At 40.0% G+C, this 57671-nt stretch carries 50 protein-coding genes, 4 tRNA genes, 1 pseudogene and 1 riboswitch (1 of these 56 running past the window's edge); of the genes and pseudogenes, 28 read left to right on the plus strand and 27 right to left on the minus strand.

What is annotated here, in order from left to right; genetic code table 11:
- Positions 1 to 145: 145 nt before the first annotated feature.
- From yfiR to yfiB, 3 genes are read left to right on the plus strand one after another with little or no spacing between them, the layout of a single operon-like run.
- On the plus strand, positions 146 to 649 hold the full coding sequence (yfiR, locus tag A7A69_RS03020) for a regulatory sequestration protein YfiR (protein ID WP_152876264.1): 504 nt from the start codon (positions 146 to 148) through the stop codon (positions 647 to 649).
- A 6-nt stretch (positions 650 to 655) separates the two neighbouring features.
- A complete protein-coding gene (gene dgcN / locus A7A69_RS03025) occupies positions 656 to 1873 on the plus strand; it encodes a diguanylate cyclase DgcN/YfiN (protein ID WP_120369661.1) in 1218 nt (405 codons plus the stop codon).
- A gap of 14 nt (positions 1874 to 1887) precedes the next feature.
- Complete coding sequence (yfiB, locus tag A7A69_RS03030) at positions 1888 to 2367, plus strand: outer membrane lipoprotein YfiB (RefSeq protein WP_152876265.1); 480 nt, start codon at positions 1888 to 1890, stop codon at positions 2365 to 2367.
- Positions 2368 to 2491: 124 nt separating this feature from the next.
- Here yfiB and A7A69_RS03035 read toward each other — a convergent pair.
- The 8 genes from A7A69_RS03035 to secA all read right to left on the minus strand — a co-directional run bounded on the left by A7A69_RS03035 (position 2492) and on the right by secA (position 8856).
- Positions 2492 to 2568 (minus strand) — tRNA-Pro (locus tag A7A69_RS03035).
- 4 nt (positions 2569 to 2572) lie between these two features.
- Positions 2573 to 2648 (minus strand) — tRNA-His (locus A7A69_RS03040).
- A 34-nt stretch (positions 2649 to 2682) separates the two neighbouring features.
- Positions 2683 to 2759: transfer RNA gene (locus A7A69_RS03045), tRNA-Arg, on the minus strand.
- A gap of 72 nt (positions 2760 to 2831) precedes the next feature.
- A tRNA-Pro gene (locus tag A7A69_RS03050) sits at positions 2832 to 2908 on the minus strand.
- A gap of 132 nt (positions 2909 to 3040) precedes the next feature.
- On the minus strand, positions 3041 to 4105 hold the full coding sequence (gene nadA / locus A7A69_RS03055; protein ID WP_152876266.1) for a quinolinate synthase NadA: 1065 nt from the start codon (positions 4103 to 4105) through the stop codon (positions 3041 to 3043).
- Between the two features lie 155 nt (positions 4106 to 4260).
- Positions 4261 to 5493: a bifunctional glutamate N-acetyltransferase/amino-acid acetyltransferase ArgJ gene (gene argJ / locus A7A69_RS03060; protein WP_152876267.1), complete on the minus strand. Its 1233-nt coding sequence runs from the start codon at positions 5491 to 5493 to the stop codon at positions 4261 to 4263.
- Positions 5494 to 5624: 131 nt separating this feature from the next.
- The gene (locus A7A69_RS03065; protein ID WP_120369665.1) at positions 5625 to 5996 is read right to left on the minus strand and encodes a hypothetical protein; all 372 of its coding nucleotides are present in this window, start codon (positions 5994 to 5996) and stop codon (positions 5625 to 5627) included.
- Positions 5997 to 6144: 148 nt separating this feature from the next.
- Positions 6145 to 8856, minus strand: coding sequence for a preprotein translocase subunit SecA (gene secA / locus A7A69_RS03070; RefSeq protein ID WP_151980359.1), 2712 nt, complete (start codon positions 8854 to 8856; stop codon positions 6145 to 6147).
- 361 nt (positions 8857 to 9217) lie between these two features.
- On the opposite strand from secA, the gene A7A69_RS03075 reads away from it, so the two are divergent.
- The 3 genes from A7A69_RS03075 (at position 9218) to A7A69_RS03085 (ending at position 11666) form a co-directional block, all read left to right on the plus strand.
- Positions 9218 to 9853, plus strand: a complete 636-nt coding sequence (locus A7A69_RS03075) for a peroxiredoxin (protein WP_152876268.1) — start codon at positions 9218 to 9220, stop codon at positions 9851 to 9853.
- A gap of 413 nt (positions 9854 to 10266) precedes the next feature.
- Positions 10267 to 11085 carry an MBL fold metallo-hydrolase gene (locus A7A69_RS03080; RefSeq protein ID WP_152876269.1) on the plus strand — a complete coding sequence of 273 codons (819 nt, stop codon included), beginning with the start codon at positions 10267 to 10269 and terminating at the stop codon, positions 11083 to 11085.
- Positions 11082 to 11666: a dual specificity protein phosphatase family protein gene (locus A7A69_RS03085; RefSeq protein WP_152876270.1), complete on the plus strand. Its 585-nt coding sequence runs from the start codon at positions 11082 to 11084 to the stop codon at positions 11664 to 11666. Before A7A69_RS03080 ends, A7A69_RS03085 begins: the two co-directional genes overlap by 4 nt.
- A 14-nt stretch (positions 11667 to 11680) precedes the next feature.
- Here the strand turns inward: A7A69_RS03085 and A7A69_RS03090 are convergent, their stop codons facing one another.
- The 5 genes from A7A69_RS03090 to A7A69_RS03110 all read right to left on the minus strand — a co-directional run bounded on the left by A7A69_RS03090 (position 11681) and on the right by A7A69_RS03110 (position 17168).
- Positions 11681 to 12745, minus strand: a complete 1065-nt coding sequence (locus A7A69_RS03090) for an SPOR domain-containing protein (protein ID WP_171500776.1) — start codon at positions 12743 to 12745, stop codon at positions 11681 to 11683.
- Positions 12736 to 14022 (minus strand): bifunctional tetrahydrofolate synthase/dihydrofolate synthase, encoded by a 1287-nt coding sequence (gene folC, locus A7A69_RS03095; protein ID WP_152876272.1) that lies wholly within the window; start codon positions 14020 to 14022, stop codon positions 12736 to 12738. The genes A7A69_RS03090 and folC overlap by 10 nt, the downstream gene beginning before the upstream one ends.
- Positions 14019 to 14915 carry an acetyl-CoA carboxylase, carboxyltransferase subunit beta gene (gene accD, locus A7A69_RS03100; protein ID WP_120369672.1) on the minus strand — a complete coding sequence of 299 codons (897 nt, stop codon included), beginning with the start codon at positions 14913 to 14915 and terminating at the stop codon, positions 14019 to 14021. The genes folC and accD overlap by 4 nt, the downstream gene beginning before the upstream one ends.
- Entirely contained in the window at positions 14912 to 15715 is an 804-nt protein-coding gene (gene trpA, locus A7A69_RS03105; protein WP_004993950.1) for a tryptophan synthase subunit alpha, read from the minus strand. The genes accD and trpA overlap by 4 nt, the downstream gene beginning before the upstream one ends.
- A gap of 424 nt (positions 15716 to 16139) precedes the next feature.
- Complete coding sequence (locus A7A69_RS03110; RefSeq protein WP_152876273.1) at positions 16140 to 17168, minus strand: AraC family transcriptional regulator; 1029 nt, start codon at positions 17166 to 17168, stop codon at positions 16140 to 16142.
- Between the two features lie 117 nt (positions 17169 to 17285).
- Here A7A69_RS03110 and A7A69_RS03115 point away from each other — a divergent pair, with 117 nt between their 5' ends.
- Positions 17286 to 18161, plus strand: a complete 876-nt coding sequence (locus A7A69_RS03115; RefSeq protein WP_151980366.1) for a metal-dependent hydrolase — start codon at positions 17286 to 17288, stop codon at positions 18159 to 18161.
- A 22-nt stretch (positions 18162 to 18183) separates the two neighbouring features.
- Here the strand turns inward: A7A69_RS03115 and A7A69_RS03120 are convergent, their stop codons facing one another.
- From A7A69_RS03120 to A7A69_RS03135, 4 genes are all read right to left on the minus strand, one after another.
- A complete protein-coding gene (locus tag A7A69_RS03120) occupies positions 18184 to 19179 on the minus strand; it encodes a DUF2804 domain-containing protein (RefSeq protein ID WP_152876274.1) in 996 nt (331 codons plus the stop codon).
- 107 nt (positions 19180 to 19286) lie between these two features.
- Positions 19287 to 19799 carry a DUF1543 domain-containing protein gene (locus A7A69_RS03125; RefSeq protein WP_152876275.1) on the minus strand — a complete coding sequence of 171 codons (513 nt, stop codon included), beginning with the start codon at positions 19797 to 19799 and terminating at the stop codon, positions 19287 to 19289.
- Between the two features lie 73 nt (positions 19800 to 19872).
- On the minus strand, positions 19873 to 21084 hold the full coding sequence (trpB, locus tag A7A69_RS03130; RefSeq protein WP_152876341.1) for a tryptophan synthase subunit beta: 1212 nt from the start codon (positions 21082 to 21084) through the stop codon (positions 19873 to 19875).
- A gap of 13 nt (positions 21085 to 21097) precedes the next feature.
- Positions 21098 to 21742, minus strand: coding sequence for a phosphoribosylanthranilate isomerase (locus A7A69_RS03135; RefSeq protein WP_241675206.1), 645 nt, complete (start codon positions 21740 to 21742; stop codon positions 21098 to 21100).
- Positions 21743 to 21888: 146 nt separating this feature from the next.
- A riboswitch (cobalamin riboswitch) is annotated at positions 21889 to 22100 on the plus strand.
- A 36-nt stretch (positions 22101 to 22136) separates the two neighbouring features.
- Between A7A69_RS03135 and A7A69_RS03140 the strand changes: the two genes are divergently transcribed.
- The 3 genes from A7A69_RS03140 to A7A69_RS03150 all read left to right on the plus strand — a co-directional run bounded on the left by A7A69_RS03140 (position 22137) and on the right by A7A69_RS03150 (position 25429).
- Entirely contained in the window at positions 22137 to 24005 is a 1869-nt protein-coding gene (locus A7A69_RS03140) for a TonB-dependent receptor plug domain-containing protein (RefSeq protein WP_152876276.1), read from the plus strand.
- A gap of 94 nt (positions 24006 to 24099) precedes the next feature.
- Positions 24100 to 24678, plus strand: a complete 579-nt coding sequence (locus A7A69_RS03145; RefSeq protein WP_152876277.1) for a cob(I)yrinic acid a,c-diamide adenosyltransferase — start codon at positions 24100 to 24102, stop codon at positions 24676 to 24678.
- Between the two features lie 40 nt (positions 24679 to 24718).
- Positions 24719 to 25429 carry a glycerophosphodiester phosphodiesterase gene (locus tag A7A69_RS03150; RefSeq protein WP_152876278.1) on the plus strand — a complete coding sequence of 237 codons (711 nt, stop codon included), beginning with the start codon at positions 24719 to 24721 and terminating at the stop codon, positions 25427 to 25429.
- A gap of 152 nt (positions 25430 to 25581) precedes the next feature.
- On the opposite strand, the gene A7A69_RS03155 is transcribed toward A7A69_RS03150, so the two are convergent.
- Complete coding sequence (locus tag A7A69_RS03155; RefSeq protein WP_338325116.1) at positions 25582 to 26079, minus strand: META domain-containing protein; 498 nt, start codon at positions 26077 to 26079, stop codon at positions 25582 to 25584.
- 249 nt (positions 26080 to 26328) lie between these two features.
- Here A7A69_RS03155 and A7A69_RS03160 point away from each other — a divergent pair, with 249 nt between their 5' ends.
- On the plus strand, positions 26329 to 27498 hold the full coding sequence (locus A7A69_RS03160) for an acyl-CoA desaturase (RefSeq protein WP_151980374.1): 1170 nt from the start codon (positions 26329 to 26331) through the stop codon (positions 27496 to 27498).
- 84 nt (positions 27499 to 27582) lie between these two features.
- On the opposite strand, the gene A7A69_RS03165 is transcribed toward A7A69_RS03160, so the two are convergent.
- The 4 genes from A7A69_RS03165 to cysM are packed head-to-tail and all read right to left on the minus strand — an operon-like array spanning position 27583 to position 33124.
- Positions 27583 to 29889, minus strand: coding sequence for a RelA/SpoT family protein (locus tag A7A69_RS03165; RefSeq protein ID WP_120369682.1), 2307 nt, complete (start codon positions 29887 to 29889; stop codon positions 27583 to 27585).
- 27 nt (positions 29890 to 29916) lie between these two features.
- A complete protein-coding gene (gene rlmD / locus A7A69_RS03170) occupies positions 29917 to 31308 on the minus strand; it encodes a 23S rRNA (uracil(1939)-C(5))-methyltransferase RlmD (RefSeq protein ID WP_151980376.1) in 1392 nt (463 codons plus the stop codon).
- A gap of 9 nt (positions 31309 to 31317) precedes the next feature.
- Positions 31318 to 32163 (minus strand): 3'-5' exonuclease, encoded by an 846-nt coding sequence (locus tag A7A69_RS03175; RefSeq protein WP_152876279.1) that lies wholly within the window; start codon positions 32161 to 32163, stop codon positions 31318 to 31320.
- A 31-nt stretch (positions 32164 to 32194) separates the two neighbouring features.
- Positions 32195 to 33124: a cysteine synthase CysM gene (gene cysM / locus A7A69_RS03180; protein WP_120369685.1), complete on the minus strand. Its 930-nt coding sequence runs from the start codon at positions 33122 to 33124 to the stop codon at positions 32195 to 32197.
- 153 nt (positions 33125 to 33277) lie between these two features.
- Here cysM and A7A69_RS03185 point away from each other — a divergent pair, with 153 nt between their 5' ends.
- The 6 genes and pseudogenes from A7A69_RS03185 (at position 33278) to A7A69_RS03210 (ending at position 39920) form a co-directional block, all read left to right on the plus strand.
- Positions 33278 to 36076 carry a GacS-like sensor histidine kinase gene (locus A7A69_RS03185; protein WP_120369686.1) on the plus strand — a complete coding sequence of 933 codons (2799 nt, stop codon included), beginning with the start codon at positions 33278 to 33280 and terminating at the stop codon, positions 36074 to 36076.
- 91 nt (positions 36077 to 36167) lie between these two features.
- Positions 36168 to 36956 (plus strand): crotonase/enoyl-CoA hydratase family protein, encoded by a 789-nt coding sequence (locus A7A69_RS03190; protein WP_152876280.1) that lies wholly within the window; start codon positions 36168 to 36170, stop codon positions 36954 to 36956.
- Positions 36957 to 36986: 30 nt separating this feature from the next.
- Complete coding sequence (locus A7A69_RS03195) at positions 36987 to 37859, plus strand: NAD(P)-dependent oxidoreductase (protein ID WP_152876281.1); 873 nt, start codon at positions 36987 to 36989, stop codon at positions 37857 to 37859.
- Positions 37860 to 37871: 12 nt separating this feature from the next.
- A complete protein-coding gene (locus A7A69_RS03200) occupies positions 37872 to 38666 on the plus strand; it encodes a hydroxypyruvate isomerase family protein (RefSeq protein ID WP_152876282.1) in 795 nt (264 codons plus the stop codon).
- Positions 38667 to 38747: 81 nt separating this feature from the next.
- Positions 38748 to 39149: a ribosome silencing factor gene (gene rsfS / locus A7A69_RS03205; protein WP_151980500.1), complete on the plus strand. Its 402-nt coding sequence runs from the start codon at positions 38748 to 38750 to the stop codon at positions 39147 to 39149.
- Between the two features lie 204 nt (positions 39150 to 39353).
- Positions 39354 to 39920: pseudogene (locus A7A69_RS03210) on the plus strand (DUF2059 domain-containing protein).
- An 87-nt stretch (positions 39921 to 40007) separates the two neighbouring features.
- Here the strand turns inward: A7A69_RS03210 and A7A69_RS03215 are convergent.
- The 4 genes from A7A69_RS03215 to tig form a co-directional block, all read right to left on the minus strand.
- Positions 40008 to 40721 carry a DUF2846 domain-containing protein gene (locus tag A7A69_RS03215; protein WP_151980382.1) on the minus strand — a complete coding sequence of 238 codons (714 nt, stop codon included), beginning with the start codon at positions 40719 to 40721 and terminating at the stop codon, positions 40008 to 40010.
- Between the two features lie 156 nt (positions 40722 to 40877).
- The gene (clpX, locus tag A7A69_RS03220) at positions 40878 to 42188 is read right to left on the minus strand and encodes an ATP-dependent Clp protease ATP-binding subunit ClpX (RefSeq protein WP_120369693.1); all 1311 of its coding nucleotides are present in this window, start codon (positions 42186 to 42188) and stop codon (positions 40878 to 40880) included.
- A 26-nt stretch (positions 42189 to 42214) separates the two neighbouring features.
- Positions 42215 to 42820, minus strand: a complete 606-nt coding sequence (clpP, locus tag A7A69_RS03225; protein ID WP_004991313.1) for an ATP-dependent Clp endopeptidase proteolytic subunit ClpP — start codon at positions 42818 to 42820, stop codon at positions 42215 to 42217.
- A 196-nt stretch (positions 42821 to 43016) separates the two neighbouring features.
- On the minus strand, positions 43017 to 44351 hold the full coding sequence (tig, locus tag A7A69_RS03230; protein WP_044433854.1) for a trigger factor: 1335 nt from the start codon (positions 44349 to 44351) through the stop codon (positions 43017 to 43019).
- 358 nt (positions 44352 to 44709) lie between these two features.
- Between tig and A7A69_RS03235 the strand changes: the two genes are divergently transcribed.
- The 7 genes from A7A69_RS03235 to rdgB all read left to right on the plus strand — a co-directional run bounded on the left by A7A69_RS03235 (position 44710) and on the right by rdgB (position 52986).
- Positions 44710 to 46920, plus strand: coding sequence for a TonB-dependent receptor (locus A7A69_RS03235; protein ID WP_152876283.1), 2211 nt, complete (start codon positions 44710 to 44712; stop codon positions 46918 to 46920).
- Between the two features lie 109 nt (positions 46921 to 47029).
- On the plus strand, positions 47030 to 47713 hold the full coding sequence (locus A7A69_RS03240; protein WP_152876284.1) for a Fe2+-dependent dioxygenase: 684 nt from the start codon (positions 47030 to 47032) through the stop codon (positions 47711 to 47713).
- A gap of 445 nt (positions 47714 to 48158) precedes the next feature.
- A complete protein-coding gene (gene leuA, locus A7A69_RS03245) occupies positions 48159 to 49856 on the plus strand; it encodes a 2-isopropylmalate synthase (protein ID WP_120369697.1) in 1698 nt (565 codons plus the stop codon).
- 84 nt (positions 49857 to 49940) lie between these two features.
- A complete protein-coding gene (gene metX, locus A7A69_RS03250) occupies positions 49941 to 51104 on the plus strand; it encodes a homoserine O-succinyltransferase MetX (RefSeq protein ID WP_187349157.1) in 1164 nt (387 codons plus the stop codon).
- Positions 51104 to 51697 (plus strand): methionine biosynthesis protein MetW, encoded by a 594-nt coding sequence (gene metW, locus A7A69_RS03255; protein WP_120369699.1) that lies wholly within the window; start codon positions 51104 to 51106, stop codon positions 51695 to 51697. Before metX ends, metW begins: the two co-directional genes overlap by 1 nt.
- Complete coding sequence (locus A7A69_RS03260) at positions 51694 to 52281, plus strand: tetratricopeptide repeat protein (RefSeq protein ID WP_120369700.1); 588 nt, start codon at positions 51694 to 51696, stop codon at positions 52279 to 52281. Before metW ends, A7A69_RS03260 begins: the two co-directional genes overlap by 4 nt.
- Before the next feature lie 72 nt (positions 52282 to 52353).
- On the plus strand, positions 52354 to 52986 hold the full coding sequence (gene rdgB, locus A7A69_RS03265) for an RdgB/HAM1 family non-canonical purine NTP pyrophosphatase (RefSeq protein ID WP_152876285.1): 633 nt from the start codon (positions 52354 to 52356) through the stop codon (positions 52984 to 52986).
- Between the two features lie 272 nt (positions 52987 to 53258).
- On the opposite strand, the gene A7A69_RS03270 is transcribed toward rdgB, so the two are convergent.
- Positions 53259 to 54137 carry an AEC family transporter gene (locus A7A69_RS03270; protein WP_187349158.1) on the minus strand — a complete coding sequence of 293 codons (879 nt, stop codon included), beginning with the start codon at positions 54135 to 54137 and terminating at the stop codon, positions 53259 to 53261.
- Positions 54138 to 54288: 151 nt separating this feature from the next.
- Between A7A69_RS03270 and tatA the strand changes: the two genes are divergently transcribed.
- The 4 genes from tatA to A7A69_RS03290 all read left to right on the plus strand — a co-directional run.
- Positions 54289 to 54510: a Sec-independent protein translocase subunit TatA gene (gene tatA, locus A7A69_RS03275; RefSeq protein ID WP_120369703.1), complete on the plus strand. Its 222-nt coding sequence runs from the start codon at positions 54289 to 54291 to the stop codon at positions 54508 to 54510.
- A gap of 11 nt (positions 54511 to 54521) precedes the next feature.
- Positions 54522 to 54977: a Sec-independent protein translocase protein TatB gene (gene tatB, locus A7A69_RS03280; RefSeq protein WP_152876287.1), complete on the plus strand. Its 456-nt coding sequence runs from the start codon at positions 54522 to 54524 to the stop codon at positions 54975 to 54977.
- A complete protein-coding gene (gene tatC, locus A7A69_RS03285) occupies positions 54974 to 55732 on the plus strand; it encodes a twin-arginine translocase subunit TatC (protein WP_120369705.1) in 759 nt (252 codons plus the stop codon). Before tatB ends, tatC begins: the two co-directional genes overlap by 4 nt.
- Before the next feature lie 186 nt (positions 55733 to 55918).
- Positions 55919 to 57671, plus strand: the 5' portion of a protein-coding gene (locus tag A7A69_RS03290; protein ID WP_152876288.1) for a PhoX family protein. The gene runs 281 nt beyond the window's last position; the window shows 1753 of its 2034 coding nt (coding positions 1–1753); it begins with the start codon at positions 55919 to 55921; its stop codon lies off the right edge, out of view.

Consider the following 57671-nt stretch of genomic DNA (forward strand, 5'->3'; position numbering starts at 1 on the left):
TTTGGTTGTTTTTTGAGTAAATTTCTTATTTTTTTAAAAGTAAGCTTCAGAGCTTAATTTGATACGAATAAATTTAGAACTTTTTTTAAACAGATAATTTAAGTAGAATTATATGACGGTTTGCATATTTACAAGTTTTATTGAAATGTTTCGCAATATAAAAAGAAGTTTGCTTGTTGCTATTGTCATTTTAGTGGCTTGTGAAACTGTGTCCGCTGTATCGGTGCACAATGCTTATAGCCTTACTTTGGCTATTTTGAGTTATAGCAGATGGCCAAATAATATTACACCAACCTTATGTGTCATCGACAATCTTTCTGCAACTATAGCGTTCCAAAATCAGATTAAACAATCGAGTTACGAGTACCACATACAAAATTTAACTGCTACTAGTTTTCCAAAAGCACAATGTCAAGCAGTTTACTTTTCCAACCTTACTCCTCAACAACAACAAAATTTAATCAATGCTTATCCACAAAAAAATTTATTGTCTTTTAGCAATAATAATTCAGATTGTGAAATTGGAAGTATTTTTTGTTTATATACGCAGAATGGATTAACCACGTTTAAAGTTAATCTTGATGCCTTAAGTCATTCTCAGGTTCACATTGATCCCCGAGTTTTACTTTTAGCTCGTAATGCGGAGTAAGAAGATATGATTTCAAGTTTATATGAATCGAAATCTTTACAATCTTTATTCCGAAAATCTCAAGCAACAATTTTTGCTATTACGTTTTTCATTTGCACATTTACGTTTGTACTTATTTCGATTTTTACCATTGAAACTTACGCTAAACAAAATTTAAATATTCTGAGTTTGACGGTAAGTGAACGCATCCAGCCTGCGCTTGTTTTTAAAGATCAAGCGACTTTACAACAGATTTTGAATGAATATACCGAACAACATTCAATCCGCACGATTCATATTTATGACAAAACCAATCGTGAACTCGCATCGAGTTCAAAGCCACCTGTCTATTACAGTCAATTGCAAGGTTTTTTAGATCATATTTTTTTGAAAGACCCAATAAAATTAACAGTTTATCACCACAACAATAAGATTGGTGAACTTGTCCTTTTTGGAAGTTCTGAAAAAATAATTCAATTTATTATTACGATTTTGATTGGCTTGGCGATCGCCATGATTTTTATTGTCATAGCATTATGGTGGTCAACCAATTTGACCTATCGCTATATTATGCAGTCCATGCGACCGCTCACTCAGATTGCGCAAGTCGTGAGCGACCAAAAGGCGTATAATCTACGTTTTCCTCAAAATGATATTAAAGAATTTCAGGAATTAAATGATGTTTTCAATCAATTACTTGAAGAAATTCAAAAATGGCATACTCATTTACAAAATGAAAATCATCAATTGTCATTTAAAGCACATCATGATCATTTAACTCAACTTCCAAATCGAAGCTATTTTTATCAGGAACTCGTCAATTTATTTGATGATAGTCATAAACGTCAAAGTTCTGCCTTGATATTTATCGATAATAATAATTTCAAACAAATCAATGACCAATTTGGACATTTAGCGGGTGACGCTGTTCTTAAAGAAATGGCAAATCGTTTAAAATCGAAACTCAGACATCAAGACTTTATTGCACGTTTGGGTGGGGATGAATTTGCTGTGATACTACAATCTATTCATCAAGTTGAACATTTGATTACCATTGCAGAAAACTTAATTGCCAGTAGTAAACAACCCATTATGTTTGAAGGACATGCGATTGAATTTAGCTTTAGTCTAGGCATTGCATTTTCACGATTTGCCTCTACCCCAGAAGATTTGATCATGCAAGCCGATCAGTCCATGTATAAAGCAAAAAATTTGACTCATCACTGGTTTATTTATAAACCTTAATTTTGGAATTCCATATGCTTAGACACTCCCTGAAAATTTCACTCCTTGCTGCAATCTGTATTGCCCTTTCTGGCTGCCTAAGCTTTGGTCCATTAAAATATAAACAAGTTCGCATGCTTAAAAAAGAAGGTTTTGTATTAACTGACGAAGGTTGGACTTTAGGTTTACCTGAACGTTTATTATTTGATTTCGATAAAACCGATATTAAGCCTGCACATCAGGAAGAAATTTCCCGTTTGAGTAATCAGTTGCAAAAATATGGTCTAAGAAAAGTAAAAATTGTTGGGCATACCGATAATATTGGCGCAGCTCAATACAATTTAAAATTGTCACGTGAACGGGCTCAGAGTGTTGCCAATATTTTCTTGGCTCATGGTTTTCAATCACAGAATATACAAATTATTGGCCGTGGCGCTGAACAGCCTTTATTACCAAACACCACTGAAGACAATCGCGCTGCAAATCGTCGTGTTGCTGTAATTATTATTCCTTAAACTTAAAATTTTCAAATCTCCATTACAATCATGTGGTGGAGATATTTTTAAAGTAATAAATTTCTGACATAAAAAAACCGCATTTAAGCGGATATTTTATCTATTTTAAAACTTAAGTTTTAAATGGTCGGAGCAGTAGGATTCGAACCTACGACCCCCTGGTCCCAAACCAGGTGCACTACCAGGCTGTGCTATGCTCCGTTTGTGGGGTGAATGACGGGATTCGAACCCGCGACAACTGGAATCACAATCCAGGGCTCTACCAACTGAGCTACATCCACCATAACATTTGATTCTTAGTACCAAGCTACCGAATGGCGCGCCTGACAGGATTCGAACCTGTGACCATCCGCTTAGAAGGCGGATGCTCTATCCAACTGAGCTACAGGCGCGTAACCGATGATATAATTATCATGCGATATTTCGCCGAATTTAAAATATTAAATACTTCGTAATATTTTAAATGGTCGGAGCAGTAGGATTCGAACCTACGACCCCCTGGTCCCAAACCAGGTGCACTACCAGGCTGTGCTATGCTCCGATTTATCTCAGCTTTTGTTATATCGCACATCGTGCGGTACGGTGTGCATTCTAGGCGCGACGTGTGATTACGTCAACACCTAGAATTAAAAAAAGTTAAAAATCCTTATCAAATGTATATTTAAGCAGCATTTTAACGTTTTAGTGATGCACTAAACGCCAACATGCGATCCAAAGGAAGTTTAGCCCGTTCTGCCAAAGCTGGATCAACGTGTATTTCCTGATCAGCGTGCTGTAATACATGTAAAATTCCGTCCAGCTCATTCATCGCCATCCATGGGCAATGCGCACAGGAACGGCAAGTTGCCCCCTCGCCAGCAGTTGGTGCTTCAACTAGAATTTTATCTGGAACCGCTTGTTGCATCTTATAAAAAATTCCACGATCAGTTGCGACAATTAAACGCTGATGTGGCAGTGTCTGAGCTGCTTTGATCAGTTGCGAAGTACTTCCAACTGCATCTGCAATTTCTACTACAGATTCGGGTGATTCAGGGTGAACTAAAACAGCAGCATCTGGATAAAGTGCTTTCATATTTGCAATACCACGAGCACGGAACTCTTCATGCACAATACAAGCACCATCCCAAAGCAGCATATCGGCACTGGTTTTCTTCTGAATATAACGACCTAAATGTTGATCAGGTGCCCAGATAATTTTTTCACCCAGACTATCTAAATGCTCAATAATTTCAACAGCACAGCTAGAAGTCACCACCCAATCTGCGCGGGCTTTAACTGCCGCAGAGGTATTTGCATACACCACTACAGTATGATCGGGGTACTGATCACAAAATGCGGTAAATTCTTCTACAGGGCAACCCAAATCCAGTGAACAAGTGGCTTCCAGTGTTGGCATGAGAATCGTTTTTTCAGGCGATAAAATTTTGGCTGTTTCACCCATAAATTTCACGCCTGCCACCACTAAAGTATCGGCTGAATGATCACGTCCAAAACGCGCCATTTCGAGTGAGTCAGAGACACAACCACCTGTTAATTCTGCAAGCTCCTGCACATCAGGATCACAATAATAATGTGCCACAAGTACAGCATTACGCTTTTTTAGCTCTGCTGCGATTTCGGCAAATTTTGCCTGTTTCACATCTGGACTTAAATGTTGATCTTTTGGCTCGCCTAAGCGATCTAAATGCGCCTGCACAATGTTTTTTGCGTCGTTCGCAATTAAATTCGCACTACTCATAAACGTATTCTCATCCTTTTGCATACGGGCTGGTATGCTTGTAACGTTACATCACAAGTTACTGGCTATGATTCGATAACTTGAGAACCAAAAGAGGGCTGTTAAAAAAGCCTCACTGAGGAGGCCTGATTATAACTTAAATTATAGCGTAATATTTAAGATCGGTAATCTGCATTGATTTTCACGTAATCATAAGACAGGTCACAGGTATAAACAGTGTCTTTAGCCTGACCACGTCCCAAATCAACGCGTATGGTAATTTCTTTATCTGCCATAACCGTAGCACCCATTTCTTCGGTGTAATCAGGATTTGCACCACCATCCAGACAAATTTGTACATCTCCCAACCAAACCTGAACTTTACTACTGTCCAAGTTCTGAATGCCCGCTTTACCAATTGCCATTACAATTCTTCCCCAATTTGGATCAGACGCAAACAAAGCAGTTTTGATTAGCGGTGAATCTGAAATGCTATAGGCGACGTCACAGCATTCTTGCGTATTGGCTCCACCTTCCACTGTAACGGTGATAAATTTGGTAGCGCCTTCACCATCGCGCACAATCAATTGTGCCAAACGATTCATAATACGAGCCAGCACTTCAAGTACAGATATATAACGAGCATCATCGCTAGACTCTATTACATTTCCACCCGCCTGTGCTGTGGCAACAAAAATGCAAGAGTCATTGGTCGAAGTATCGCCATCAATGGTAATGCGGTTAAATGAATGTTCGACTGTGGTCTGCAATAGCTGTTGAACCATTGCCTGACTAATCGGTGCATCTGTTGCTACAAAACTCAGCATGGTTGCCATATTTGGGCGAATCATCCCAGCACCTTTACTGATACCAGTCATGGTATAAGTCACACCATCGAGTTCAAACTGTTCAGATGCTCCTTTAGGAACAGTATCCGTGGTCATAATCCCAAAAGCAGCATCCATCCAACTTGCTTCATCCAATGTGTCCAACGCAGGTTGAATGCCATTTAATAAACGTTCGATCGGGAGCTGTTCACCAATAACGCCCGTTGAAAAAGGTAAAACCTGCTGACTTTCTACATGGGCTAGTTCAGCCAGTTTGGCACAGGTTTTAGTCGCATTTTCTAAACCGAGTTTTCCTGTTGCAGCATTGGCATTACCAGTATTGATAATGAGATAACGCGGCTGTTGTGCTGATGAGCTTTCATTTAAATGTTTTTTGCTAAGTAAAACTGGCGCAGCAGCAAAAGCGCTTTGGGTAAAAACACCCGCAACCTGTGAACCTTCAGCAAACTCGAAAATAACTAAATCTCGTCGATTGGGGTAACGCACATACGCTTGGGTTGAACCAATTTTTACACCCTTTACCACATGCATATGCGGCATTGTTACGTCACCAACAGCCATTTTGAATATCCGATGAATTCGTTATAGAAAAAGAAAAGCTTAGTTCAAAATAACATAAAAATCGAGCGCTCAAACTCACTTTACAGCAATAAAAAAACCAGCAATATTGCTGGTTTTTAAGTTTTGACTTTTTAATTGGCAGCAAGTTGAGCAGATGTACCCAATAAAGCCTGTTTCGCTTTTTCCTGACTCGCAGCAGAAAGCGCAGGGTTAGTGGCTACAATGCGGTTTACATTTGCAGAGTTGGCAGCACTAATCGCCGCTGTTTTAAAAATAATAGGTCGAGTTCCCGTATTACCTAGTGTATAACGAATTCCTGTTCTAGGACTGACTAAAGTCGTCGTTTGATTCTGAACAGTTGCTTGAGCTGTAGTATTACCCTGTGCAGCCATTACCTTGTCAACGGTCGTGGTTTGTGTTGGCTGTGCATTTTCTGTTGCAGCAAATGTAAATGCTGGAATCGTTAAAGCCGTCATTGCTAATGTTTTTAATACTTTTTTCATTGTCTTTACCAGTTTTCACGTCAAGATGTGCAAGTAAATACCATTTAATCGAACAAACTGCAAATACTATTCACACCTTGCAACATCTCGTAAAAAAAGCAGAACATAAATGTTCTGCTTTTTTGAAATCACGATCTTTATTTCACGATTAAATACGACCATGACATTGTTTATATTTGAGTCCAGATCCACATGGGCATGGCGCATTACGGCTCGCAGGTGGCGTAATTTGCTGCTGTGGCGCTTGTTCTTCAATCTCGTGATGAGTCACTGTTCCTGTTAAGCCGTCAACTTCATCATGTTCGAAAGATAAGCGCATCGCTTCTGCTTGTTGCTGCTGTTGAGCTTCAAGTTCTGCCAGTTCTTCTGGTGTAGGAATATGAACGCGTGACAAATCAGTCACTACGTCAGATTTAATAATGCCTAACATATTAATGAACAAGTTAAAGGCTTCTTTTTTATATTCCTGTTCTGGATTCTTCTGAGCATAACCACGTAAATGAATCCCCTGACGCAGATAATCCATCGCCGCCAAATGGTCTTTCCAATGGCGATCCAGTGAATTCAACATAAAGTGACGTTCAAGGGTAACGGCTGTATCTGTTCCCATTTGGGTGCGACGCGCTCGATAGCGATTAATTACTTCATCAGTAATTCGTTCTACCAATCCTTCTTCATCTAGACGGCGATCATCATTGAGCCATTGTTGAATTGGCAACTCAATACTGAGGTCAACGCGTAAGGCATTTTCCAAACCTTCAACATCCCATTGGTCGTGGATCGATTCAGGAGGAATAAAATTCGCAATCATGCCTTTCATGACATCACGATGCATTTCTTCGATATAATCTTGCAGCGTGCTTTCAGCTAAAACTTCATCACGTTGTGAATAGATGATCTTACGTTGTTCGTTATTGACATCATCATACTTTAACAAGTTCTTACGAATATCAAAGTTACGTGCTTCGACTTTGCGCTGTGCATTTTCAATCGAACGACTCACCATTTTATGCTCAATGGCTTCATCTTCTTTTAGACCCATTGCACGCATCATACCAACCACACGATCGCCTGCAAAAATACGCATCAAGTCATCTTCGAGCGATAGATAAAAGCGCGATACACCAGGGTCACCCTGACGGCCAGCACGACCACGTAACTGGTTATCAATACGACGTGATTCGTGACGCTCAGAACCCACGATATGTAACCCGCCTGCATTAAGCACGGTTTCATGATCATGTTCCCATTCTGCTTTTAAACGCGCTTCATCTTCAGGCGTTGGATTTTCAATTTTAGCTAGCTTGGCTTTCCAGTTACCACCCAAAATAATATCGGTACCACGACCAGCCATATTCGTTGCAATGGTGACTGAATCTGGACTACCTGCCTGTGCAATAATATCGGCTTCACGTTCATGTTGTTTCGCGTTAAGGACTTCATGCTTAATGCCTGCCTGAGTCAATTTATGCGATAAAACTTCACTGGCTTCAATTGTTGCCGTACCCACCAAAATTGGTGCACGGGTTGCCTGAATACGTTTAATTTCCTGCACAATCGCATCGTATTTACCGTTACGATTCAGGTAGATTAAATCATTTTGATCTAAACGAACCATTGGACGATGCGTTGGGATAATCACCACATCTAGTCCATAAATTTCTTTCATTTCCGCTGCTTCAGTATCAGCAGTACCTGTCATACCTGAAAGCTTTTTGTATAGGCGGAAATAGTTCTGGAAAGTGGTTGTTGCAAGTGTTTGGTTTTCTGGCTGAATTTCCAGCCCTTCTTTGGCTTCAACAGCCTGATGCAAACCTTCAGACCAACGACGACCTGGCATAGTACGCCCAGTATGTTCATCGACGATGATCACTTCACCATCATGAATAATATAATGAACATCACGATGATATAAGAAATGTGCACGAATTGCGGCAGTCACATGATGCACCAGACTTAAGTTACTAGCAGAATAAAGGCTTTCACCTTCTGCCAACAAACCCATTGCGATCAGTTCTTGCTCGACTGTTTCAAAACCCACTTCAGTCATTTCAACTGAACGCTGCTTTTCATCAATCCAGAAATGTCCGCCATCGGCTACTTTTTCTTCTTTTTGAGCACGTAATCTAGGTGGAATGTTATTGATTGCAGCATAAAGTTGAGAAGAATCTTCACTTTGACCTGAAATAATCAACGGAGTCCGTGCTTCATCAATCAGGATCGAATCGACCTCATCGATAATCGCATAATTTAAACCACGCTGTTTTTTCTCTGGCAGTGAAAACACCATGTTGTCACGCAGATAATCAAAACCGAATTCGTTATTCGTACCGTAAGTGATATCAGCTTGATAAGCGTGAGCTTTTTCAACTGGAGATTGCATTGAGTAAATTGTACCAATGCTCAATCCCAAAAATTCAAATAATGGACGGTTTAATTCGGCATCACGCTGCGCCAGATAGTCATTAACGGTAATAACATGAACGCCTTGTCCACTTAATGCGTTTAAATAACAAGCCAGCGTACCCATCAGGGTTTTACCTTCACCTGTACGCATTTCGGCAATTTTACCTTCATGTAGGGTAATACCACCAATCAACTGTACATCATAATGGCGCATACCCATGACACGTTTTGCTGCTTCACGGCACACAGCAAATGCTTCTGGTAATAATTTATCCAGACTTTCAGCATTTTTATAACGTTCTTTGAATTCTGGAGTTTTTGCAGATAAGTCTGCATCGCTTAGTGCTGATATCGTCGGCTCGAGCGCATTGATTTGATCGACAATTTTACGCATGCGTTTGAGTTCGCGCTCATTTTTTGTACCGAAGATACCTCCGATCAGACTTGCCAACATGAATAAACTCTCTAATCCTGTTTGTTATAAGGTCTGCCAAAACAACAAACCCTAGGTCGGTTAATTTTTTCTTAGCTGTTATTATGGTGTCAGAAATAAGAACTACAAGGGTTTTGCAGCTAAACAGCGAAAAAATCTGCTCGACGACTCTGACATTACACAACCAAAGAGCGTTAATGTAGCAAATTTGCATTTAAGTTACACCGATTTGCATGCGATTTTCTGATCTATTTTTTAATGACTGCATTTTCGTATATCTCAAAAACTCATAACAACATGCGAAAACAATAATTTTAAATGCAATAAAAAAACTGCATATTAAATGTCATACAACACATCAAAATGTTATGAGGTTTTGGCAATGAGCTTACGTTTAGGTGATACCGCACCCAATTTCGAACAACAATCCAGTGAAGGTGAAATCAATTTTTATGACTTTTTAGGTGATCATTGGGCAATATTATTTTCACATCCTGCGGACTACACCCCTGTATGTACGACTGAACTTGGTTATACCGCGAAACTCAAAGATGAATTTGAAAAACGTGGAGTCAAAGCCATTGCCCTTTCTGTAGATGATGTCGAATCGCATCAGGGCTGGATTAAGGATATTAATGAAACTCAGAATACGAACGTAAACTTCCCAATCATTGCAGATAAAGATCGTAAGGTTTCAGAGCTTTATGGATTTATTCATCCTAATGCAAGTGAAACCACAACCGTACGCTCACTTGTCATTATTGATCCAAATAAAAAAGTCCGTTTAATTATCACTTACCCAGCCTCAACAGGTCGTAATTTTAATGAAATTTTACGGGTAGTAGATTCATTACAACTGACAGACAAACATAAAGTCGCCACTCCAGCAAATTGGCAACAAGGCGACGATGTGGTGATTGTGCCATCACTCAAAGATGAAGAAGAAATTAAGCAGCGCTTTCCGAAAGGCTATAAGGCAGTGAAACCTTATCTAAGACTGACGCCACAGCCTGAGTGAAGATAAAACGAGCAACGCTCGTTCTGAACGCAAGGCGAACAGCTATGCTGTGAGTTAAGAGGTTAAAGCAACGCTTTAATTTTGTGCAAGACAAGCGAAGCGCGTAGTATTTGAATGTGAAACTTCAATTTTGTGCAAGACAAGCGAAGCGCGTAGTATTTGAATATGAAACTTCATTTTTGTGCAAGATAAGCGAAGGCATCGTATAAAAATGCAACGTTTCAATTTTTCGCAAGACAAGCAAAACGTGAGGTTTGTCCTATAAATAAAATCCAAGTATCAAAACAATAGCGTATAAAGCAGTTTCTCCATTCGATGCCCACATCAATGGTGGGTTTTTTTATGTTCAACGGAGTTGGTAAAATATGCAGGCTGGGTTATAAAGGGGTCATTACACTGAAAACAATAACCTTATGATTCATAAAATCCATCATTTGCATTGCGGTACGATGTGCCCTGCATGTGCACCTCTAGTCAGTCAAAAAGGCATTCAAGCACATTTTATTTGTCATTGTTTATTGCTTGAAACTGATCGTGGGTTGGTGTTGATTGATACAGGTTTAGGCTTACAAGACTATTTACATACGCGACAACGTCTTGGCGCACTGATGTATCGATTAGGAAAAATTGAAATTAACCATAACTTAACTGCCTTTCAACAAATTCAACAGCTAGAACTAAACCCCAAAGACGTACAGCATATTTTTGTGAGTCATCTGGATTTTGACCATGCAGGGGGTATTTCTGATTTTCCGCAAGCTACTGTGCATGTGTTGGCATCAGAATTTAATGCCACTCAAGCGTTGTCTTTTAAAAATCGGATTCGTTATAAAACAGATCAATTTAAAAATCATCGCTTCTGGAATTTTATAGAAGATAAACAAGGCGAAAGCTGGTTCAATCTGGAAAAAGTTTCTGGTTTACCTTTATTTCAGGATGAAATCTTAATGATTCCTCTATTAGGGCATTCTACTGGACATTCAGGTATCGCGATTAAACAAGGACAAAGCTGGGTATTATTTTGTGGAGATGCTTACTTCTCACATTTAGAGCTTGATCCTAAACAAAAACTTAAAGGTCTGCATCTATTTGAAAGCATGCTCGCTTATGACAATAAAATGCGTTTAAACAACCTTAAACAACTGCAACATTTAGCTCAACACCAACCACAAATTGAATTGATTTGTGCGCATGATATTCAAGAGTTTTTACGCTATCGCCCACTTTCATGAAAACTTTATTTTTATTCTCTTTCACAGTTTGCATCACCTTAAATCTATCTGGTTGCATCACTCACCCTGCGCTTCCACTTGAGCAACGCCCCATTCATTGGGGTAGTTTAATTAAGCTTGAGCATAATTTTTATAAAATTAGTAATGATGTGTATCGAAGTGAACAACCTTCACAAGCACTAATACCCGAATTACGACAACAGCAGATTCAGACCATCATAAATTTACGTAGTCGTAATGATGATATAAATGTGCTTAATCAAAAAGAGTTTAATTTGATCCATGTTCCAATTCATACGTGGGCCATTAATCGAGCAGATTTATTACAAGTGATGCAACACATTCAAGTTGCAAAGCAAAATAAGCAAAAAGTCTTGTTGCATTGTTATCATGGTTCAGATCGAACTGGCGCCAGTATTGCCATGTATCGTATTATTTTTGAAAACTGGTCGATTGAAACTGCTGTTCAAGAAATGAAATATGGAAGTTACGGCTATCACCCGATCTGGATAAATATTGAAAAAATATTTACGCCTGAAAATATAAAATGGATGCGCGAGCAACTCGCGAATCCATCTTGAAACCATTGAATTGCTTAACGCTGATCGAGTGGAACCCAGTCGATCACCCAAGCAGATTTCATATTCAAGCTGCTATCTGAAACAATTTTCTTACGAGAAGCATCGGCAGTTTCGCGGCTTTTAGATGGCCCGACCATAATTCGTATGCCTTTAGAGGTTGGACTTGTGGTGACTTTATAACCTTTAGCACGAAGTTTGGAAACCACTGCATCAGCATTGGCCTGATTCGCTGCAAGAGCCACTTGTACCATCCAGTTTTTATCGCCATTTTCTAGCAAATCACGCGCTTTATCTGCATCTGCTTTCTTCTTGGCATCTTCTTCCGCTTTATGCTTTTTCTCATCTGCCGCTTTTTTCTCAGCTTCTGCTTTACGCTTATCTTCGGCAGCTTTCTTTTCAGCTTTTTCTGCGTCTAGCTGACGCTGTTTTTCTTCTGCCGCTTTCTTCTCAGCAGCTTGACGTTCCTGTTCGGCTTTACGTTTTGCTTCAGTTTCTTTCTGCTTTTTCAGTTGTTCCGCTTTTTGTTGTTCCGCTGCTTTTTGAGCTTCACCCTGCTTCTTCTGTTCAGCAAGTTTTCTCTCAGTATCTAGCTTTTGCTGATCAGCTTTTTTTTGATCCGCAGGCTTTTGGGGATTATTCTGTGTAGCAGCTTTTGCCTGATCACTCATTTCAGGCGGAATATTATCTGAGCTTTCCTGAGCGGCATTACGGCGCGCATTAATCGCTGCATATTCTTCTGCAGCTTTACGTGCCGCAGCTGCTTCTGCCTGTTGCTGCTGTGCTAAAAAGTCTGCTGCACGAGCTTCTTGTTCTGCCACTGCTTTTTCACGCGCACGTCGTTGTTCTTCAAGCAGGCGCTTTTCCGTTTCCACATCGACAGCAAGCGGTTGTAACTGCACCATTTCGCTCGCCTGATTTGAACGATTATTGTTCTTTGCAGGTTGTTCGACTTTTGGTTGGGTTTGAACTTGCGTTTGGTGTATTTCTTCTTTTCCTTTCAGGAGTAATGCTGCCAATAAAACACCACCACCTAATAAAACAACACCGCCCATCCAGCGCTGTTTGTTATTCATTGACATTGTTCCAAATACTCCCACACCGCTTCTAATGTATGAAACGAACCACAGACTAAAATTAGCTGATTATTGTTGGTTTGCTCAAGTGCTAATTTAAACGCCTCTTGGATACTTTCAAAGCTGTGTACTGTCTCACCTTGTAATGCACCCATTAATTGAGATAACGGTGCAGCACGAGGAACATTCAACGGCGCAATTTTCCAATTCAAAACAGTTGGTTTTAGTAGCTCTACCACTGATTTTATATCTTTATCTGCCAACATCGAAAATACAGCAACAACTTCTGTGTACTGTTTATTGTATTCCAAGAAATTTCGCAATTGCTTTAACAAAAATTCTACACCATGTGCATTATGCCCAGCATCAAAAATTATGGTTTTATTTGCGATGACTCGTTGTTCAAAGCGACCTGCGAGCTGTGCTTTTTTTATGCCCTTGTTTAAAGCTGCCTGAGAAATAACTAAATCGCTCAAAAGTACCGCAGCAACTGCAGTTGAAATATTTTCAAGTGCTAGGGAACTGAGTGGAAGTTTTAATGTTGTTCCTGACGATGCAAAATTCCAACTCTGACCATCACCCGCATCTTGATAAAAATAATCTTTTTGCGCCACGTATAATTTGGCATTGGCTTGATCGGCCTTAGTTTGAATCGCTTGCGGTAAATCTTGTAGGCCAGCAAAAATGACAGGAATATCTGGACGTATAATCCCTGCTTTCTCAAAAGCAATTTTTTCAATGCTATCACCGAGCCAATCGGTATGATCCAAACCGATATTTGTAATCACGGCAATATCTGGATCAATCACATTCACGACATCCAAACGACCGCCCAAACCGACTTCAAGTACCCAGACATCACATTGTTTTTGTTTAAAAATAACAAAAGCCGCTAAAGTCGTGGCTTCAAAAAAGGAGAGGCTTAATTCGCAGTAACGACGTGCCTGATCAACCAGAACGAAGGCCTCAATTAAAGTTTGATCATCAACTTCCTGACCCTTTAATTTAACCCGCTCATTAAAACGATAAATATGTGGCGATTGATAAAGACCAACCTGATAACCCTGTTCATTTAAAATGGAAGCTAAGGTGGTGGTCGTTGATCCTTTACCATTGGTTCCAGCCACAGTAAATACTTTGGCTTGTGGTTGCATGACACCCAAAGCCTCAGCCACTGGAATCACACGTTCCAAACCTAAATCAATGCCTGTAACGTGAACATGGCCCCAATAATCGAGCCATGTATCTAAATCATCTGTTATTTTTGGAGCATCAGGTTTCAAGGTAAGTTCATCAATTTCGCCACGATACGAGATACAGTATCACGTAATGCATGACGATGAACAATTTGATCGATTACCCCATGATCAAGCAAATATTCAGCACGCTGGAATGGTTCATCCAGTTTTTCACGAACGGTTTGTTCGATTACGCGCTTCCCTGCAAAACCAATCATGGCCTTAGGTTCAGCAATATGTACATCACCTAGCATCGCCAAAGATGCCGTTACGCCACCATAGACAGGATGAGTCAAAACTACAATGTAGGGTAAATGAGCATCTTTCATTCTTTGGATTGCAGCAGATGTCCGCGCCATTTGCATCAGAGACAACATGCCTTCCTGCATACGCGCGCCGCCAGAAGCAGCAAAGCAGACTAAAGGCTGCTTGAGTTCAATTGCACGTTCAGCCGCTTGAACAAAGCGATCACCTACAACTGTCCCCATTGAACCGCCCATAAAGTCAAATTCAAAGGCACAGGCGACCATTGGGATATGATTAAGACTCCCCTGCATCACAACCAAAGCTTCTGTTTCACCCGTTTTGCTTTGTGCTTCACGCATACGCTCAGGATAAGGTTTACTATCGACAAATTTAAGTGGATCTTTGGCTGCAAATTCCTGACCAAGCTCGGTTTGAATCTGATCAAAAAACCATGTTAGACGATCACGTGCTTTCATACGCAAATGTTCATCACATTGTGGACAAACATAGGCATTGAATGCGATTGCAGTACGCGTCACCAATGCATGACATTCAGGGCATTCAATCGTTGGCTCAGTAAATGTTGCCTTAAGAACTTGTTGCTCATCAGGCGTGTGGATACCAGGAACATGACGTTCGGTCCACGGTGTCGATGGGCTAAGAATTTTCCCTGATTTCACTTCTTGATTCATACTAACTCGTCGAGCGCAGCTCGAAGCTCCTTGATTTTATTGACCGTTTGTTCAACCGCTTGGTCGATTGCCAATGTAGCAAAAGGTTTAACTAAAGCACTTCCCACAATTACCGCATCGGCAACTTGTCCCATAGCCTTTGCAGATGCCGCATCACTAATCCCAAAACCCACACCCACAGGTACGTTAGTATGTGTTTTGATCTTGGCAATACGTGCCGCAGCTTCAGCAGTATCTAGGGTTGCTGCACCTGTTACGCCTTTAAGTGATACATAGTAAATAAAGCCGCTGGCTTGTTTTACGACATGTTGAATACGCTCATCGGTTGAGGTTGGTGCGAGCAAAAAGATTTGATCCATATCGTGCTGCTTTAATACAGCATCCAAATCTTTGGCTTCTTCAGGCGGCATATCCACCAAAAGAATGCCATCTACACCAGATTCTTTCGCAGTTGATACAAATTTTTCATAACCAATCACTTCAACAGGATTTAAATATCCCATCAAAACTACAGGCGTTTCTGTATCATTTTTACGAAATTCCTTGACCATATTCAGTGCATCAAGCGTGTTGGTTCCACCTGCTAAAGCGCGTTCAGCCGCCAGTGCAATCACTGGCCCATCTGCCATTGGGTCGGAAAAGGGTAAGCCCAGTTCAATCACATCCACACCCGCATCAACCATTTTATGTAACAGTGATACTGTGACATGTGGCTCTGGATCACCCGCCATCACATAAGAAACCAACGCTTTACGTTGTTGGGATTTAAGCTGTTCAAAACGAGTGGCGAGACGTGACATAGGGTTGTGCTTTCCTTGATTTTAAAAACTGAGGAGTTGTTTGTAGAAATACAGAACACCGCATTGTAACGCTATTTTTTGCTCATTGAACAGTTTTCGCATTCACCTATACGCTGTTGTTGTGATTCCCTACAACCCAGACTATACATTTATCAATATTTTGCTTTTTTTCTCAATGATCAAAGCTTCCTATTTTTAGCCGTCATTTAAAGCAATAAAATCTTCAATAAAATCTAAATTTATAAAAAAAATGATATAAAAACAAAATTATAAGTCACGATACAATGTCATTAAAGTGATCTGCCGATGTATGAAAAACATGGCACTTTCATATACGCAGCTCTAAAAGTGAGTCTTTAAATCCCGTTTTTTTGGCTTTGTACGCTTAAAAATTTAGCCAATTTTCAAAGTGTTTTCTATTCCACTAAGACTGTTTTAAAAATTGTTTTGGTGTTTGTCCTGTCCATCGTTTAAACGCTCGACCAAAAGCACTTTGGTCAGCATAACCTAATAACTCGGCAATCTCGATGAGTGAACGGCCCTGCTGCAAATACGATTGGCTAAGTTGCAAACGATATTCGTCTAAAATGTCCTGAAAATTAAGTTGATACGACTTGAGCTGTCTTTGTAAAGTTCGTTCAGAACAATGCATAAGTCGAGCAACTTGATCCTGAATGACTTCATTGTGTTGTTTTAATGCTTGCTCAATAAAACCCAAGACCTTTTGTTTTAATAACTGTTGGCGATGTTCAAAAGTATCTGCTTGCTGCAAGGACTGCTTGGCTTGAGTGGAAAGTACCTGATTAAGTTGTTGATCGGCAGCAAAATTTCGTGCCAATAATACTTGTTGATCAAAACAGATTTTGTACTGGCCTAAATACACCTGAATTTTACAACCAAAAAACTGTTCGTAGTGTGCAAGTGATAAATGTGGTGTCAGGCCTAGCTGAATGAAACTAGGCGGGATCAATTGTTCCTGCACAATGAGTTTGGCGATTCTAAAAATCAACGACAAATTAAGTTCATAAATTTCACGATAATCCTCATAGTTTGCACTCCATATAATTTGAATCAGTTGATCTTGCTCGACAATTTTGAGTTGTTCCAAATTGGTTTGTTTAAACAGCAATGGATAGTATTGCTCAAGCAAATACATCGCCTGCTGTAAGTTTAAACTGGTCGATGCCAGATAACCCATCATCCCGACATCTTGTAAACTGGCTTGTTCAGCGACAACCAGACTAATTGGACGTTTAAAATGTGTTTGTAACTGTTTGAGCAACTGTACATAGACAGTTAAGTCAAATCCCTGTTCTGAATCATTCTGCAATGCCTCGGCAAACTGCTTCCACTGTAGCTGTTGTTCTATACCGCCAATCAGATACTCCAGTTGATAATGCTGCAAGACACGTTGTAAAAGACGCACATATCCCACAATAATTTTTACCGACATTGAAACATCCTTTTAGGTCTATGTCGCTATTTGTATAAAATATGGCAACAACTGTCAAAACAAACCAGATGGTTGTCGCCATACTAAAATCATTGTTTCAACCGAGAATTAAAACAAATGAATGCCCTTGTCCAATATCAGGTAGACCCTGTGGTTCGCAGTAAGCTGGATTTTAAACTAGAAGATGTTCCTCGCTTTTGGTTTGCAGGTGATCCATTTCGTACTCGAGTATTTGACGCACTTAGCCTCACTTTTCCTGATGGAGAGCGTTATTTTATTGAATGCGTCCGTTTATTTCGTGACAAAATTCAGGATCCTGACTTACAAGCACGTGTGGCTGACTTTATAAAGCAGGAAGCTCAACATGGAATTGCTCATGATAAAATGAATCAATTGATGAAAGAGCAAGGCATGCCTGTCGATCAATTCACCACCATACTGAAGAAAATTTTTCGCTTTGAACTCACCAAACGTTCGCCGCAATACAATATTGCCATGACCGCAGCGGCTGAACATTTGACCGCACTTATGGCAGAAACTTTTTATAGCAAAAAAGAAACTTTAAAAGACGTTCATCCTTATGTTCGAGCTTTATTGGCATGGCATTCGATTGAAGAAATGGAACACCGTGATGTAGCTTTTGATGTGATGCAGCAAGTTGGTGAAGTGCCTGAGGCTACTCGTAAATTTACTTTGGCAATCACGACTATCTTAATGCTGAGTTTTACCTTATATCGCGCCAATGTCATGTTACGTTGCGATGGCTTTAATGGTCGGCAGCGTTTGCAATTGTTCCGTAAAGGCTTACCGTGGTTTTTAGGACGCAAGGGAATTTTAACGGCGATGAAAAAAGAATATCTAGACTGGTATAAATCTGACTTTCATCCAAGCCAACATCCTGTGATTCATCAATATGATGTTTGGGTCAAAACCTACGAAGAAACTGGCGACCCTATTTTAGCGGGTCAGGCATTTTGGGAAGCAGGCTATTAAAGCCTGCTGTTCACTCGAAACATTACCATTTGGCGTAATGCTGTTCGAGTAAGGCATATTCACCATCAAGCTGAATGACTTCATCTTGTGCTAACCGAATCTGTCCAGTCACTTTAGCTTGCCACTGACTAAACTGACTACCCACCATTCTGAGATTAATATTTTCATAACGTCGCCAACCCGTTTCAACTTCAAGTTGCAACTTTTCATCCAGAGAGCGTATACGCCAGCGATTTTCTTGTACGCGCTCAAACAAGACATCGCTCAGCGGATAGAGTCTGCCATTGACCCATAGACAGTTTTCATTCCCAAAACTCTCATTGACCCCAGATGCAAGATTAATTCCAATACGCTGTCCATGAGCATCCCAAAAATTACAGGACAGCCAAAACCACGCAGTTTCGGGGCGTAAAAATCCACAGGTATCATCTAAAGCAGCAAAGGTTTTATCATTAAACTCGATGAGTTGATTTTGTTTATTGATAAAATATCCTTCAACGGCCAAAGTCGTTTTCTTTTGGGTATAAGTCCAACCATTAATACCATTGGGCGAGCATAAACTTAAAGGTTCAGTTCCAGCGCAAAAAATACGGGCGCTGAGTTTAATCTCACCGTATTTTGTCACACGCACATAGCGCACACCATTGGCATGTTGCATTTCAATTTCAAAGGGCGATTTATAAAAATAGCTTTGATTAAACTGCGGCTGTTCATCTACATGTGTCTTACGCGCCAACGGTTGAATGGCATTCCACTCCATGACTTGTTGAGTCGCATGGTCATAGATATACACAAAGCCATGCCCAACCCAAGCAATATCCGCAATCGCTAGTCCAATAGAATAATGTTCATGTTGGATGCTACAAAATTTAAATTTCTTGTATTTCAGTTTACGTCGCCAACCCTTTTCTATTTTGCCAAAAGGTGATTGATAAACATAACGACTCAAACTAATCGCAGTAGGTATTTCTTTAAAACGACCATAACGTGGTTGACCACTTTCTTGTATTAAATCCATTTAACCAATCCATTTAAATCAGGATGCACGTGCAAATTTTACACAATTTTTACTTATAGATGAAAAACATATCGTTTTTCTGCACGATTATTTTGATATCAGAGTTTTTATGCCAATGTGAGATAGGTATTTTCCCAATGATTCGCAACAAATGAGCCTTGAGTCAAATGAATATAACGTCCATGAATACAATCAATGGCTAAACAATCATCGACATCAATCACCCGATCGGTATGTGCTTTTTGCCATTTCTTATCTATATATGCTTTACCTATTTGTTTAGCAAGTGTGGCATCGCTTGCAGCCACCAAAACATAACGATGTAATTCACCAAACTCGTGTATGTCATAACCACCCAGATTAATCAAATATAACTTTTGATCCTGCGCAGATGGTGCCGCATGAGATAAATGAACTTGATAAGATACGCCTCCTGATTCTAAGCCATTCACTTTCATCCACGCATCAATATGCAATCCTTTTAACTCACCGAACCACGCTTGTTTAAGTTGCGCAGTAATTTCATTTAGTGATGATCCGATAGCGAAGACCACATCATGAACTTCAGTATTGGCTCGAGCATGGCGACCACCTAGCATCACAATAAATAAATTTGACATTTTTATCCCTTTTTATTTAAAAAAAAGGCCACCTTATCGGCAGCCTAAATCTTGAAAACAAATAAGTTGAAGATTACATTTCAACCATTTCAACGCCATCGACACGTGCAACCGTCATCAAGTCTTTATCACCACGACCTGAAACTGTCGCAATAATAATTTGATCTTTCGACATCGTCGGTGCAAGTTTAGTGACATAAGCCATTGCATGAGAGCTTTCTAATGCAGGAATAATCCCTTCAATTTGGGTCAAATCACGGAAACCCTGTAACGCTTCATCATCGTTGATTGGCACATATTGCACACGTTGCATATCTTTTAAGAAACTATGCTCTGGTCCCACACCAGGATAATCCAGACCTGCTGAAATACTATGAGTTTCAATAATCTGACCTTGTGCATCACTCATCAAATAAGTCCGATTACCATGCAGTACGCCAATATGCCCTGCATTGAGTGGTGCAGAGTGTTTACCTGTTTCGACACCATAACCAGCGGCTTCAACACCATACATTTTTACATCATAATCATTCAAAAATGGATAGAATAAGCCCATTGCATTCGAACCACCACCCACACAAGCCACCAGAGCATCGGGTAAACGACCTGCCTGTTCCTGAATTTGCTGACGTGCTTCACGACCAATAATCGATTGGAAATCACGTACCAGTTGTGGATATGGATGCGGCCCTGCCACTGTTCCAATCACATAATAGGTGCTGTCAACATTGGTTACCCAGTCACGCATCGCTTCGTTCATGGCATCTTTAAGGGTTTTTGAACCACTTTGCACAGGCACAACAGTTGCACCTAATAAACGCATACGATAGACGTTCATCGCCTGACGTTTAACGTCTTCAGCACCCATGTAAACCACACATTCCATGCCCAAACGTGCTGCAATAGTCGCCGTTGCCACACCATGCTGACCCGCACCTGTTTCAGCAATAATACGCTTTTTACCTGAAAGTTTAGCCAGTAATGCTTGACCAATGGTGTTGTTCACTTTGTGTGAACCTGTATGGTTCAAGTCTTCACGCTTTAAATAGATCTGCGCCCCGCCCAAGTGTTTCGACCATCGCTGTGCATGATATAGCGGACTAGGACGTCCGACATAAAAAGCCAGATCACGGTCGAATTCTGCCAAAAATTGCTCGTCATTTTTCATACGGTTATAGAGGCTTTCTAAATCTTCCAAAGCCGCCATGAGCGTTTCTGACACAAAACGTCCGCCATGAATACCAAAATGCCCACGAGCATCTGGGTATTGCGTATAGTCAACCATCTGACCGTTTTGACTAGCGTTTTGCTGATCCACGTTGGACTCCTTGCATAAATCGTTCTATGAGTTGTTGGTCTTTTATACCTTTGGCAGATTCTACACCGCCACTAACATCTACTGCATAAGCATGTGTTGTTTGAATTGCTTCCTCGACATTTTCAGGCGTTAAACCACCTGCCAAAATCAGAGGAATATCTATTTGAGGAAACTTAGACCAATCAAATTGATGACCCGTTCCCCCTTTAAGTTCTGGATGCCACGCATCCAATAATATTGCACTGGCACCTGCGCGCTGATAACGCTGAATTTCTGCGATCACATCCAGATCAGGTTTAACCTGAATGGCCTTATACCAACGGCGTTTGCATACTCTCGCAATTTCTTGACACTGTTCTGGGGTTTCATCGCCATGCAGTTGTATGACATCCAATGCGACCCGATCAAGTGTGGTCTGTATTTCCGCTGCACTGGCATTGACAAATAAACCCACCACTTGAACATACGGTGGAATATTTTCGATGAGTTGCTGTGCCAGCGTTGGGCTTACATGACGTGGACTTGGTGGAAAAAACACAAAGCCTATGGCATCAGCACCCGCTTGAACCACAGATAAAATATCTTGAGAACGGGTAATACCGCAAATTTTTGCGCGCGTTCGCATAAGGATAAGGCTCTTGGTTGCCTGATCTATAGCCATCTATAAATCATAAAAAGAAAGCTATTGTAATGCAATTCCGACCCGTTGCGTGAAAACTTAGCGTGAATAGATCGTATTCAGATTGTTTAATTCACAGCCAGACTTTATACTTCGCCCAAATGGCAACAAGTCAAAGCAATCGCCATAGGGAAGCTGGTGAAACTCCAGCACTGCCCCCGCAACGGTAACAATGTAAAGTATATTTTTTAAGCTAATTTTAGTTTAACACCACTGCATGCTGACATGTGGGAAGGTGAATATATGAATATCAACATTGGTATAACATTGAAGTCCGGAGACCTGCTTGTTGCATCCTTTAACTCAATCATTCACGTGGGGTGAATGTATGGAGCATATCATGTCTATTTCTTTACAGCCTACGCGTTTAGTGGCTGCTATCGCGGTTGCGATGGGGTTTTCATCTGTTGCATTTGCCGATGAATCAACGAATGCCACCAAACTTGACCCAATTGTCGTCACTGCATCTAAAAGTGCAGAGAAAGTGAGTGAAGTCCCTGCGCGTATTTCCATCATTGAACCTCAAATACTCGAACAATCACCAATTGCAGAACTCCCTCATTTATTAATGAGTGAAGCCGCCATCAATATGGTTCAAAGTGGTGGTTATGGGCAGGTTTCCTCTATTTTCCTACGTGGTACAAATTCCAATCATACGTTGGTACTTCGTGACGGTGTCCGTTTAAATACCGCCACAACAGGTGCAGCGTCTCTTGCATTTATTGATACCACTGACCTTAAACAAATTGAAGTATTAAAAGGCCCAGCGTCTGTTTTATATGGTACAGATGCAATTGGAGGCGTCGTTCAACTCATTTCAAAAACACCTGAAAAAAACTCAGCCTTTGTAACAGGCGAGTATGGCGAACATAATACTTACAAATCTATTCTGGGTGCTGATGTGGCAGAAAACGGATTTTATGCACAAGTTCGTGGACAGCGTTTAGAAACTGATGGAACACAGGTCACCGATTTTAAAAATACTGATGTCAAATCTGCAGGTTATGACCAAAAAGGATTTAGCACCAAAATTGGGGTGGAAAAGGAAAATTATGCGTTCTCTGCAGACTATAATCAAAATCAGGGAACATCAGGCTATATCGACTGTGCGACTTATGATGCAAGTTATAATTGCACAGGGTTAAAAAATCTTTCACAAGATTTTAAAAATGAAATCATTAATTTAAAGGGACGTTTAAACTTAAATGAGGCATTCTCATTGAATGCTCGTTTGTCTCAATTTAAAGATGATATCGATCAAAACAACCCAAATTATGATGATTCCTATGATTTTATTCATAGTAAAACGCAAGAAGCAGAACTCTACGGTAAATGGCAATTTGCGCCACATCAAAACGTATTATTCGGTGCAACTCACCAAACCATTAAAGGAGATATTCTTTCCTTTGCAACCCCTTATGATGGTGATGTTGACTCTACAGGCTATTACATTCAGCATCAGTACAGCCAACCAGGGTTAAATACCCAAGTAGGTTTACGTGTTGAAGATAATCAAAAATATGGAACGCATACGGTTGGACAAGCTGCCATTCGTTATCAACCTCTGCCTTTAACTAGCGTCTATGCAAATATTGGCACTGCATTCCGTTCTCCTACTCTCAATGAACTTTACAGTGCTTATGGCAATCCTGATTTAAAACCAGAAGAAAGTATTTCTTATGAAATCGGTTTGGATCAAAAACTTAATTACGGTTTAAGTACGGGCCTTTCACTTTACAAAACTAAAGTAGATGATCTGATCGACTACGACGGCGCAAATGGCTATAAATTTGGTAACGTCAGTGAAGCATCATTTGAAGGGGGTGAAGCATATATCTCATGGCAACATGACATATTCTTTAGCAAGCTCGGATATAACTATGTAAAAGCAACAAATGAAGTTACGGATAAAGAACTTAACCGCAGACCTCGTCAAAGTTTGACATTTACAGCTGGCTTGCGCGATGAAAATTATGGCGTGAGTGGTTCTCTTTCATCCAAATCAAGTGCTAAAGACTATCAACAAGACACTCCTGGCTATGTTACGTTGGACTTAAATGCCTACTGGAATATTAACCAGAATATTAAGGTATTTACCAACATTGAAAATGTAGGCGATGTTAATTATAAAACAGCATCATACGGCGGTGGATATTACTACATCAATGGCGGGCGCCTTGCTTCAGCAGGGGTAACTCTCTCCTACTAAGCAAAAAACCAATAAAAATATTTTAAACAGCGCAGTTTAGGGATAATGTTATGACCGACATTATCCTTTTTTAAATGCTTCTAAAGGAAAATTTATGGGACACCGTTTGAGTAAAATTTACACACGTACAGGCGATGCGGGTACGACTGGTTTAGGTGATGGTTCTCGTGTTGCCAAAGATGATTTACGCATTGCAGCGCTCGGTGACGTCGATGAACTCAATGCTATTTTAGGTGTTTTAAGAGCACAGATAGCAAATTCCGACTCTACCGAAAAAGCAAAATGGGAAAAACATTTAAGTCTGATTCAACACTGGTTATTCGATTTGGGCGGTGAAGTTTGTATTCCTAATTACAACTTACTGCAAAGTACCAGTATTCAATATTTAGAAGATAGTATTGACCAAATGAATGAGCAGCTTCCAATGCTCAAAGAGTTCATTTTACCATCAGGTAGTTTGGCGTGTAGTTATGCGCATCAAGCTCGGGCTGTTTGTCGCCGTGCAGAACGCAGTTTAATTGCGGTACAACAACGTGATCAAAATATCCAAACCACGTCATTACAATTATTGAATCGTTTATCGGATTGGTTATTTGTAGCTTCTCGAACTTTACAGCGCGAAAGTGGTGGTTCAGAAGTACTTTGGCAACGTAATATTAATGACACGATTTAAATCTTGATCTAAATCCTTGCTATTTTCAGACAGGTAAAACATGCAAATTATTGGTCATCGTGGCGCACGTGGCGAAGCGCCTGAAAATACAATTGGTGGTTTTCAGTATTTAAGAGACTTGGGCATTCGTGCTGTAGAATTTGACATTCGCCAACTCAGCAATGATCAACTCGTGATTATTCATGATGATAATTTTTTGCGAACTACAGGTATTTCTGGTTCGGTATATGAGCAAGAGCTTGATTTACAAAAATTTGACCATCGTAAAAACTGGCAGAATTGGCCTCAAGCTGAATACACGCCAACTCTTGAACAAGTTTTAACATTGTTACACGATTTTGATCATATCGAAGTTGAAGTCAAAGCGGTCAACACTCAAGTAGATGCTGAAAAACTCACTCAAAGCTTAACTCAATATTTACAAGGCTTTGAGCAACAAGTCACCATCACCAGTTTTGATGAAAAAATTCTGCATTCTCTACAACAACAAAACAGCAAATTTAAACGCGGTTTTTTGATTGAAGAAGATATAAAGGCTCAAGCCATTGAAATAGCTCAAAAGCTAGGGTGCTGTCATATTGGCTGGATGGATCAATTGGCAACACATGAAATGCTAAAACTTTCGCAGCAAGCACAGTTAAATATCAGTGTTTGGACAGTCAATAATGTAGAACGTGCCAACCAACTCAGAGATGAAGGTGTACAAGGTTTAATTACAGATTATCCTAAGTTAATGTTAGAACAGCTTTAAGATATAATGCACATATAAATACAATACAAAATCATAAGATGCTCAGCCAATCAAAACTCATACTATGGCTTTGAATGGCTGAAAAAAACAAAATTTTAATCATTGGACAAAAGCCAGACGATATATGCATCATTTATCCAACATCGATTTAACTATTTTTTCTGCGCTTGTAATAAAATTTGTCCGTTTTGATCCAATAACAGGATTGCATTGCCCTGTAGTTTAAAGCGCTTAACACGCTGAAAGGCATCAATCAATTCAGCTTCTTGCGCCAATGCACCATCACAACTTTGATGACCAGCACGAATATCCATATCTAACTGTTGCAAAGCAAAGTTATAAGTATAGCGACCATAAATTGCATTACAGCCTGTACTTCCCTGTACGGTCTGTGATGTCGAATTCAACGTTAAAAAAGGCGTCTGACTAAAAAATTTGGCACGTTTTTGTTGAACAGACGTAATCTGCCAAGTCACATCCTGTATGCCATCACTACTTTTTCTTGTAGGCTGTGGCAATGCTTGTGGATGGTTATGAACATTTGAAGAACGTTTAACATTATTTTTTTGTACTGGTGTTGTTGTACTTTGACATGCTGCCAAACTCAAAACCACACTAAAAAACACTAAGTTGCGTAAAAAATTTCTCACAAAATGCCTACCCTTTTCATTGCATCGTTTATCTTTCATAAACATGATGGATCTTGCGATAAAATCAATAAACACATTGTTGAATTCTGTTACTGTTTTGCTCAATACACTTGTACAATATTGCTAGTGAACATGTGTTCGCTCATGTTAATATGTTCACTTCATAGCCCGTCATTTTAGTTATAATTTCAGGGTCAGATAGTATTATTTTAACCTTTGACAAAAAGGTTTCCAGGAGCGCTGATGGAGATGAATACTCCCGCAACTCAAGCCCCAATCAACTGGATTGCAATTTTTGCTTTAGTTTTTTTACCGATTGTCGCGGTTATTGCGATCCCACTTTATGCATACCACCATGATTTTAGTTTAGCATCATGGATCAGCATGTTTGTGTTATTAGGTATAAGCAGTCTAGGTATTACAGCTGGTTATCATCGCCTATGGGCACATCGTGCCTATGAAGCGACTCTACCTCTCAAAATTATCCTGATGATTATGGGAACTTTTGCGGTTCAAAACAGTATCCTTTTCTGGGCTTCTGGACATCGTACCCATCATCGCCATGTAGATGATATAGAGAAAGATCCATACTCCATCAAAAAAGGCTTCTGGTACGCGCATCTAGGTTGGATGTTACGTGATTATCCAGCAGCAGAACCTAATTTTAAAAATGCACCTGATTTATTAAATGATAAATTAGTGATGTTTCAACATAAATATTACGTTCCACTGGTTATCGCCGTTCATGCCGTGATTCTGGGCGCAGTTGGCTGGGCTGTCGGTGATGTTTGGGGTGTAATGTTATTAGGCGGCTTGGTTCGTTTGATTTTGAGCCATCATGTGACCTTCTTTATTAACTCACTTTGTCATATGTGGGGCAAACGTCCTTATACTGACGAAAATACAGCACGTGACAATTTCTGGCTTGCGATTGCCACATGGGGTGAGGGTTATCATAACTACCATCACATCTTCCAATACGATTACCGTAATGGCGTGAAATGGTGGCAATATGATCCAACTAAATGGTTGATCTGGTCATGTTCAAAACTGGGACTAGCCAAAAACTTGCGCCGCATACCAAGCTTTAACATTCAAAAAGCTGAGTTAGCGATGCGATTTAAATACGCAGAACAGGATTTGGCAATCTATGGTCATGATGTCAACAACGATCTTGCTCAGATGAAACAACGTATTGCGCAAGAATACGAAGCATTTACCCTTACACTTAATGATTGGGCAAAGCTTAAAGAGCAGGAACTACAAGCCAAAAAGGCAGCCATGGCAGAAAAAATCCATCAAATGGATCATAAGCTTAAAGTCGATTTTCAACTGCTTGAACATCGCCTGAGTCATCATCGTGAGTGTTTAGAAACCCTGATGCGCAATGTCAAAAAACGCAACCCTGTTTCTGAATAATTGATAATATTTTGATTTCACCATTAAAAAAGCCAATCTAAAATAGATTGGCTTTTTTATATGACTTCTTTTAATACCGCTGAACTAATTTCCTTGTATTAAGCGACGCGCACTAATAATCCCTGGTTGTTGCTCCAAACGTGCCAACAAACGTGATAATTGCGCCAATCCTTTGACTTCAATTAACAGTTTCATATTGGCAATCCCATCGGCTTCTGAGATGGTATTCACTTGACGGATATTGATCTGATCCGAAAAAATCACTTGTGTCAGATCTTTCAACAGACCACGACGATCATAAGCATCAATCACAATCTGAACACTCTGACCGCGTGTAGGTTGCATTTCCCAATCTGCTTCAACTGCACGTTCAGGCTCATTCTTAATCATGCGCAAATAATCTGGGCAAGCTACTTTATGAATGCTCACACCACGATTCAGCGTAATATAACCCCCAATAGATTCACCATGTACAGGTTGGCAGCATTGTGCGATATGCAGTTCAACATTATCCAAACCATCAATCAAAATTCCATGTGCAGACAAGGTATGACTAGCACGAGGATTTAATGTCGGTTTGAGTACCAGTTCAGGCTCGTCATTGTCCAAATGCATTTGACGATTGACCTGATTGATCAGTGCATGCAGACTAATGTCTCCACTAACCAATGCAACCAATATGTCATCACCTGTTTTAAGATTAAAGTGTGATGAATAGTCATTAAGATCAATGCTTTTTGGGTGAATCGCCAAGCGTGATAATTCTTTATTCAGAATTTCACGACCCACTTCCAGATTTTTACTGCGATCTTGCTGTCTAAACCAGTGACGCAACTTATCACGCGCACGTGATGTTTTAATATAACCCAGAGAGTTCACCAACCAGTCACGGTTTGGCTCACGATCTTTTTTGGTTAAAATCTCAACCTGCTCACCTGTTTTTAAGGCATAAGTCAGCGGTACATAACGCTGATTAACCCTTGCGGCATAACACTTGTTACCCACTTCGGTGTGTACATGATAAGCAAAGTCCAGAACCGTAGAACCACGCGGTAATTCCTTGATATCACCATCACGGCTAAACACATAAATCTTTTCAAAGTCTTCAAAGTTTTGAAGATCTTCTAAATTTTCTGATTCATCTTCATTTTTATGAACATTACTTTCATTACGTTCCTGATAATGCTCCAGAACAGCTCTTAAAGAATGCAAACGATGATTAAAAGAATGGTCTGTCGTTTTAGAGCCTTCTTTATAATTAAAGTGTGAACAAACGCCAAGCTCCGCTTCTTCATGCATTTCATAGGTACGAATTTGCACTTCTAGTGATTTGTTTTCAGCAATCACCGCGGTATGTAAGGAACGATAGCCATTGGCTTTAGGGTTAGTAATATAGTCATCAAACTGATGCGGAATATGCCGCCAAATTTGATGAACAATCCCTAAAGAGTGATAGCATTCAGGAATCGTTTTAACTAAAACACGTAAAGCGCGAATATCATACAATTGATCGAAACTTAAGTTTTTACTTTTCATTTTTCGATAAATTGAATAAATATGTTTTACTCGACCTGTGATTTCAGACTCAATGCCATGCTCACACAGCTCGGCTTTAAGCTTTTCGATCACAAACTGAATATATTGCTCACGCTCAAGTCTTTTTTCATTCAGCAAAGACGCAATTTCTTTATAGCGATCTGGAGCCAAATAGCGGAACGCGAGATCTTCGAGTTCCCATTTTAGTTGAGCAATTCCAAGACGGTGTGCCAAAGGCGAGTAAATCGTTAAAATTTCACGTGCGACACGCTCCTGACGCTCACGCGATGACGTCGCTAGTTCACGCAGTGCCAATGTACGCTCTGCCAGTTTAATCAGCACCACACGGACATCTTCTGTCACTGAAATCAGCATTTTATAAATGCCGCTTAAATGCTCACGTTGATTATTATTAAAATGATCTTCTAAGCGCTTATTTTTTTCGATGAGTTCAGATAATTTACCCATCGCCAAAGTACCCGTGACGAGGTTATAGACCTGATCTCCAAATTTCTTTTGAATTTCATCAAGCGTGATGACATTTTCACGGACACAACGGTACAGCATGGCTGCGCATAAAGTATCTTCATCGGCATGTAAATGTGCCAGAATATCTGCCATCCCAATTCCTGTAGAAAAGGTATTGGATGAATGATTGGTACTTAAAGCCAGTTCTTTTTGCAAAATAAGATAAGCGATATCTTCAAGCTTATTTAGCTCTGCCCCATCTAAAATATCACGAACACGATCTAGCCATGTTGCTAGTTCGCGCTGTGCTTCCTCGGCATGTTCCACAGTCGTTTCTTCTGACAGCTCTGTAAGCCGTTCAGGTAATTGTTCACGTACTGTGACCATACCATTCTCCTATGGTGATACTCATTTCTAATCGTTTATCTCTTTGATTTTTTCAAATAAAGCAATGGATTCGACATGTCCCGTATGGGTAAACATGTCCATCACTCCCGCCTTTTTTAATTGGTAACCATGCTCTGCCAGTACACTTGCATCCCTTGCCAATGTTGCTGGATTACATGATACATAAACGATTCTTTTTGCTCCAAAATTTGGGATATATTGCATAACTTCATATGCACCCGCACGTGGAGGATCTATTAATAATGCATCAAATCCCTGTTTTGCCCAAGAATGATGCGAAAAATCTTTTGTTAAATCTTGTGAATAGAACTCGACATACGAAATACCATTCTGCTTCGCATTCTCTGTTCCACGTTGTACCATTTCCTCGCTACCTTCTACGCCAACTACCCGACCCGTTGTTCCAACACAACGCGCTAGCGGTAACGTAAAGTTACCCAAACCACAGAATAAATCGAGCACATGCTCACCCTGCTTTAGCTGTAGCAATTCACATGCCAATTGTACCATCTGTTGGTTTACACTTGGGTTAACTTGCGTAAAATCCAGAGGAGAAAATGCAAAGTTTAAGTTAAATTCTGGCAAAGCATAATGCAAACGCATACGACCCTGTTTATCATCGATGCGTTTTAAACTCCCTGCAAAACTTTTGGGCTGTAAATAAAGCTGCCAACCCTTTTGTTTTACAAAATTAAGGAGCAAATCAACATCCTTATGCCCTAGTGGTTCCAGATGTCGAACCAAAAGTGCAATTTCATGATCACCCATCGCCAATTCTATATGACCAATACTGGCTTTGCCTTTTAGACTTTGGAGTAATTGTTTTATTTCTGGCAACGCTTCTGAAAGCTGACGCTCAAGAATCGGACATTCCTCAATAGCAGTCAGACGATTACTTTGATGTTCACGAAAGCCCATTATTAACTGCTTTTTGGCAGGCAAATAACGCACACCGATACGAGCGCGATGACGATAATCCTGCCGCGTTGAACGTAAAGGGCTTAACCACTGCATCGCGTCTAATCTGGCAAAATGTTGAAAATGTGACTTTAATACACCCTGCTTTACTTTGATCTGCTCATCAGAATCAATATGCTGCATGCTACAGCCGCCACAAATGCCATAATGTGGACAGATTGGATCTACTCGTAACGCAGAGGGTTCACTCAACAACTCAAGCATTTCCCCTTCTTCCAGACGTTTGGTTTCATGGGTAATTCTGGCTCGAACTGTCTCGCCAGGCAATGCATAGCGGATAAAGACTTTTTTACCTGTTTTTAATTCAGGATGTTCAGCAGCCGTACCAAAATGTGCTATACCGCGCCCTTCATGCGATAAGGATTCCACCTGAAACGTATAAACAGGAGGCTGAGTAGAAGCTTTGGCGGCGTGTTTCAAAGAGATAACCTAATGATTTGATAAGTTGGCTGATGAGTCGTGAAAATTTGTGGAAAAATAATGTTGAGTAAACTGAGTATGCTGAGAAGTTTGTTGCCAGACCTGTAAAAACTCAGTGTGTTGAGATTGTTGCTGTAAATACTGGATGGTCAACTGAATCCACTGTTCATGATCCTGAGCGAATAATTGACCTTTCAGCAACAACCAACGCAAATAAACCAGCCACGTATTTAGCACATCACCTTCACAATAACTGGTCAGTTTGAGCCATTGTTCGTTTTGAACATAACTAGGCACATGATAACCCGATTCTCCACGTTTACCGGGAAAGCCTAGTAATGAAGCAATATCATCTAGTTTCTGAAAATTTCGCCCATTAAACATTGCCATGACATCCATCACATCAATATGCCGATGATGATAACGATTCTGGTAGTTATTATAACGCTTTTGGGTATCCAACTCACCCTGATCAAATAAACTGGGTGCAGACAAACCATGATACATGGCACGAAACAAAATGACAGGCAAATCGAACTGTGAACCATTCCAACTGACTAAAGTCGGATGACGTTTATCAAAAATAGATAAAAACTTGGTTAACATTTCAGCTTCAGAATACTGCTCCTGACTAAAGGAAAATAACCTTAGGCCCTGCTCATCTATCCATAAACCAGAAATGCAGACAATTTCATGTAAGGGCAAACGCTGAAAATCCATGCCAGACTCCTGACGACGAATCTTGGTCAGCGCTTGTTCCAAATCATCATCTGGCAGATCCAAATGATATAAATGCGCCCCCGCCTTTAAATCGGTCAAGGTTTCAATGTCAAAAACCAGTGTCGGAAAGCGCATAATAATCTCTAAATAGTACTCGCTATAATGTTTATTCAGGATCCTGCACAGAGAACAGGCCTGTCGATAAATAGCGATCGCCACGATCACAAATAATGCAGACAATCACGGCATCAGGCTGTTCTTCTGCAATTTTCAAAGATGCCCAAACCGCACCACCCGATGACGTTCCTGCACTAATGCCTTCTTCACGCGCCAGACGACGCATGGTTTTTTCCGCTTCAATCTGAGGAATATCGATAATACGATCTACTCGTGATGCATCAAAAATTGTCGGCAAATATTCTTTCGGCCAGCGACGGATACCTGCAATACTAGACCCTTCAGAAGGTTGAAGACCAACAATCTGAATCTCTGGATTTTGTTCTTTTAAATATTTAGATACACCCATAATCGTACCAGTCGTGCCCATCGAACTGACAAAATGAGTAATTTTACCGCCTGTTTGTTCCCATATTTCTGGGCCAGTGGTTAAGTAATGTGCCTCAACATTATCAGGATTACCAAATTGATTTAAGACTAAACCCTGACCTTCTGCCTGCATTTGCAAAGCTAAATCACGTGCGCCTTCCATCCCTTGTTGCTGAGTCACTTCAATAAGTTCTGCACCATAAGCCAACATCGCATCTTTGCGTTCTTGGCTCATATTATTTGGCATGATCAATTTCATTTTATAGCCGCGCATCGCTGCAACCATCGCCAGTGCAATACCTGTATTTCCACTGGTGGCTTCAATCAAGGTGTCACCCGGTTTGATTTCACCACGTTTTTCGGCCTGCATAATCATATTGTAGGCTGGACGGTCTTTTACAGATCCTGCTGGATTATTGCCCTCGAGTTTTGCCAATACCGTCGTTCGACCATTCTTGGCTAAACGCTGTAAACGCACTAGAGGGGTTTTACCGACATAGTGATCCAGCAAAAATTCATCGGCAAAAAAATTAGGTTCTGTATTACTCATGATCTACACCTAAATCGAAGTGCGGCTATTGTATGAAAAAATGACATGCCCTGCACCCATTTCGCAGGCTTTTTCTTGAAAATGCTTAAAGCCTCATCAGTTTGTTACAAAGCATGTTAATATGCCGTTCAACGAGATAGATCTGATCGGGCTATGTCAAATTTTAATAAAAAACTCTCCAAACGTTTACACCTCAATCATGCCTATGGTCAGTTGATTGCGTTGATCTTTGTCCCGATCATGGTTTTAACAAGCGTTGGGACAGTGTTGGTACTTAACGAAACTAACACGTCTGCCAAGTCTCAACAGCGTCACGCTGCGGCGGCATTGCTCACACGCTATCAGCATACCTCTGAAAATTTACTCAAAGTGGTCGAATTACGTCCAGATCAATACGATCATGCGCAAGCCATTATGCAGAGCATGTTTGCTGAACATAATTTACAACGCGCAGCGATTTTAGATAATCAGGGTCAGGTTTATTTAAGTATTGGTTATCGTGATACCCGTTTTTGGCCGAAAATTCCCAATCTGGTTTTTTTTGGTCCAATTCAGCATAACAACAACAATATTTATGGTTTAAGTATTCAAAGTAGCAACAACACACCAAAGTGGCTTGTGGTTGAAATGGATAATCAGCCTTTGCAACTGGCACGTTATCGAGTATTCACGGTTTTAGTCATTACAGGTCTGATTACCCTGCTATTGCTCTTGCTATGTCTCAATTTTTACTCGCGACGCTGGATTGCTCCGATGTATGAAATTCGGATGCAATTACAACGCCTCAATGCCGATACTCTTGACCAGCATATGATCATTAACAGTACAGGGGAATTGCGACTGTTACAGCGTGATATTGCAAATATGGTGAAACGTCTGCATTTCAGCTTTCTCGAACTTAAAGAACATACTGAACAAACCGAAGATGATTTAAGACGTACACTCGATACACTTGAAGTCCAAAATATTACCTATCGTCAAGCACGTGACCAAGCGATTTCTGCCAATCAGGCCAAATCAGTTTTTCTCGCCAATATCAGCCATGAACTACGAACACCACTTAATAGCATTGATGGTTTTATCCATTTGATGTTGCGTCAGCAAAATCTGAGTAATGAGCAAAGCCTTTATTTACAAACCATTCGTAAATCATCTGCGCACCTATTGGCATTGATTAATGATGTACTAGATTTCTCAAAAATTGATGCAGGCAAGCTTGAGCTTGAAACGGCTTCATTTGATCTGGAAGAAGCCATTTTTGATGTGATGGATATGTTGTCACCTCTAGCAGCGCAAAAACATATCGACATGGCTTTTTATTTCGATGACCTGATTCCACCGCAGGTTATTGGTGATGTGCTGCGTTTTAAACAAATTCTGACCAATCTGATTTCCAATGCCATCAAATTCACACCAGATGGTGAGATCATTGTTCGTGTTCGTATGGAACAGGATGATATTGGACAATGCTTAATTCATTTTAGCGTGCAGGACAGTGGGATTGGTTTAAGCGGAACGGATCGTAAAAAGTTATTTGAATCTTTCTCTCAAGGCGATGCTTCCGTCACACGCCAGTTTGGCGGAACAGGTCTGGGCTTGGCGATTTCCAAACAACTTGTACATCTGATGCATGGACAAATCGGTTTTGAAGACAATCAGGAACGTGCACCGACAGAAAAAGGTTCGACTTTCTGGTTTACTGCTTTATTTCAGGTGGATGAAGATCACCAAATTGCACATCCTCAATTTAAACATCTACATGTGGTTTCTTTTCTGGCACACCCTGCAACCGCTAATATTCTACGTCATTATCTTGAAAATTATCAAGTTCAGCATACCGAAGCACAATCTATTCTGGATCTATTTAGTCGCTTGAACAGCCTAAAAACCGCAGATAATACGTGGTTGATTGTGGATCATAGCGGTGACACGGAAGCCTTGCTCAAAGAAATCCGCAGCCGTTATACAGGGAATTTAGCGGTATATGGTTATCAGATGGCACTTGAACCAAATATGCTGCATGAGTATCGGGCAAGGCCACTGTATCAGCCATTAAGTCGTGCTGCGCTGATTCAACTCCTTAGTAATCAGCCTATTTTTGAACCTGAGCACGAGCAATTTAATGGACAAGGTTTACATGTATTAGCGGTGGATGACCATTTACCAAATCTGATTGTACTGGAAGCCTTGTTGGGTGAACTTAATGTCAAAACGACCAAAGCGCTTAGTGGTCAAGAAGCATTGAGTATTATTGAAAACCGTCTGGAACGAGATAAAAAACCATTCGATATTGTGTTTATGGATATTCAAATGCCAGTGATGTCGGGAATTGATACCACGCGCGCCATACGCTCACTAGAATCAACATTAGATGGAAAAATGCGTTTACCGATTATTGCTTTAACCGCACACGCACTATCGGATGAAAAACAAAAATTACTGAAAGTCGGGATGGATGATTATGTCACTAAACCGATTCAGATTGAACAAATTATTCAAATCCTGAATGAATGGACTAAAAATAATTTTGCAAGCAATACCAGACCTGAAAACACCATTTTGATGGATGCGCTTGATCCCACAATTTTAGATTGGCAGCAAAGCTTGCAACTTGCAGCCAATAAAGAAGATCTGGCACAAGATTTACTTAGAATGCTCGTAGATAGCTTTGATACTGAACTCAATGAAATGCAACAGTTGATCGAACTGGAAGACTTCCCGCAACTGGAACATGTGTTGCATCGTCTTTATGGTGCAACTCGCTATGTAGGAACGCCTAAATTACAACATGTGACTGGCGATTTTGAACAATTCGTTTCAACCTTGAGAAAAGAACGCCGTCGTGCAGATGACACTTTCATTCAAAATGTTTCAGACCGCTTTGAAGAACTTCAACTCAGTATTCGTGAAGTTGAGAGTGCAGCACAGCAAATTCTAAACACTGCATCCTAGTACAAAGTATCTTCACGTGACTGAGCTGTCATTTATCCACATTCAGCTCATGTTATGCTGCATGCATAGATAAAAAGTCAAAGGAATACACATGGCACTTCTCAATGTCAGCAATCAAAATGGTATCGTCACAGTTCGTCTGAATCGACCAGAAAAGCGTAATGCCATGAGCTTTGCTTTACTACATGAACTAGTAAGTACTGCAAAAAAAATTGAAAAAGACCGTCGTGTACGTTGTGTCATTCTAACAGGCGAAGCACAAGTCTTTAGCGCAGGCATTGATCTGGCTGACTTAAATGCGCCTAAAAACAGCCTATACGCAGCATGGGAATTGCTAAAACCCGGACAAAGCCTCTTTCAAAAAGCCTTTTTAGTATGGCAGAACCTACCTGTTCCTGTTATTGCCGCAATCGAAGGTTATTGCTTTGGGGCAGGCATGCAACTTGCTCTCGCCGCAGATATCCGTATTGCACAGCCAGAAACCAAAATGTCCATTATGGAAAGTCGCTGGGGGCTTGTTCCAGATATGGGTTTAACCCGTACCATTAAAGGTTTGGTCGGCATAGATTTAGCAAAAGAATTAACCCTGACCGCACGTATTTTTGATGCAGATTATGCCAAAGAAATTGGTTTGGTTACCCATCTTTCTGAAAACCCACTTGAACGTGCAAATCAGTTAGCACTTGAACTATTACAGCGTTCTCCTGACGCATTAACGGCAGCAAAACGGGTTTTAGATGCGATGGAACACGAACCCCAAAAAGCACTACGCTTGGAAAAACTTTGGCAGCTTAAACTTATTCTCGGCAAAAATAGCCGTTTGGCACGTAAAAAAGACAAACATCCTGAAACTGAATTTTTGCCGCGCCAATACAAATAGATTGATATAAATATCGATAAGGAAGCCAATATGAGAGTTGATGTAAATACGCCAATTGCTTTTTTAGGTATGGGCTTAATGGGCAGCCGCATGGCAACCCGTTTAGTGCAAGCAGGTTTTAATGTTGCTGTTTGGAACCGCACATACACAGCGTGTGAACCATTAGTTGCAATGGGTGCTACATCGTTACAACTTAAAAATATTGGCGATTATCCTGTCATCTTGACCTGTCTGGCTGATGATCATGCGGTGAGTCATGTATTTGAGCAAATTAAAGCTTATTTAAAACCAGACCAGATCATTGTTGATTTTTCCAGTTTGTCTGTAGAAACGACCTTAGACCTTGCCAAGCAAACCACTCAGCAACAAGGATATTGGATTGACTCCCCTGTTTCTGGTGGCACAGTTGGCGCAGAACAAGGAGCACTGGTCATTTTTGCAGGTGGCAATGCACAAATTATTGAAACACTAGCTCCGATTTATCAGGTACTTGCACAACGTGTTACCCGCATGGGTGAAAATGGTACAGGACAAGCCACCAAAATTTGCAATCAATTGATCGTTGCTGCAAATAGTGCATTAATTGCAGAAGCCATTGCTTTAGCAGACCAAGCAGGTGTAGATACCACGTTACTGGCTCCCGCTTTGGCAGGCGGCTTTGCAGACTCAAAACCTTTTCAGATATTAGCACCGCGCATGGCGACGCATAACTTTGAACCTGTCCAATGGAAAGTACAAACTTTATCGAAAGACTTAAACAACGCAGTACAATTGGCGAAAAATTTTAACCTAAACATTCCTGTTGCCAACAAAGCTTTAGATCAGTTACAAGCGCACCAACAAAAGGGCTTTGCCGAGCAAGATTTAGCGACTATGATCAAACAGATAGAAAATAAATCTTAAAGGATGAAGATCATGAGTCAGTTAGCAGTGAATCTTTCCCTTATTTTTACTGAAGTTCCTTTAATTGAACGTTTTGCCTTGGCACGCCAACATGGTTTTGCACACGTGGAAATTCAGTTTCCTTACGAACTCAGTATTCACCAGATTCGAGATCAACTTGAACAGCATCATTTAAGTCTTTGCCTGATTAATGTCCCTACGGGCGATCTAATGCAAGGTGGTAATGGACTAGCGGGCGTTCCTGGTAAAGAAATTGAGTTTCACCAAGCACTTGAACAAGCGATTCAATATGCCAGTGCATTGAATGTACCACGAATTAATATTTTGGCAGGAAAGCAGCCTCATGATGCAGACTTATTACCTTGTTTAAACACACTGGCCAGCAACTTAAAACTGGTGTGTCACCTGATGACTGAACATGGTATTGAACCTGTATTTGAAATGATTAATGGCACTGATATGCCGCGCTTTTTAGTTCAAAATATTGCACAGGCTCAAGAAATGCTTGAAGCAGTTCAACACCCTGCTTTAAAAATGCAATATGACTGTTATCACATGGCGATGATGGGCGAAGATGTACTGGAAGGTTTAAAAGAAAATATTGACCAGATTGGACATATTCAGTTTGCAGATTGTCCCGGTCGGCATGAACCCGATACCGCTCAATTGAACTTTGCTCACATTTTTCAGTGGCTACAGCAAAGTAACTATACAGGATACATTGCAGCGGAATATAAACCTCAGCAAAGCTCCGCACAATCGTTCGAATGGAAAAATAAATATTTTTCTGATGACGTAAATACATAATGTGTTACAGCGAAGGTTTGAAATTTAGTCAAAACTTCGCTATATTAGACCATGAGTAATTGTCAGGAAATTATACCCTTTATGAATTTAGAACCATCGCCCAGCGCTTCTAATTCTCACGATCTCGCAATGAATTCAACGCCGCATAATGTAGAGACTTGCCTAAAAGTTGTACATAATGCCCTTATCGATGTAAAAGCAAAAGATATTTTAGAACTTGATGTTAGCAGCATTAGTAATGTTGCTGACGCGATTGTTATTGCCAGTGGCACTTCAACCCGCCATGTAAAAGCCCTTGCTGACAACGTTGCCGACGAAGCACGTAAAGCTGGGTTTCGCCCGATTGGTATTGAAGGCGAACGTGATGCCGAATGGATCCTGATTGATCTAGGCTTTGTTGTTGTTCATGTCATGTTACCTACTGCACGTAAGTTTTACGACTTAGAAAGCTTATGGCGTAATGCTCCAGAGGCAACCGCCTAAAATTATAAGAGCAAAAAAAGCGGCCTAAATGGTCGCTTTTTCATTTTAAAGCCAATCTTTTATCGAACATTTTAGGATTTACTTAATCATGGTTTAAAAAGAACTACAAAATAATATTAAAAAAACCAACATATAGATTAAACTAGATCCACTTTTATACTTTACTTTCAAATTAATTTTATAATTTAGACCAAAGGCATCCTCATGGCTGTTCAACAACTTATTAAACGCCTTTCTATCAGTTTGTGTCTCACCTGCATTAGCACAGGTTTATTGGCTTCGCCTGCGAAACTCAGTACAGTCAAGGAACTTATGCAGGTCAGTTAGATTGAATATTTATTACGTCAATCACTCACAGAGTTAGAGCCTTATTATAATAAACAGGCAGAGCAAATTATTTTAAATACAACGGGTTCGCAAACACTAAATAGTAAAGAGAAACAAGCTGCAACCCAGTTGAGCCAACTTTTAAAAGAGTCAAGCAATCAAATCATTACTAATCCTAAAACTCAGCAGGTGATTCAAGATATTTACTTGAAAACTTACAGCGAAGAAGAGTTACAAGCGAGTATTAAATTTCTCAAAACGCCTGAAGGTCAATCCATTACTCGTAAAAATGCCAAAATGATGGGTGAGTTGTCTACCTATATGATGCAACTAGGCCAAGAAATGTTTAATGATGATCAAACACGCGAAAATTTTCAGGAAAAAATGATGGCTATTATTGCCCCTCTTATTGTCGAAAAAAATAAGAATCAAGAAAAACCGTAATTTATCATCAATTTTCAAAGCTTCCTTTAAGCGCTATAAATGCAAATTCGGCTGTAGCGATATATATAACCCTTCAGCCGAACAGATTTACCATGTCATTGGATTCCAGATTTTAAATGGCTTAACCAATAATACATCTGATTTTTCATCATATTTTGCAGGTTTTAGCTCTTGAGGTTTATGTCGAATCTTGCCTGAAGTATCTTGTGCTACAAAGTTGTAGCTCGATGATTTCAAACGAGTAAATGCAATTTCATTACGCCCCATTTTTTCCTGCATAATCAAAAATGGCCCTGTGCGTTCTTTACGTGCAGGATTTTCCTCATCATATTTCAAATAATAGCTTTGTCCTGCACCTACCGTCATATCGATATATTTGGGTTCTTGAAAATGAAATACAGTTAAAGGCCTACTGGTAGAAATACGATATGTACCCGCAGGTAATTCCAACCAATAATAATGATTATTTAATAAACTCGGAATACGCTTACCATTAATAAAAATATTGGCAGCAGCAATTTCCTGTTGATTCCAACGTGAGTCTGGGCGATATAAATACACGACGGCAGCTTGGGGATTTTGTGGTTGAATCGGCTGGAAATATTGTCCTAGTTTTTGGTTAACCCAACCACCGACAGAAAACCCACCCACATGATATTGATCCAATATTCCTGGTTCTTGATGAATATCTACTTTTGGTAAAGTCGATGTTAAAGTTTCAGGCTCAGCTTTTAACTGAGATGAACTATGGCAACCAGCCAAAACCCCGACACAACATATTGATAATAATAAATAACGCATGATATCCCTCAAGGCGTTTTATTTCATTTATTTTTACGGCGCAAAACTATGCGTATTTCGCCTCAAGATTAACACCTCACTTCATATTTGCAAATAAAAAAGCATGAAATGCCTGAGCAGATCATGCTTTTTCAGATAAGTGTCAGATGACTGAACTTATGCAGATTTAGAATCAACCACTTTTAAATCAACATGATCGACAGCATCATGATTTTTTTGCGGGATACGCTCCTTTTGATAAAGTGGTTGCGCTCCCTCTGTAATCACCGCTTCATTGATAATCACAGTCCCGACATCATCACGGCTTGGCAGATCATACATGGTTTCAAGCAAAACATTTTCCAGAATTGAGCGTAGACCACGCGCACCTGTATTCCGCTCTAGTGCTTTTTTTGCTACTGCACGTAATGCTGCATCTTCAAATACCAGATCAACATCTTCCATGTTAAACAGGTATTGATACTGTCGAGTCAATGCATTTTTTGGTTCAGTCAAAATCTGCATCAAGGCTGCTTCATCAAGTTCTTCAAGCGTCGCAATAACAGGCAAACGACCAATAAACTCTGGAATTAAACCGAATTTCACTAAATCAGTAGGTTCAACTTGACGGAACAATTCAGCCAGTTTTTTGCTTTGGTCTTTATTTTTGACTTCTGCATTAAAACCAATGCCACCTTTTTCCTGACGTTGCTGCACAATTTTTTCAAGTCCAGAAAAAGCACCACCACAAATAAACAGGATATTCGACGTATCGATTTGAATAAATTCCTGCTGTGGATGCTTACGTCCTCCCTGAGGAGGAATCGAGGCAACTGTACCTTCAATCATTTTTAGCAATGCCTGCTGAACCCCTTCACCCGATACATCACGAGTAATGGATGGATTTTCAGACTTGCGAGTAATTTTATCGATTTCATCGATATAGATAATGCCTTTTTGTGCTTTTTCTACATCATAATCTGCTTTTTGCAAAAGCTTTTGCACAATATTTTCAACATCTTCACCCACATAACCTGCTTCGGTTAGTGTCGTTGCATCTGCCATAGCAAATGGCACATCCAATAAACGTGCTAATGTCTGTGCAAGCAAGGTCTTACCTGAGCCTGTTGGCCCAATCAGTAGAATATTACTTTTGGCAATTTCAATATCTTGATTGGCTTTATGTCCAGACTGCCCTACTTTCAGGCGTTTGTAATGGTTATAAACCGCTACAGATAAGGTTTTTTTCGCAATATCCTGACCAATCACATATTGATCCAAAGCCTTACGAATCTCTTGCGGTTTAGGCAGCTCACGACTTGCCCAATCCCCAGCCTCAACTTGCTGACTGGTTTGAACAAGGTCTAGGCACACGTCCACACATTCATTACAGATATATGCGTCCTCGCCTGCAATCAGTTTCCCGACTTCAGACTGCGTTTTACCGCAAAATGAACAATGTTTTTGTCCTTGAGGATGTTCGGACATAATTACTCCAACTTAAATCTTAACTTTTAGGGACGTTTAGATAAAACCTGATCCACTAAACCATATTCTTTCGCTGCTTGTGCTGTCATGAAATTATCACGATCAGTGTCACGGGCAACTGTTTCATAGTCTTGACCACTATGCTCTGCCATTAGGCGATTCAAACGCTCTTTAATAAATAAAATTTCACGCGCATGAATCTCGATATCAGAAGCCTGACCACGGAAACCACCTAATGGTTGGTGAATCATAACACGAGCATTTTCAAGGCAATAACGTTTACCCTTAGCACCAGCATTGAGTAAAAATGCACCCATAGATGCCGCTTGACCCATACAATAAGTCACTACATCTGGCTTAATAAACTGCATGGTATCGTAAATTGCCATACCTGCAGTCACTGAACCACCTGGTGAATTAATATAGAGGTGTATATCTTTATCTGGGTTCTCTGCTTCTAAAAACAACATCTGAGCGACAATTAAATTCGCCATGTTGTCTTCAACTTCACCCGTTAGGAAAATTACACGTTCGCGTAACAGACGTGAAAAAATATCAAAAGAACGTTCACCACGTGAAGACTGTTCAACCACTACAGGAACTAAAGCATTTTCAATTGTTGGAACATACATACGATTATTTATTCCTAAATTTTTGTAACTTAACTCATTCCCACAATATGAGGGATAATCATTAAAATTGCAAAAGCATTCCTTTCAAAATATCGTTTTATTTCTGTATAAAACCCGCATTTTCGTCAGAATATCAGAAAAAGAAACGATTCATAAAAAAAGGCGCTTTCGCGCCTTTTCTCAATTGATGACAAGATTAACGAGCTTGGCGTGCTTGTTGTTCTTTCAACAAATCTTCATAAGTAACATCTGTATTCGTCACTTTTGCAGCAGCAAGAATGTGATCAACCACTTGATCTTCTAAAACTACAGCTTCGATTTGAGCACGTTGCTGTTTGTCATTTTTGAAGTATTCAATCACTTCAGTTGGATCTTCATAAGAAGATGCCATGTCATCGATATAAGCATCTACACGAGTTTGATCTACTTCAAGTTTAGCATCTGCAAGAACTTTACTTACCAGTACACCAAGTTTTACAGAACGCTCAGCTTGCTCTTTAAACAGTTCGTCTGGAAGCATGCTTTTATCAAATGATTGTGCGCCTGCACCACCAAACTGTTGAGTGAATTGTTGAATCATTTGTTCGCGTTGACGATCAATTTCTTGAGCAACCATTGCAGCAGGAACTTCGATTTCATTTGCAGCAACAAGTGCATCAAAAGCGGCTTGTTTTACTTGGTTACGCAAACCGTTACGAACTTCGCGCTCCATGTTCTTACGAACATCGGCTTTAAGTTTTTCAACACCATCTTCTTCAGTCAAGCCAAAGATTTTAAGGAATTCTGCGTCAATTTCAGGAAGTTTTGCTTTTTCAACTTGCTTCACAGTAATTTTAAATTGCGCTTGTTTACCTGCAAGGTTTTCAGCTTGGTAATCTTCAGGGAAAGTAACGTCGATCTCTTTTTCTTCGCCTGCTTTCATCCCCACGATCCCATCTTCAAAACCAGGAATCATGCGACCAGAACCTAATACCAGTTTAAAGTCTTCAGCAGAACCGCCTTCAAACTTTTCACCATCAATCGAACCTTCAAAATCGAAAGTCACTTGCATGTCTTTTTTCGCCATACCTTTGGTTACAGCCCAAGTTTGACGTTGTTTTTGCAAGTTTTCGATCATTTGGTCAACGTCTTTGTCGTTGATTTCAGTTGATTTGCGTTCAACTTCCAAATCATTAAATGCTTTAACTTCAACTTCTGGATACACTTCAACAGTCGCTTCATAAACTAAAGCGTCATCTTTATGTTCCACTTTTTCAATGTTCGGCATGCCTACAGCATTGATTTTTTCTTGTTGAATTGCTTCAAATACACTGTCACGAATGATGTCGTTCACTACTTCCTGATAAATACCAGGACCGAAGTCTGAACGTACACGTGACATAGGCACTTTACCTGGACGGAAGCCGTTGATCTTCACAGTTTTGGCAGTGCGTTTTAAACGAGCTTCAAATTGCTCATTAATACGGCTCGTCGGTACAGAAACATTTAAACGACGGGCAACGCCCGAAACCGCTTCAGTCGTTACTTGCATGGCTTCCTCGATAATTAGTTAGAGTAACAATTTTTAAAAGTGCCACATTATATGACAACTTTCCCGATATACAAAACGGATGATGAAAAAGGAAGTTTTTAATGGGAAAAAAACCAATTTGCCAAAAAAGTATAAAACTTAAAAAAAGCTTAAAAAATATTTTTTTTAAAAGAGCATATTTTCATCTATATCAATAATTTATTTAATTTTCATAATGTTAAATATATACATGTAAAATAATGTATCTAAAAATCCATAATAGCTCCTTTTTTTAACAAGAAATCCAATCATCAAAAACTATTTATAAAAATAATAATCATTATTATTCACATACTTTTTATTATTGATATCTGTGGCTATGTCTTTTATTAAAACGCGCAAGAAGATTGTTTCATCCGCAATCGCCTCTTCTTTATCTGTTGTTGCTGTTTCAGCAATTGCACAAGATGACGTTTCCCATTTACCTACTATTCACGCTGAAGCAAGTACTGACAGTTTGAAAGTAGATAACTCGGCTAATAAAAAATATGTTGCACCTCTTTTAGATACACCAAAATCGGTTACCGTTGTTTCGCAGAAACTTTTACAAGATACAGGTTCCAACTCTTTAACACAGGCATTACAAAACGTGCCTGGAATTACATTTGCAGCAGGCGAAGGTGGTACACCGTTTGGAGATACACCTTATATTCGTGGTTATAGCTCCCAGTCTTCTATTTATATAGATGGTGTACGCAATGCCACCCTACAAAATCGTGATATGTTTGCGATTGAACAGGTAGAAGTCACAAAAGGTTCAAGCTCCACTTTATCGGGCGGGGGCGGTGTTGGCGGTAGTATCAACCTCGTTACCAAACAAGCGCATCAGGGTGATGTTTATCAAGGCACTGTCGCAGCAGGTACAGACGACTATCGCCAGATACAACTCGATGCCAATAAAGATTTTGGAAATGGTGTTGCTGGCCGTGTTGTTGTGATGGGACACCAAAATGATAAACCAGGCCAAAGTAATGGTGCTGAATATAATCGTGTTGGTCTGGCGCCAAGCATCGCATGGGGCTTGGGTACAGCAAATCGCGGATTATTAAGCTATTATTATTTACAAAGTTATGACGAACCTGATGCAGGTATTCCATTTTTATCTACAGGCGGAAAACCCTATCAAGCCAAACAAGGAATCTACTATGGTTGGAAAAATCGCGATTTTGATAAACGTGAAAACCATATTGGCACCTTTAAATTAGAGCATGATTTCAATGATAATTTGACCTTATCTAACGTTATTAATTATACAAAATCAAAAACAGATTATGTTTACACCAACTCAAATGACTCTAAAACGGGTACAAATGGGCTAAATAATGTTTTAAATGGTTATATTTATCGTGGTCATGCGCTAAGTCGAATTTCTGACACCGATGCTTATTCAGACCAACTTGCCTTAACTGGGAAATTCAATACAGGCGCCATTAAACACTCGTTTAACACAGGCGTTGAATGGAGTTTACAAGACACTGATATGGGGTCTTACACTTTTAGTAAATCTGCAACAAATGCAGATGCTCAGTGTAATGCTGTGACTTATTGGTGTACTAGTGTCAACAGTCCAGATAATCCAGCCATGATTGGTACACGTGATGCAAATCCTGCGGTCACGACCACTCGTAGTCGTACCGTTGGTTTATATGCGCTTGATAGCATCGAATTTACACCGCAATGGTTAATGAATCTTGGTTTGCGTTGGGATAAATTCGATACAGAAGCCAAATACAATAAAGTATCTGGAACCACCCCTGCGGGAACGAGCATTGAAAGCGATAGCGATTTCTTTAGTTATCAGGCCGGTCTAATCTTCAAACCAACTGAAAATGGTAGCATTTATGCGAGCTATGCGACTTCTGCCAACCCAGTGGGTGTTGGACAAGGCGATAGCAGTGAATCGGCAGTTGCCATTACCATTAATGACTTGAAACCTGAAAAAGCTCGTACCTACGAAGTGGGTACAAAATGGGATATCTTCAATAAACGTGCCAATGTCACTGCTGCTATTTTCCGTACTGAGAAACAAAATACTCGTATTCAGGATGCAGCAGGTTTTTATTCAAATGTGGGTGAAAGTAAAGTTGATGGTTTTGAGCTTGGCTTAAACGGTCATATCACCAATAAATGGGAAGTTTCAGCAGGTTATAGTTACTTAGACAGTGAACTCACCGATGGTGGCTTTTCACGTGGAACAGCAGTTCCAGCAGGTGGCCCAATCCCATATGTTGCAAAAAACAGTGCAACATTATGGTCGACTTATAAAGTCTTACCACAGTTGACTGTAGGTGCGGGTGCTCAATACAAAGACAATGTCTATGTCAATTCAAGCACAACAGCAGAAAAATATATGCCTGCTTACACCATTTATAATGCCATGGCGAAATATGAAATTAACCCCAATGTGAACTTACAACTAAATGTAAATAACATTTCGGATAAACGTTATTTCACAAGCGCCCATGCTGCACACTACGCTTTTGAAGGTGATGGTCGTAATGCAGTATTAGCAATTAATTTTAAATACTAAGCCTTAAAGCCATAATTTAATTATGGCTTTATTAAAAACTCATATAAAATAGCCTCATCTTTGAGGCTATTTTTACAATTGACGCTTTCTTGCCAAAGGTATATTCCACATGATTCATCATATTCCCAATGTACTTAGCAAAGAACAGGTTACAGAATTTAGAGCATTGATGGGGTCGGCCAATTGGGTTGGGGGTAAAGTCACTGCTGGAACTTTGTCTGCATCAGTCAAACATAATCAACAGTTATCTGAACAAGATCCTTTGACCCAGCATTTAAGTGATCTGGTGATTAAGGCTATCTGGAATCATCCTACATTCCAAACCGCAGCCCTTCCCCATCAAATTATTCCACCTTTATTTAATCGTTACGATGAACATGAAAGTTTTGGATTTCATGTAGATAATTCGATTCGATTGATCCGTGGTACAACTGAACAAATCCGCACCGATTTATCCTGCACCTTATTTTTAAGTGAACCTGACGAGTATGACGGTGGTGAGCTTGTCATTGAAGATACTTATGGCTACCACGAAGTTAAACTTCCCGCAGGCGATGTCGTACTTTATCCTGCAACCAGTTTACATGAGGTCAGTAGTATTACTCGTGGTACACGTTTCGCTTCTTTTTTCTGGGTACAAAGTTTGATTCGTGATGATAACAAACGACATTTATTATTTACTTTGGATGAGTCCGTTCGCAATTTACGTATGCAACATGGAGACCATTATCCAGAAGTGATGAAGTTAACCAATATTTATCATAATCTAATGCGAATGTGGTCTGAGTTATAAAACAAACCCCACCAACCTATAAATAAAAAATATTGCCAATATACAACCATTAATAGGGAAATATTTCCTTATAAATTGCAATTTATGCAAAAAATAGGGAAATATTTTTCATTTATTCAAATTAAAATTTAGGATATGATTTTGCATGTGCGATGTTTTTCACCTACACTCAAATGAGTTGTAAAATCTTTTACTCAGGTGAAACCACTAAGCTTTTTTAATGGTATATGGAAATGAAATATATTTTTGCTTTTTCCAAATCTACAACTGATTTGACCGCACTCCTGATGCTGCGCCAAGCGCGCATACTCTCTTTTTGCCTCTAAAACAGGCCTCAAAATTTTTAAGCTATTTTTCTTTAAATCATTTTATTTAGACACCATATATAAAGTAGTAAGCTGCCTGAAAAAAATTGAGCAAGTGCGCTACGACAAGGAGTTATCTCATGATGTTGGCAGATCCAAGCAAAAAATACCGCCGTATGTATCAGCGCGTCGACTTACCTGACCGCCAATGGCCAAATAACGAAATCACAAAAGCACCCATCTGGATGAGTACCGACTTACGTGACGGTAATCAAGCAATTTTTGAACCGATGGATATTGATCAAAAATTTAAAATGTTCCAGATGTTGGTCAAAATTGGTTTCAAACACATTGAAATTGGTTTTCCTTCAGCGTCTCAAATGGACTTTGATTTTACCCGTAAGTTAATCGAAGAAAATCACATTCCAGATGATGTCTATATTGAGGTCTTGGTACAAGCACGTGATCACTTGATCGAACGTACTTTTGAATCTTTAGTCGGTGCAAAACGCGCTATTGTGCATATTTATAATGCAAATTCACCGACCTTCCGTCAAAAAGTTTTAAATGTCGATGCGAATGGCTCTAAGGCTTTAGCCGTCAATGCAGCTAAGAAAATCAAAGAAATTGCAGCGCAATATCCTGAAACAGAATGGGTATTCCAATACAGTCCAGAATGCTTTTCTGCCACAGAATTAGAAGTTGCTAAAGATGTCTGTGATGCTGTGACTGAAATTTGGGAAGCATCACCTGACAACAAAGTTATTTTAAACTTGCCTGCAACAGTCGAAGTCTCAACGCCAAATGTTTATGCAGACCAGATCGAATGGATGCACCGCAATATTGCGCGTCGTGATGGCGTGCTTATTTCAGTTCACTGTCACAATGACCGCGGTTGCGGTATTGCAGCTTCTGAACTTGCGATTATGGCGGGAGCAGATCGTGTTGAAGGCTGTGTGTTTGGTAATGGTGAACGTACGGGTAATGTTGATGTCGCAGCAATTGCCTTAAATATGTACACGCAGGGTGTTGCACCTGAGTTAGATTTTTCCAACATCAACGAAGTAATTGCCACAATTGAAGAATGCACAGGTTTACCTGTACATCCACGTCATCCTTATGCAGGTGACTTGGTCTTCACGGCGTTCTCTGGTTCACATCAGGATGCAATCAAAAAAGGCTTTGAATTTCAGAAAAATGAAGAAATCTGGGATATGCCTTATTTACCTATCGATCCGAAAGACTTGGGTCGTGACTATGATGCTGTGATTCGTGTCAATAGTCAGTCTGGTAAAGGCGGTATTGCTTATTTGTTAGAGTCCAACTACAACGTGGTATTGCCGCGTCGTTTACAGATTGAATTTTCGCAAATTGTGCAACAACACACCGACAGTAATGGCACAGAAATTAGCGCAACTGAAATCTGGAATTTATTTCAAGATACTTATGTAAATGCCAAAGAGCGCCATTATACTGCGAAAAACTATCGCCTTTCTGACGTAAATGGGACTCAAGCGATTGAATTAGAAATTGAAATTGATGGAGAAATTCAGCAATTGCGTGGTGAAGGCAATGGTCCAATTTCTGCCTTCTTAAATGCACTTCAATTACCAATTGACGTTTTGAACTATGAAGAACGTAGTATTAGCTCTGGCGCTAACGCCAAAGCCTTAACCTTAATCGAAATTCAGGTAAAAGGAACTGGAAAAAGTACTTTCGGCGCAGGTGTCCATGACAACACTGTTACATCCTCAATTGAAGCGATTTTGGCCTCGACCAACCGTTTAATTGAACAAGGCGTATTAAGCACCGAACAAGTGGCTGCCGCTGCTGTATAAACGATGTAAAACACTCTTTTTGAAAGGATACCTATGGTATCCTTTCTGTATTATTGATTTAAAGATAAAAGGCGAATCGCTCCCGTGTCTTTTCCATCTGACTCCGTGGGTTTGGTCACTCCACAAAAGTTTCAATTTGAACACCCTCTACATTTAGAATGTGGCCGAAGTTTACCGCGTTTCGAACTGATGGTTGAAACCTATGGTACGTTAAATGCGGATAAATCTAACGCAATTCTCATTTGCCATGCGCTCTCTGGACATCATCATGCAGCGGGTTATCACCACGAAGATGACAAAAAAGCGGGTTGGTGGGATGCTTGCATCGGTCCAGGAAAAGCGATTGATACCAATCATTTTTTTGTGGTAGCGCTGAATAATATTGGTGGATGTAATGGCTCGACTGGGCCGACCTCGCCAAATCCTGAAAATGAAAATCGTCCTTACGGCCCCGATTTCCCATTGGTCACTGTGCGTGATTGGGTCAAAACCCAAACCATGCTGTCAGACCGATTAGGCATTGATATCTGGTATGCCATTATTGGTGGTTCTTTGGGAGGAATGCAGGCGTTACAATGGTCGGTGGATTATCCTGATCGCTTAAAAAACTGTGTGATTATTGCCAGCGCACCTAAACTTTCCGCACAAAATATTGCCTTTAATGAAGTGGCGCGCCAGTCGATTCTTTCTGATCCAGATTTTTATCATGGTCGTTATCTGGAAAATGACAGCTACCCAAAACGTGGGCTGATTTTGGCACGGATGGTCGGTCACATCACCTATCTTTCTGAAGAAGCAATGAAACAAAAGTTTGGTCGTGATTTAAAATCTGGCAAATTTATGTATGGCTTTGATGTCGAATTTCAGGTGGAAAGCTATCTGCGCTATCAAGGCGAACAATTTAGCCGAAACTTTGATGCTAATACATATTTGATTATGACCAAAGCATTGGATTATTTTGACCCGTCACGTGAGTATGAACAGTCATTAACTAAAGCGATGGCACAAACTCAATGTCGCTTTCTGGTAGTTTCATTTACAACGGATTGGCGTTTTGCCCCAGAACGTTCTCAGGAAATTGTAGATGCTCTCATTACCAATCATAAACCTGTGACTTATCTGGATATCAATGCTGAACAAGGGCATGATTCATTTTTATTTCCAATTCCACTGTATGTAAAAGCATTACGCGCTTTTTTAGGCGGTGAAGCGCTTTTAAAATCGACAGTACAAGTGGAGGCGATCTGATGCGTATAGACCAACAACTTGCAGAAAAGTGGATTAAACCTGGGTCTAGTGTGCTTGATTTAGGCTGTGGAGATGGCGAATTATTGGCTCATATGAGCAAAAAACATCAAATTCGTGCTTATGGCCTAGAAATTGATCAAGAAAAGATTGCAATTGCCGTCAGTCGCGGGTTAAATATTATTCAGCAAGACTTGAATCTTGGCTTGAGTCGTTTCGCAGATCAATCTTTTGATAATGTGGTTATGGCACAAGCTTTGCAAGCTGTAGATGCACCAGATGTTTTATTACGTGATATGGTGCGAGTGGGCAAACAAGCCATCATTACTTTTCCAAACTTTGCGCATTGGAAGACGCGCTCGTTTTTGGCTTTGAAAGGAATGATGCCTGTTTCAGATGCATTACCCTATATGTGGTATAACACGCCCAATATTCATTTATGTACTTTCCGAGATTTTGAAGCACTCTGTGCAGAAAATCAGATTCGGATCATTAATCGACTTGCCGTCAATGGAAATCAGCAAGGGAGCTTTTTAAGTAAGCATGTCCCTAATTTGTTTGGTGAAGTCGCAATATATCGAGTGAGCGCTCTATGAAAAAAACATTATTCAGCACACTAGTAGTTGGACTTTTGAGTATTCACGCACATGCTGATTACGTTGCCCAACCACAGTCTATTGCAGCTCAGGCTGCGCACTTTTCAACCATGAGTGTGAATGACCTGATGAAGGCCGCTAAAGCTGGACAGGCGGGTGCACAGTTTTATTTAGGTTCGCATTACCAGTATGGTAAAGACGTTGCTAAAGATGAAAAACAAGCCTTTACGTGGTTTAAAGCAGCCGCAGATCAGGGCCTATCTCCTGCTCAGTTAAATGTCGGCCGTATGTATGCAGATGGTGTAGGCGTTGCTAAAAATGAAGCTATGGCGCGTAAATACTTTGAAAAAGCAGCCAGTAATGGTGACAACCGTGCTAGTTATAATCTCGCCATGATGGAAGAACAAAAGAAAAACTATCAGGGCGCGTACCAATGGTACGAGTTATCGACTCGTGATGGCATGTTAGATAATAAAGTGATTAACATGTCACAAAGCAAAAAAACTGCTTTGGCTGCCAACTTGACCCAAGATCAGATTCGTCAAGCGGTTGATCGTGCTGACAAATGGATTCAGGCGCAGTAAGTTCTTAAAATTTTAAAGCACCTTCGGGTGCTTTTTGTTTTTTAATTTTCTCTTTTTATTCAGGTTTTGATTATGTCTGCACCGCATTGGCTCTCTCAAGGTACTTTAGTTTTAGCCAGTAACAACAAAGGTAAAATTACCGAATTTGAAAAACTCTTTGCAGAGCTTAAACTTCCTATTGATGTCATTCCGCAAGGGCAACTGGACATTCCAGATGCGATTGAAGATGGACTGAGCTTCATTGAAAATGCCATTATTAAAGCACGTCATGCCGCTAAAATTTCAGGAAAACCTGCCATTGCAGATGATTCTGGAATTTGTGTTCCTGTATTAGACGGCGCACCGGGTATCTACTCAGCACGTTATGCAGGTGATCATGGCAATGACACGGCCAATAATGAAAAATTACTTGATGATTTGAAACCTTTCCGTCGCTCAGGACAAGTCATTGAAGGCATGTTTGTCTGCATACTAGCGTTGGTCGAACATTCAGAAGATCCGCTCCCGCAAATCTTTCAGGGCTTTTGGCACGGCGAAATTTTAGAAGTAGCGCGCGGCGAACATGGTTTTGGTTATGATCCTTTATTCTGGCTACCTGAACTTGGCATCAGTAGTGCTGAAATGAGCAAAGAAGAAAAAAATAAGATTAGCCATCGAGGACAGGCGATGCAACGCTTTCGTGAGAGTTTGATGACTAGATCATGAATTAAAAAATGAATAAAGTATTTATACAACATTAGATACGCGAAAACGTCGTTCGCAACTGTTCGAGACAAACCATAATCTGCAATATATTGTTTCTGCGATATATTATTATGTAGTGCAAGATAACGAGTTTTGCGAACGACAATGGTTTTGCCTACTTTTGCCAAAACAAAAGTAGGTTTGATCTATTTTCAAACATTATTAATGATAAGACACTCTTTTGAAATAAAGACTTAATAGATTAAATTCTATTGCGCTTCGACCATTTAGACTTAAAAATAAAAATGCAGCAACATCCCATAAACTGCAATCACCACACAACTGACAATCGTACCCGACGCAATATACTTCGCTGAAATTCCAGTCCCCTGATAATGGGTTTCCAGTGCCACAATATTTGCCGCAGGCGGTAAACAAAACAATAAAAACATGACACCGATATATTGCTGAACATGTGGAATCGGCAGATAAAAATAAGCAAGACTACACAATGCTATACCACAAATGATTTTAAGCCCCAAAATCATGCTACTCCGTTTTAAGTCATCCATATTGACTTTGGTTCGGCGTAACCACATGCCCAATACACACATTCCCGCAAAAGTCATTCCAATCTTACTTACACTATAAATGTGATCAAACCAATAAGTTTCTTGGATATTTTGCAGCCCCATCAGCCTAAATAATCCAGCTAGAACCAAAGCAACAAAAGGTGGGGATTGCATCACTTTTTTTATAATGACCGATTTTGGCTGTGGCTCTAAAGATACCGCAGTAACGGCCCAGATATTGCCAAAAATAGACCCGCCAATATATAAGGCAACCATAGCAGAGCTAATCTGAGAGCCAAATAAAGCAATTGCAAATGGAAAGCCCAACCATGCCATATTGACGTAGCTAAAACATAATGCGCCTAAACGATCTTTAAAGAATTGCATAAAAAGCGCATATAGCAAAACTGCAGAGAAAAAACTAAAGAGCATCAAACTTAAACTACCAGCCTGATAAAACACCATATTGTAAATAATTACAATCGGAATAAAGACACGGGCAAGTAAGGTCGCAAGGAATGGTTTTATGCGCTCAGAACATCTAGTCTGAGCCAGAAATAGTCCAATAAGAAAGGCAATAAGAGGGAGAGCTAAATTCACAAGAAACCCTGAAATGCAGATGCAATGATCGGATTCCATACTAACATTATTCTATCACAAACCATAAATTGTCTTAAAAATGAAATATTTCTGTCACCTTCCTGTCATTGCATACTGTTGAAATATCCACAAACTTTTGGAGGATATAAAAATGGCAGGCTTATCGATTTGGCATGTAGTCATTTTCTTAATCGTTGTTGTACTTTTATTTGGTACATCTAAACTCAAAAATCTGGGTAAAGACGTAGGCGGTGCGGTTAAAGACTTTAAAAAATCAATTCGTGAAGACGAAGAAAAGGCTGCGCTTAATCAACCTAAAACCATTGATGCAGATGTAAAAACGACTGAACCTGCCTCCTCTGTCAAAGGTTAAGGAACAGGGTTATGCTGAATGTTGGAATGACAGAAATCCTGTGTTTTGCAGTCATTGCAATTCTGGTTTTAGGGCCTGACAAATTGCCTGAAGCGGCACGTTTTGCAGGGCGTTGGTATGCCAGAATTAAGCGTCATATCAGCAATATTCAAAATGAAATTGATCGTGAACTCAAAATTTCTGAATTCCGCAAAGAAATGCAGGATGAGTTAAATCGAATTGAAGCACTCGAACGCAAAGTACAATCTCAACTGGAAGAAATAGAAAAGAGAAAACTTTCCGAATTAGAACAAACTCCTCAAAATCATCAGGAAACACAAAAAATTGTTCGAGTGTATTCATTTATTTCAACCGCAAATTATGTTCCGTTTAATACATGGCAGCGACATCAAAAAATGAATGAATGCGCCCATCAAGAAGCTACCCTGCAACCGACTTCTCCTATTGAACTGAAGATTGCCGTATGAATCAGCTACCCTCAAACACCCTAAATACAGCCGAAACATTACAACAAATGCCGCTGACCAATCATTTGATGGTGTTACGCAAACATCTGTTTAAAATTGTTGGGGTAACGCTATTTTTATTTTTTTGCCTACTTCCTTTTCGTAATTATACTTATCAATGGCTGTCTGAACCGTTACGCACGCAATTACCTGCATCATCATCCATGATTGCAACGGACGTTACAGCAACCTTTATGGCACCATTCAAACTGAATCTGTTTGTGGCAATTGTACTGGCTATGCCTTTTATTCTTTATCAATTATGGTCATTTGTTAAACCTGCACTTTATGCCAGAGAACGTTATTTAGCTTTACCGTTGTTAGTCGGTAGCATTGTTTTATTTTTTGCAGGCATTGCCTTTGCTTATTTCATCACCCTGCCTGCGATCTTGCATTTTTTCATTAGCGTTTCACCTGAAACAGTTGCACCAATGACTGATATCAATAGTTATCTTGAGTTCTGTCTTAAACTATTTCTGGTCTTTGGCTTTACTTTTGAAATTCCAATCATCACTTTATTGCTGATTTTAATTGGTGTCGTAACGACAAAAAGTCTGGCCGAGAAACGACGTTTTATTATTGTCGGCTGTTTCTTTGTTTCTATGTTTATTACCCCACCTGATGCCATTTCAATGGTGATGCTTGCTGTCCCGATGTGGCTATTATTTGAGATGGGATTGTTTTTTGGGAAACTACTAGAAAAACCAGCAAACTAAAATGACCAAATACGAAACCCTATTGCGAGCTTGAATATTCACATATTCAGGCTTTTTCATTATGAACTATTTATTTGATTTTAAAATAATAATGTCTTTAAATTGACTTTAAATCGTAAGAAAAATGTCATGTAACTTGCCTAGAATCAATGCCACAAATATACCCACAAACGTTATGGATTTATTATGACATCGGCAAGCAATCATCCTACCCGTCGTGATTTACTTAAATGGTTTAGCGGAATTCCTTTCTTGCCACTTGGGGCGATGGCAACAGCTGCAACTCTTGCAGGCTGCAACGATAGCGATAATGACACGGCGACTACACCAATTAAACCAGCCAATTTTAAAAATGCAACTTTTACTCCAATGACAGCACCGACATTGGCTGATCCAGCAGCAATGGCAACCACATCTGTCGGTTCAAAATTAAGTATCTCTTGGGATGATGGTTCAAAAACAGACTATCAACTTGGATACAGCTCATTTTTTAAAACAGGTGAAAGCGTTCCTGCCTTAAATGGCGGTACGATCGTTGCTGGTGGTTATTTTGATGTCAATGGTAACCCAATCAAAGATACGTCTGTTGCAGGTTCAGAGCGCCAATTCTTCTCTGACTGTCCAGATGGTTCATCTTTGATCCAAATTGAAGGGGCTTCTGTTGCGGGCGTTACCAATCCTGTGTTCCATGTTGTTCAATTTGAATACACGACTAAAAATTTGGCAGGAACCAGCATGTACGGTCAACTGCCATCGCCTATCGCTATTTTGACGCTTGATCAAGATCAAAAAACAGGTCATTTAACGCTTAAAAAATATTTTAACGTGGATATGTCCAAAGTTCATGGCTTATGGATTACCTGTGGTGCTAGTCTTTCTCCGTGGAATACACACCTTTCTAGCGAAGAATATGAACCAGATGCATTTAAACAAGGTATTGGTGGCCCAAGTGCGGATGGTATCGGGACATACTATTTTGGCGATGCCTCAAAAGCAAATCCTTATAACTATGGCCACTTACCAGAAATTGTGGTGAATAAAGACGGTTCAGGTACAGCAAAAAAACATTTCTGTTTAGGTCGTATTTCACATGAATTGATTCAAGTGATGCCAGATAATCGTACTGCGATTATGGGCGATGACTATACCAATGGCGGTTTCTTTATGTTCGTGGCAGATAAAGAAAAAGATTTATCTGCGGGAACACTCTATGTTGCCAAATATCTGGATGTATTAACCGAATCGACAACAGCGCGTATTCAGTGGATTAAACTGGGATCAACCAACAGTAAAACGATTGAAGATCTTGTCAATGTTCGTGGTATTAAACCCGAAAACATTATGGAAAGTTTAACAACTGATCCAAATGATGCAAGTTATACCCAGATTGTACTTGCCAAGAAAAAACTTTGGATCAAACTCAAAACTGCCAACAACGGCTTTACGGATGCAGAAATTCAACTTGCTGCTGCTTTCCTTGAAACACATCGTTATGCTGCACTTAAAGGCGCAAGTATGGCCTTTACCAAAATGGAAGGCACAACAGTAAATATCAAGGACAAAGTTGGTTATTCTGCACTGGCCAACATTCAGGACTCTATGGTGAAAGGAGCTTCTGGATGGGTTGAAAGCAATAACGTATCCTTTAGCAAAACCATCAAAGCTGGCGGTGTATTGGCGCATGATCTCGCATCAGGTCAAGTGGATAGTACTGGTGCAGCCATCAATAGTGACTGGGCAGCAAAACAAAGCCATATGCTGATTGTTGGCAGTGATACAAGCATCGATAGTCTAGGTAATACAGCCGATCCAAACAATATCGCAAGCCCAGATAACCTCAAATATTCAGAAACATTGCGTACGCTGTTTATTGGTGAAGACAGTGGTAATCACATCAATAACTTCTTATGGGCATATAATGTCGATAGTAAACAGTTGA

Source organism: Acinetobacter guerrae (assembly GCF_009372255.1).
GTDB classification, from domain to species: Bacteria; Pseudomonadota; Gammaproteobacteria; order Pseudomonadales; family Moraxellaceae; genus Acinetobacter; species Acinetobacter guerrae.

Coding starts and splice junctions, on each gene's coding strand:
- A7A69_RS03165 (WP_120369682.1), bottom strand. CDS start 29,889: ATGGTCACAGTACGTGAACAATTACCTGAACGGCTTACAGAGCTGTCA.
- metW (WP_120369699.1), top strand. CDS start 51,104: ATGCGTATAGACCAACAACTTGCAGAAAAGTGGATTAAACCTGGGTCT.
- A7A69_RS03200 (WP_152876282.1), top strand. CDS start 37,872: ATGAGTCAGTTAGCAGTGAATCTTTCCCTTATTTTTACTGAAGTTCCT.
- tatA (WP_120369703.1), top strand. CDS start 54,289: ATGGCAGGCTTATCGATTTGGCATGTAGTCATTTTCTTAATCGTTGTT.
- tatC (WP_120369705.1), top strand. CDS start 54,974: ATGAATCAGCTACCCTCAAACACCCTAAATACAGCCGAAACATTACAA.
- yfiR (WP_152876264.1), top strand. CDS start 146: ATGTTTCGCAATATAAAAAGAAGTTTGCTTGTTGCTATTGTCATTTTA.
- rdgB (WP_152876285.1), top strand. CDS start 52,354: ATGTCTGCACCGCATTGGCTCTCTCAAGGTACTTTAGTTTTAGCCAGT.
- A7A69_RS03135 (WP_241675206.1), bottom strand. CDS start 21,742: ATGCGAACGCGCGCAAAAATTTGCGGTATTACCCGTTCTCAAGATATT.
- A7A69_RS03090 (WP_171500776.1), bottom strand. CDS start 12,745: ATGTCAATGAATAACAAACAGCGCTGGATGGGCGGTGTTGTTTTATTA.
- A7A69_RS03240 (WP_152876284.1), top strand. CDS start 47,030: ATGATTCATCATATTCCCAATGTACTTAGCAAAGAACAGGTTACAGAA.
- nadA (WP_152876266.1), bottom strand. CDS start 4,105: ATGAGTAGTGCGAATTTAATTGCGAACGACGCAAAAAACATTGTGCAG.
- A7A69_RS03260 (WP_120369700.1), top strand. CDS start 51,694: ATGAAAAAAACATTATTCAGCACACTAGTAGTTGGACTTTTGAGTATT.
- A7A69_RS03185 (WP_120369686.1), top strand. CDS start 33,278: ATGTCAAATTTTAATAAAAAACTCTCCAAACGTTTACACCTCAATCAT.
- A7A69_RS03150 (WP_152876278.1), top strand. CDS start 24,719: ATGCAAATTATTGGTCATCGTGGCGCACGTGGCGAAGCGCCTGAAAAT.
- A7A69_RS03075 (WP_152876268.1), top strand. CDS start 9,218: ATGAGCTTACGTTTAGGTGATACCGCACCCAATTTCGAACAACAATCC.
- clpX (WP_120369693.1), bottom strand. CDS start 42,188: ATGTCCGAACATCCTCAAGGACAAAAACATTGTTCATTTTGCGGTAAA.
- A7A69_RS03110 (WP_152876273.1), bottom strand. CDS start 17,168: ATGTCGGTAAAAATTATTGTGGGATATGTGCGTCTTTTACAACGTGTC.
- leuA (WP_120369697.1), top strand. CDS start 48,159: ATGATGTTGGCAGATCCAAGCAAAAAATACCGCCGTATGTATCAGCGC.
- rsfS (WP_151980500.1), top strand. CDS start 38,748: ATGAATTTAGAACCATCGCCCAGCGCTTCTAATTCTCACGATCTCGCA.
- A7A69_RS03120 (WP_152876274.1), bottom strand. CDS start 19,179: ATGGATTTAATACAAGAAAGTGGTCAACCACGTTATGGTCGTTTTAAA.
- tig (WP_044433854.1), bottom strand. CDS start 44,351: ATGCAAGTAACGACTGAAGCGGTTTCGGGCGTTGCCCGTCGTTTAAAT.
- A7A69_RS03145 (WP_152876277.1), top strand. CDS start 24,100: ATGGGACACCGTTTGAGTAAAATTTACACACGTACAGGCGATGCGGGT.
- accD (WP_120369672.1), bottom strand. CDS start 14,915: ATGAATCAAGAAGTGAAATCAGGGAAAATTCTTAGCCCATCGACACCG.
- cysM (WP_120369685.1), bottom strand. CDS start 33,124: ATGAGTAATACAGAACCTAATTTTTTTGCCGATGAATTTTTGCTGGAT.
- A7A69_RS03065 (WP_120369665.1), bottom strand. CDS start 5,996: ATGAAAAAAGTATTAAAAACATTAGCAATGACGGCTTTAACGATTCCA.
- A7A69_RS03085 (WP_152876270.1), top strand. CDS start 11,082: ATGAAAACTTTATTTTTATTCTCTTTCACAGTTTGCATCACCTTAAAT.
- A7A69_RS03235 (WP_152876283.1), top strand. CDS start 44,710: ATGTCTTTTATTAAAACGCGCAAGAAGATTGTTTCATCCGCAATCGCC.
- A7A69_RS03215 (WP_151980382.1), bottom strand. CDS start 40,721: ATGCGTTATTTATTATTATCAATATGTTGTGTCGGGGTTTTGGCTGGT.
- trpB (WP_152876341.1), bottom strand. CDS start 21,084: ATGGTTGACTATACGCAATACCCAGATGCTCGTGGGCATTTTGGTATT.
- A7A69_RS03160 (WP_151980374.1), top strand. CDS start 26,329: ATGAATACTCCCGCAACTCAAGCCCCAATCAACTGGATTGCAATTTTT.
- A7A69_RS03175 (WP_152876279.1), bottom strand. CDS start 32,163: ATGCGCTTTCCGACACTGGTTTTTGACATTGAAACCTTGACCGATTTA.
- A7A69_RS03115 (WP_151980366.1), top strand. CDS start 17,286: ATGAATGCCCTTGTCCAATATCAGGTAGACCCTGTGGTTCGCAGTAAG.
- yfiB (WP_152876265.1), top strand. CDS start 1,888: ATGCTTAGACACTCCCTGAAAATTTCACTCCTTGCTGCAATCTGTATT.
- clpP (WP_004991313.1), bottom strand. CDS start 42,820: ATGTATGTTCCAACAATTGAAAATGCTTTAGTTCCTGTAGTGGTTGAA.
- A7A69_RS03140 (WP_152876276.1), top strand. CDS start 22,137: ATGTCTATTTCTTTACAGCCTACGCGTTTAGTGGCTGCTATCGCGGTT.
- secA (WP_151980359.1), bottom strand. CDS start 8,856: ATGTTGGCAAGTCTGATCGGAGGTATCTTCGGTACAAAAAATGAGCGC.
- dgcN (WP_120369661.1), top strand. CDS start 656: ATGATTTCAAGTTTATATGAATCGAAATCTTTACAATCTTTATTCCGA.
- tatB (WP_152876287.1), top strand. CDS start 54,522: ATGCTGAATGTTGGAATGACAGAAATCCTGTGTTTTGCAGTCATTGCA.
- A7A69_RS03195 (WP_152876281.1), top strand. CDS start 36,987: ATGAGAGTTGATGTAAATACGCCAATTGCTTTTTTAGGTATGGGCTTA.
- argJ (WP_152876267.1), bottom strand. CDS start 5,493: ATGGCTGTTGGTGACGTAACAATGCCGCATATGCATGTGGTAAAGGGT.
- A7A69_RS03190 (WP_152876280.1), top strand. CDS start 36,168: ATGGCACTTCTCAATGTCAGCAATCAAAATGGTATCGTCACAGTTCGT.
- A7A69_RS03080 (WP_152876269.1), top strand. CDS start 10,267: ATGATTCATAAAATCCATCATTTGCATTGCGGTACGATGTGCCCTGCA.
- trpA (WP_004993950.1), bottom strand. CDS start 15,715: ATGTCACGTCTCGCCACTCGTTTTGAACAGCTTAAATCCCAACAACGT.
- A7A69_RS03125 (WP_152876275.1), bottom strand. CDS start 19,799: ATGTCAAATTTATTTATTGTGATGCTAGGTGGTCGCCATGCTCGAGCC.